This is a genomic window from Streptomyces hawaiiensis (assembly GCF_004803895.1).
Lineage (GTDB): Bacteria > Actinomycetota > Actinomycetes > Streptomycetales > Streptomycetaceae > Streptomyces > Streptomyces hawaiiensis.
In genome coordinates this window covers 4,718,420-4,775,836 of sequence record NZ_CP021978.1, presented here as the reverse complement: position 1 = coordinate 4,775,836, position 57,417 = coordinate 4,718,420, and the positions used below count along the sequence as shown (strand labels likewise).

General features: G+C 70.3%; 49 protein-coding genes and 1 pseudogene (1 of these 50 running past the window's edge). 15 read left to right on the top strand and 35 right to left on the bottom strand.

What is annotated here, in order from left to right:
• The 3 genes from CEB94_RS22045 to CEB94_RS22035 all read right to left on the bottom strand — a co-directional run.
• Positions 1-188, bottom strand: partial view of a DUF2637 domain-containing protein gene (locus tag CEB94_RS22045; protein ID WP_175433856.1) — the 5' end (the start) only. 493 nt of this gene lie to the left of the window's left edge; 188 of the gene's 681 nt are visible here — the first part of the coding sequence; it begins with the start codon at positions 186-188; its stop codon lies off the left edge, out of view.
• A gap of 82 nt (positions 189-270) precedes the next feature.
• On the bottom strand, positions 271-1,626 hold the full coding sequence (locus CEB94_RS22040) for an FtsK/SpoIIIE domain-containing protein (RefSeq protein WP_175433855.1): 1,356 nt from the start codon (positions 1,624-1,626) through the stop codon (positions 271-273).
• Positions 1,627-1,628: 2 nt separating this feature from the next.
• Complete coding sequence (locus CEB94_RS22035; protein WP_175433854.1) at positions 1,629-1,982, bottom strand: SCO3933 family regulatory protein; 354 nt, start codon at positions 1,980-1,982, stop codon at positions 1,629-1,631.
• 149 nt (positions 1,983-2,131) lie between these two features.
• Here CEB94_RS22035 and CEB94_RS22030 point away from each other — a divergent pair, with 149 nt between their 5' ends.
• From CEB94_RS22030 to CEB94_RS22015, 4 genes are all read left to right on the top strand, one after another.
• Positions 2,132-2,500, top strand: coding sequence for a GntR family transcriptional regulator (locus CEB94_RS22030; protein ID WP_175433853.1), 369 nt, complete (start codon positions 2,132-2,134; stop codon positions 2,498-2,500).
• Between the two features lie 233 nt (positions 2,501-2,733).
• The gene (locus CEB94_RS22025) at positions 2,734-3,948 is read left to right on the top strand and encodes a helix-turn-helix domain-containing protein (protein WP_175433852.1); all 1,215 of its coding nucleotides are present in this window, start codon (positions 2,734-2,736) and stop codon (positions 3,946-3,948) included.
• 19 nt (positions 3,949-3,967) lie between these two features.
• Positions 3,968-4,453 carry an NUDIX domain-containing protein gene (locus tag CEB94_RS22020; protein WP_175433851.1) on the top strand — a complete coding sequence of 162 codons (486 nt, stop codon included), beginning with the start codon at positions 3,968-3,970 and terminating at the stop codon, positions 4,451-4,453.
• Positions 4,454-4,467: 14 nt separating this feature from the next.
• Complete coding sequence (locus CEB94_RS22015) at positions 4,468-4,677, top strand: e9imm peptide (protein ID WP_175433850.1); 210 nt, start codon at positions 4,468-4,470, stop codon at positions 4,675-4,677.
• Between the two features lie 420 nt (positions 4,678-5,097).
• Here the strand turns inward: CEB94_RS22015 and CEB94_RS22010 are convergent, their stop codons facing one another.
• From CEB94_RS22010 to CEB94_RS21930, 17 genes are all read right to left on the bottom strand, one after another.
• The gene (locus CEB94_RS22010; RefSeq protein WP_175433849.1) at positions 5,098-5,640 is read right to left on the bottom strand and encodes a GNAT family N-acetyltransferase; all 543 of its coding nucleotides are present in this window, start codon (positions 5,638-5,640) and stop codon (positions 5,098-5,100) included.
• Between the two features lie 421 nt (positions 5,641-6,061).
• Positions 6,062-7,195, bottom strand: coding sequence for a guanitoxin biosynthesis heme-dependent pre-guanitoxin N-hydroxylase GntA (gene gntA / locus CEB94_RS22005; RefSeq protein WP_175433848.1), 1,134 nt, complete (start codon positions 7,193-7,195; stop codon positions 6,062-6,064).
• The gene (fabI, locus tag CEB94_RS22000) at positions 7,185-7,991 is read right to left on the bottom strand and encodes an enoyl-ACP reductase FabI (protein ID WP_218945921.1); all 807 of its coding nucleotides are present in this window, start codon (positions 7,989-7,991) and stop codon (positions 7,185-7,187) included. Before fabI ends, gntA begins: the two co-directional genes overlap by 11 nt.
• A 63-nt stretch (positions 7,992-8,054) precedes the next feature.
• The gene (locus CEB94_RS21995; RefSeq protein WP_175433847.1) at positions 8,055-9,416 is read right to left on the bottom strand and encodes a condensation domain-containing protein; all 1,362 of its coding nucleotides are present in this window, start codon (positions 9,414-9,416) and stop codon (positions 8,055-8,057) included.
• A complete protein-coding gene (gene fabF, locus CEB94_RS21990) occupies positions 9,406-10,695 on the bottom strand; it encodes a beta-ketoacyl-ACP synthase II (protein ID WP_175433846.1) in 1,290 nt (429 codons plus the stop codon). The genes CEB94_RS21995 and fabF overlap by 11 nt, the downstream gene beginning before the upstream one ends.
• A complete protein-coding gene (locus tag CEB94_RS21985) occupies positions 10,688-12,406 on the bottom strand; it encodes a thiamine pyrophosphate-binding protein (RefSeq protein WP_175433845.1) in 1,719 nt (572 codons plus the stop codon). Before CEB94_RS21985 ends, fabF begins: the two co-directional genes overlap by 8 nt.
• Positions 12,403-15,063, bottom strand: a complete 2,661-nt coding sequence (locus CEB94_RS21980) for an aldehyde dehydrogenase family protein (RefSeq protein WP_175433844.1) — start codon at positions 15,061-15,063, stop codon at positions 12,403-12,405. The genes CEB94_RS21985 and CEB94_RS21980 overlap by 4 nt, the downstream gene beginning before the upstream one ends.
• 238 nt (positions 15,064-15,301) lie before the next feature.
• Positions 15,302-16,534 carry an ATP-grasp domain-containing protein gene (locus CEB94_RS21975; RefSeq protein WP_175433843.1) on the bottom strand — a complete coding sequence of 411 codons (1,233 nt, stop codon included), beginning with the start codon at positions 16,532-16,534 and terminating at the stop codon, positions 15,302-15,304.
• Positions 16,531-17,697, bottom strand: coding sequence for an MFS transporter (locus tag CEB94_RS21970; protein ID WP_175433842.1), 1,167 nt, complete (start codon positions 17,695-17,697; stop codon positions 16,531-16,533). The genes CEB94_RS21975 and CEB94_RS21970 overlap by 4 nt, the downstream gene beginning before the upstream one ends.
• A gap of 92 nt (positions 17,698-17,789) precedes the next feature.
• Positions 17,790-18,770: an AurF N-oxygenase family protein gene (locus CEB94_RS21965; protein ID WP_175433841.1), complete on the bottom strand. Its 981-nt coding sequence runs from the start codon at positions 18,768-18,770 to the stop codon at positions 17,790-17,792.
• Positions 18,771-18,813: 43 nt separating this feature from the next.
• The gene (locus tag CEB94_RS21960) at positions 18,814-20,073 is read right to left on the bottom strand and encodes an ATP-grasp domain-containing protein (RefSeq protein WP_175433840.1); all 1,260 of its coding nucleotides are present in this window, start codon (positions 20,071-20,073) and stop codon (positions 18,814-18,816) included.
• A gap of 52 nt (positions 20,074-20,125) precedes the next feature.
• Positions 20,126-25,102, bottom strand: a complete 4,977-nt coding sequence (locus CEB94_RS21955; protein ID WP_175433839.1) for a non-ribosomal peptide synthetase — start codon at positions 25,100-25,102, stop codon at positions 20,126-20,128.
• A 38-nt stretch (positions 25,103-25,140) separates the two neighbouring features.
• Positions 25,141-25,902 carry a thioesterase II family protein gene (locus CEB94_RS21950; protein WP_175433838.1) on the bottom strand — a complete coding sequence of 254 codons (762 nt, stop codon included), beginning with the start codon at positions 25,900-25,902 and terminating at the stop codon, positions 25,141-25,143.
• Positions 25,899-26,120 carry an MbtH family protein gene (locus CEB94_RS21945; RefSeq protein WP_175433837.1) on the bottom strand — a complete coding sequence of 74 codons (222 nt, stop codon included), beginning with the start codon at positions 26,118-26,120 and terminating at the stop codon, positions 25,899-25,901. Before CEB94_RS21945 ends, CEB94_RS21950 begins: the two co-directional genes overlap by 4 nt.
• Before the next feature lie 2 nt (positions 26,121-26,122).
• The gene (gene sbnB, locus CEB94_RS21940) at positions 26,123-27,118 is read right to left on the bottom strand and encodes a 2,3-diaminopropionate biosynthesis protein SbnB (protein ID WP_175437110.1); all 996 of its coding nucleotides are present in this window, start codon (positions 27,116-27,118) and stop codon (positions 26,123-26,125) included.
• An 11-nt stretch (positions 27,119-27,129) separates the two neighbouring features.
• Entirely contained in the window at positions 27,130-28,179 is a 1,050-nt protein-coding gene (gene sbnA / locus CEB94_RS21935; RefSeq protein ID WP_175433836.1) for a 2,3-diaminopropionate biosynthesis protein SbnA, read from the bottom strand.
• A gap of 138 nt (positions 28,180-28,317) precedes the next feature.
• Entirely contained in the window at positions 28,318-29,316 is a 999-nt protein-coding gene (locus CEB94_RS21930) for a helix-turn-helix transcriptional regulator (RefSeq protein WP_175433835.1), read from the bottom strand.
• 198 nt (positions 29,317-29,514) lie between these two features.
• Between CEB94_RS21930 and CEB94_RS21925 the strand changes: the two genes are divergently transcribed.
• From CEB94_RS21925 to CEB94_RS21910, 4 genes and pseudogenes are all read left to right on the top strand, one after another.
• Positions 29,515-29,757 carry a hypothetical protein gene (locus tag CEB94_RS21925; protein ID WP_175433834.1) on the top strand — a complete coding sequence of 81 codons (243 nt, stop codon included), beginning with the start codon at positions 29,515-29,517 and terminating at the stop codon, positions 29,755-29,757.
• 394 nt (positions 29,758-30,151) lie between these two features.
• Positions 30,152-31,204, top strand: coding sequence for a ParB/RepB/Spo0J family partition protein (locus tag CEB94_RS21920; RefSeq protein ID WP_175433833.1), 1,053 nt, complete (start codon positions 30,152-30,154; stop codon positions 31,202-31,204).
• A gap of 47 nt (positions 31,205-31,251) precedes the next feature.
• On the top strand, positions 31,252-33,126 hold the full coding sequence (locus CEB94_RS21915) for an AfsR/SARP family transcriptional regulator (protein ID WP_175433832.1): 1,875 nt from the start codon (positions 31,252-31,254) through the stop codon (positions 33,124-33,126).
• Positions 33,127-33,176: 50 nt separating this feature from the next.
• Positions 33,177-34,082: pseudogene (locus tag CEB94_RS21910) on the top strand (hydroxyacid dehydrogenase); the annotation flags it as partial.
• 71 nt (positions 34,083-34,153) lie between these two features.
• On the opposite strand, the gene CEB94_RS21905 reads toward CEB94_RS21910, so the two are convergent.
• The 3 genes from CEB94_RS21905 to CEB94_RS21895 form a co-directional block, all read right to left on the bottom strand.
• A complete protein-coding gene (locus tag CEB94_RS21905) occupies positions 34,154-34,558 on the bottom strand; it encodes a Pycsar system effector family protein (protein WP_175433830.1) in 405 nt (134 codons plus the stop codon).
• Between the two features lie 64 nt (positions 34,559-34,622).
• Positions 34,623-35,339, bottom strand: a complete 717-nt coding sequence (locus tag CEB94_RS21900; RefSeq protein ID WP_175433829.1) for a TIGR03943 family putative permease subunit — start codon at positions 35,337-35,339, stop codon at positions 34,623-34,625.
• Positions 35,336-36,406 (bottom strand): permease, encoded by a 1,071-nt coding sequence (locus tag CEB94_RS21895; protein ID WP_425472472.1) that lies wholly within the window; start codon positions 36,404-36,406, stop codon positions 35,336-35,338. The genes CEB94_RS21900 and CEB94_RS21895 overlap by 4 nt, the downstream gene beginning before the upstream one ends.
• Positions 36,407-36,588: 182 nt before the next feature.
• Here CEB94_RS21895 and CEB94_RS21890 point away from each other — a divergent pair, with 182 nt between their 5' ends.
• A complete protein-coding gene (locus CEB94_RS21890; protein ID WP_175437108.1) occupies positions 36,589-38,481 on the top strand; it encodes a potassium channel family protein in 1,893 nt (630 codons plus the stop codon).
• Positions 38,482-38,678: 197 nt separating this feature from the next.
• Here CEB94_RS21890 and CEB94_RS21885 read toward each other — a convergent pair whose 3' ends face one another.
• The gene (locus CEB94_RS21885) at positions 38,679-40,547 is read right to left on the bottom strand and encodes a S9 family peptidase (protein ID WP_175433828.1); all 1,869 of its coding nucleotides are present in this window, start codon (positions 40,545-40,547) and stop codon (positions 38,679-38,681) included.
• Positions 40,548-40,648: 101 nt separating this feature from the next.
• On the opposite strand from CEB94_RS21885, the gene CEB94_RS21880 reads away from it, so the two are divergent.
• Positions 40,649-41,473, top strand: coding sequence for a class I SAM-dependent methyltransferase (locus tag CEB94_RS21880; protein WP_175433827.1), 825 nt, complete (start codon positions 40,649-40,651; stop codon positions 41,471-41,473).
• Positions 41,474-41,573: 100 nt separating this feature from the next.
• Positions 41,574-42,368, top strand: a complete 795-nt coding sequence (locus tag CEB94_RS21875; protein ID WP_175433826.1) for an SURF1 family protein — start codon at positions 41,574-41,576, stop codon at positions 42,366-42,368.
• A 147-nt stretch (positions 42,369-42,515) separates the two neighbouring features.
• Here CEB94_RS21875 and CEB94_RS21870 read toward each other — a convergent pair whose 3' ends face one another.
• The 4 genes from CEB94_RS21870 to CEB94_RS21855 form a co-directional block, all read right to left on the bottom strand.
• Positions 42,516-43,556, bottom strand: a complete 1,041-nt coding sequence (locus tag CEB94_RS21870) for a hypothetical protein (protein ID WP_175437107.1) — start codon at positions 43,554-43,556, stop codon at positions 42,516-42,518.
• 128 nt (positions 43,557-43,684) lie between these two features.
• Positions 43,685-44,260 carry a SigE family RNA polymerase sigma factor gene (locus CEB94_RS21865; protein WP_175437106.1) on the bottom strand — a complete coding sequence of 192 codons (576 nt, stop codon included), beginning with the start codon at positions 44,258-44,260 and terminating at the stop codon, positions 43,685-43,687.
• A gap of 520 nt (positions 44,261-44,780) precedes the next feature.
• Complete coding sequence (locus CEB94_RS21860) at positions 44,781-45,866, bottom strand: aspartate-semialdehyde dehydrogenase (protein ID WP_175433825.1); 1,086 nt, start codon at positions 45,864-45,866, stop codon at positions 44,781-44,783.
• The gene (locus CEB94_RS21855; RefSeq protein ID WP_161369440.1) at positions 45,866-47,140 is read right to left on the bottom strand and encodes an aspartate kinase; all 1,275 of its coding nucleotides are present in this window, start codon (positions 47,138-47,140) and stop codon (positions 45,866-45,868) included. The genes CEB94_RS21860 and CEB94_RS21855 overlap by 1 nt, the downstream gene beginning before the upstream one ends.
• 234 nt (positions 47,141-47,374) lie before the next feature.
• Here CEB94_RS21855 and CEB94_RS21850 point away from each other — a divergent pair, with 234 nt between their 5' ends.
• Both CEB94_RS21850 and CEB94_RS21845 read left to right on the top strand, forming a co-directional pair.
• Positions 47,375-48,085, top strand: a complete 711-nt coding sequence (locus tag CEB94_RS21850; protein WP_175433824.1) for a response regulator transcription factor — start codon at positions 47,375-47,377, stop codon at positions 48,083-48,085.
• Positions 48,082-49,440, top strand: a complete 1,359-nt coding sequence (locus tag CEB94_RS21845; protein ID WP_175433823.1) for a sensor histidine kinase — start codon at positions 48,082-48,084, stop codon at positions 49,438-49,440. The genes CEB94_RS21850 and CEB94_RS21845 overlap by 4 nt, the downstream gene beginning before the upstream one ends.
• Positions 49,441-49,446: 6 nt before the next feature.
• On the opposite strand, the gene CEB94_RS21840 is transcribed toward CEB94_RS21845, so the two are convergent.
• Positions 49,447-49,971 (bottom strand): SgcJ/EcaC family oxidoreductase, encoded by a 525-nt coding sequence (locus CEB94_RS21840; protein ID WP_175433822.1) that lies wholly within the window; start codon positions 49,969-49,971, stop codon positions 49,447-49,449.
• Between the two features lie 171 nt (positions 49,972-50,142).
• Between CEB94_RS21840 and CEB94_RS21835 the strand changes: the two genes are divergently transcribed.
• Complete coding sequence (locus CEB94_RS21835) at positions 50,143-50,979, top strand: PhzF family phenazine biosynthesis protein (RefSeq protein WP_175433821.1); 837 nt, start codon at positions 50,143-50,145, stop codon at positions 50,977-50,979.
• Between the two features lie 4 nt (positions 50,980-50,983).
• Here CEB94_RS21835 and CEB94_RS21830 read toward each other — a convergent pair whose 3' ends face one another.
• From CEB94_RS21830 to CEB94_RS21820, 3 genes are all read right to left on the bottom strand, one after another.
• Positions 50,984-51,643 carry a DUF5063 domain-containing protein gene (locus CEB94_RS21830; RefSeq protein ID WP_175433820.1) on the bottom strand — a complete coding sequence of 220 codons (660 nt, stop codon included), beginning with the start codon at positions 51,641-51,643 and terminating at the stop codon, positions 50,984-50,986.
• Positions 51,636-52,235, bottom strand: coding sequence for a recombination mediator RecR (gene recR / locus CEB94_RS21825; protein ID WP_175433819.1), 600 nt, complete (start codon positions 52,233-52,235; stop codon positions 51,636-51,638). The genes CEB94_RS21830 and recR overlap by 8 nt, the downstream gene beginning before the upstream one ends.
• 94 nt (positions 52,236-52,329) lie before the next feature.
• Positions 52,330-52,671, bottom strand: a complete 342-nt coding sequence (locus CEB94_RS21820; protein WP_078899404.1) for a YbaB/EbfC family nucleoid-associated protein — start codon at positions 52,669-52,671, stop codon at positions 52,330-52,332.
• A gap of 281 nt (positions 52,672-52,952) precedes the next feature.
• Between CEB94_RS21820 and CEB94_RS21815 the strand changes: the two genes are divergently transcribed.
• A complete protein-coding gene (locus CEB94_RS21815; RefSeq protein WP_175433818.1) occupies positions 52,953-53,711 on the top strand; it encodes an SLATT domain-containing protein in 759 nt (252 codons plus the stop codon).
• A 224-nt stretch (positions 53,712-53,935) separates the two neighbouring features.
• On the opposite strand, the gene CEB94_RS21810 is transcribed toward CEB94_RS21815, so the two are convergent.
• The 3 genes from CEB94_RS21810 to CEB94_RS21800 form a co-directional block, all read right to left on the bottom strand.
• Positions 53,936-56,095 carry a serine/threonine-protein kinase gene (locus tag CEB94_RS21810; protein ID WP_175433817.1) on the bottom strand — a complete coding sequence of 720 codons (2,160 nt, stop codon included), beginning with the start codon at positions 56,093-56,095 and terminating at the stop codon, positions 53,936-53,938.
• A 79-nt stretch (positions 56,096-56,174) separates the two neighbouring features.
• Positions 56,175-56,648, bottom strand: coding sequence for a MarR family winged helix-turn-helix transcriptional regulator (locus CEB94_RS21805; RefSeq protein ID WP_175433816.1), 474 nt, complete (start codon positions 56,646-56,648; stop codon positions 56,175-56,177).
• Positions 56,645-57,268, bottom strand: a complete 624-nt coding sequence (locus CEB94_RS21800) for a type 1 glutamine amidotransferase family protein (RefSeq protein ID WP_175433815.1) — start codon at positions 57,266-57,268, stop codon at positions 56,645-56,647. Before CEB94_RS21800 ends, CEB94_RS21805 begins: the two co-directional genes overlap by 4 nt.
• Between the last annotated feature and the right edge of the window lie 149 nt (positions 57,269-57,417).

Below are 57,417 nucleotides of genomic sequence, written 5' to 3'. Positions count from 1 at the left end.
GGCCCGTCGGAGCGCAGCCGCCGCCAGGCAGCGACCAGGAGCAGGTCCACCGAAATCGGGTAGGCCCAGGCCTTCCAGCCGTCCTGTCCGGCAGCGGCGGCCAGGTCGTGGAGGTGGGCGAAGGACAGCGCCCCGGCGATGACGGCCTGGACCAGGACGGCGTCGACGCGGAGAGCGGGGCGGGCCATCACGGCTCCTTCCTGTGAAGTGGCATGGCGGGGGTAGGGACCTGGCGCGAAGCGGTCGCGCCGACCGGTGGAGCGGGGAAGGTCAGGCGGTGGCGGGGGCTGTCTTGGACAGCGGCACCCGGGCCGAGGGCAGCGCGGCGACCGCGGGCCGGTAGGCGGCCAGGGCGGGCACGTCGGGGGTGCGGTCGGCGTACTTGTTGCAGGTGTTCACGGCCTGGCGCAGCGAGGTGTGCGGGGCGCGAATGCGGTGCCAGCCACCGGTCGAGTCACCGGCGATCGCGATACCGCGTGTCTCGGCGGGGATCTGGATGGCGGCCAGGACGGCGTCCGGGGAGATGTCGCCGAAGGCCATGTTGGCGGAGGTTTCGTCGTTGACGCGGTGGGCGGTGCGGCCGGTGAGCTGGGCGCGGAGCATGGTGATGCCCTTGCCGAGTTCGGAGCCGAAGCGCTGTCCGCAGATCTCCAGGTAGATGCCGGCCGCGCGGCCGAGCTGGGCGAGACGGACCAGGGCCGTGATGATCCGGTCCCGGCGCTTCTCCTCGTCCTTCGAAGCGAACAGGGCGAGTTCGGCGACCTCGTCGACCAGGACCACGACCGGCACGGGGCGAATGTCGTCGGGCAGGTCCCAGATGTCGGCGGCGATCTCCGCATCCGGCACAGCGACACTGATCCGCTGCTCAGCCCGGATCAGTTGATAGACCTCCCCCATGTGGGACACCAGCGCTTCCAGCAGCTCCAGGGCAGTGTCCGGGTTGTCGGCCAGCGCCGAGAAGCGGCGTGCCAGCGGGAACAGCTCGACACCCTGCTTGCAGTCGATGCCGACCAGGGCGACGTGTTGCGAGGCGAGCCCGGCGACCAGGTTGCGCTGGTAGACCGACTTGCCGGACTCCGTGGCCCCGAGGGTCAGACCGTGCGGGACGGCACGGTAGTCGCGGTAGTGCACCGAGCCGTCCTCCCGCAGCGCGACCGGGACCCGCATCGGAGCAGGATCGACCTTCGTGGGCATCTGGACCTGCTTGAGCACGTCGTAGCCGGTCATCCGCACCTCAACGACGCCGGAGCGGACTTCGCGGGAGGTCACGCCGTACATCCCGAAGGAGTGCCGCAGCCGGTCCGTCGAGGCCGACACGTCGAAGGCGTCCTGTCCCGGCCGGAGCTTGAGCCGCAGGACCAGGCCGGTCCGCGTCGGCCGTAGCCGCAGGATGCGCGGCACCCGGGATTCCGGCACCGGTCGGTTAGCCACCCGGGCCAGAGCCAGCCGCCAGCGCGAGGGCGGGACCGTCAGGCCGCAGGCGTCCATGACCGAGGCGTAGCGCACCAGGACCCGCACGGTGGCGACGAGGACCCCGAAGGTCAGCCAGTACCAGGCGGGGCGCCGCCACCGCAGGAGACCCGCAGCGGCGACGACCACAACCACAGCGACCATTAACCAGGTCATGATCAGGCCGCCTCGGATGCCGAACCAGCGGCGGCCAGCGAGGTGACGGCGACCGCGCGGAAGGCGATGCCGTGGCGCTTCTGGCCGTTGAACTCGTTCTCCCACGGCCGGGCGATCAAGCCCGTCAGCGCCACGGGGGTGCCCATGGCCAGGTCGCTGGAGATACCGGGCTCCGGGACGGTGATGGACAGGATCTCGACTTCGTCGTTGGCCGCGAACATCACGTCCACGGTCATCAGCTTGACGCCGTCGGCGTCGATAGCGATCTCACCGGTACGGCGGTCCTTGACCTTGGGCTGCGGGGCCTTGGCCACCATCACGGTGGCGCCGGACGTCTCGACGGGGATCTGACGCATGGGTGCGCTCCTAGCTGTCGTCGAACTTGACGTACTTAGTACGTCGACCTGTCACGAGAGTGCACCTGAAGTACTTAGTACGTCAAGTGGTTCTCGACTGTTGTCGGTTGGATGTGCTGCACTTAGTGCGACAAGCACTGAGAGGGGCTATGGCCGAGTTCACCGGACGCGCGAAGTACCTGGAGATCGCTGACGACTTCAAGCGCCGCATCCGCCAGGGAGAGCTGGCACCAGGTAAGAAGCTGCCGTCCGAGACCGAGCTGATGGCCACGCACGACGTCTCCCGCACGGTTGCCCGACAGGCGATCTCACGTCTTCGCGAGGACGGCTACGCGATCTCCCACCAGGGCAAAGGCAGCTTCGTCACCCTTCCCGACGAACCTCGTCCGACCAAGCACAGCCCGGAGTTCGAGGAGATCGCCGGGTACCTGTCGGACGTCCGCCAAGAGGTGCGTCGGCTCGCTGAACGGATGGATCAGCTTGAGCAACTGGTGCGGAACCAGGCGCAAGACGACTGACCAGCACCTCAGCTCGGTGTCCGAGCGCGGCCACCTCCTCACCAAGCTCTCTGACCTCTCTGATGAGTTCGACCACTTCGGCCGGGGTCAGCGGCATCGTGGCTCCTTCGTCGCGGTTCGACCTGGCAGTCCCTGGGGTTGTCAGCAACGCTAGGAGCGGGTCGCCGGAGTACCCCGGAAAATCTCTCCGGGGTCCCACGTAGAGACGGGGGGACGCTCTTGCCATGCGAGGAATGACGACGAACCTGACGATCGGCGAGCGCGTTGCCTGGTACCGCCGCAGGCGTGGCATGTCCCAAGAAGTTCTGGCCGGACTGGTGGGCCGAACGGTCGACTGGCTGAGCAAGGCCGAGAACAACCGGATCGAGCTAGACCGGCTATCGGTCATCAAGTCGCTTGCCGATGCCCTCGACGTAACCCTGGGCGACCTGCTCGCCGAACCCACCCTGTTGGACTGGACTGTTGACAGCGGCAGGCGCACGGTGCCGGCGCTTCGCTCGGCCCTGATGAACTACCGCCAGTTGACCCCTCTTCTCGGGGTCACAACTGAGGGCGAGCCGACCTCACTCGACGAACTCCGCAGCAGCGTCGCTGAGGTGTGGGACGCCTACCAGGACTCGCGCTACGCGTTCGCCACTCGCCGCCTACCGCTGTTGCTGGCCGATGCGCTCATCGCTGCCCAGGCTTACCAGGGCCGGGAGCGTGAGAAGGCGCATGAGCTCATGGCGATGACGTACCAGGGCGCGGCCATGGTGCTCACCAAGCTCGGCGAGGCCGATCTGGCGTGGATCGCAGCCGACCGCGGCTTGGCTGCCGCCCAGCAGTCCGGCAATGCCGTGGTGACCGGGTCTCTGTTCCGCTCCGTCGCCCACTGCCTGTTGTCCACTGGCCGCTTCGACGCCGCCACGCAGCTCGTCGGTGACGCGGGAGAGTACCTTCGCCCCGGCCTGGACAACGCGAACCCTGCGTTCCTGTCGATCTACGGAACCCTGTTCCTCGCCGGATCCATGGCGGCTGCCCGGGCGGAAGACCGCGCCACGACTCAGGCCTTCCTCGCCGAGGCCGACCAGGCAGCCCGGCAGCTGGGAGCCGACGCCAACCACGCGTGGACCGCTTTCGGCCCGACCAATGTGGCCATCCACCGCGTAGCCACCGCCGCAGAGCTGGGGGACATGCAGGTCGCGGTGGATCTGGGCCCGCAGATCGACACCAGCTCGCTGCCCACGGAGCGCCGCACACGTCACAACCTCGAAGTGGCCCGAGCCCTCAGCGCCCACAACCGCATGGATGACGCCATGGCGAAGATCCTTGAAGCGGAGAGCTGGGCCCCCGAGCAGGTACGGAACCACTACCTTGCGCGAGAACTGGTGCTCACCTGGGTCCGGAACCAGAAGGGCCGGCCGAGCCGCAACCTGGCGGACCTGGCCAACAGGCTGCATGTCATCTGAGCTGGGTACTCTCGGCTGCATGGCACTGAACGCACAGGAAGCGAAGATGGCGCATCCGCGCATGGCAGCGGGTGCGCTCTTCTTTGATGCCGCAGGGCGGGTCCTCATGGTGGAACCCACGTACAAGGACTACTGGGAGATCCCCGGCGGGTATGTCGAGACCGGTGAATCTCCGCTGCACGCGGCTGTCCGAGAGGTCAAGGAGGAGCTGGGCATTACCCCACCCCTTGGGCGTCTGCTCGCGGTCGACTGGGCCCCGAACGAGGCCGAGGGTGACAAGGTGCTGTACCTGTTCGACGGCGGCCAGCTCAGCCAGGACGACGTGGCCCGGATCAGCTTGCAGCCCGACGAGCTGAAGAGCTTCGCCTTCTTCACTCCCGAGCAGATTTCGGAGCACACCATCCCGCGGTTGGCCCGACGCGTCATCGCAGCAACAGAGGCCCGAGGTGCAGCTTCGCCGGTCTACCTGGAGCACGGGCAGACACCCGGTACAGAGGCGGCGTGAGCACACCCCGCACCATGAGTCGAGCGGAAGGCATCCACCTCGTCCAGCGGCTCATGAACGCCCAATACGCCGACGAGGCCGAAGCCGACGAGATCATCACAGCACTCGTGCGTGGACTTGGCTGCCCGCACATCAGCGACTACGTCTTCTGGGACCACGATCCTCAGCTGACGGCAGAGAAGGTCGTCGACCGAGCTCTGTCCTACGAGCCGTTCGCCCTGTAACCGCACAGTCGACCGCAACGCGGTAAGAGTTTCTCTACTTCATCAAGGCCCGCGCACGGCGCGGGCGCGCGCCGCCTCTGCGGCGCGGCCTGCCTCCTGTCTGCGCCCCGGCTGGCCGCGCCCGGCGGCGCGCTCGGCGGCTGCGGGCATGAAGTGGGAGACACCCTCTGTGGCTGGGGCGGTCGGCTCCACGACTTTAGGCAGCCACCATGGGGCGAGCCTCGAAGATCATGGCCCCAACGTCGTGCTTTAACGGGCAGGTCCACAGACTGCCCGACTCGCCGGAAGCTTACGGGGCCATGATCACTCGCCCCATGGCAGCTCCCGCCCAAAGTCGCTCCGCCGACCTGGCGTTTCAGGCATGCCCCGATGTAGGGCTGGACAGCTCACCAGCGGACAGCGCCTTCGCCCAGATGTGAGTCAGAGCGGGTCGAGGATCATGAGGATTTCGTCGCGGTCGTCGTCTGCGGCGAGCCTGAGGGCTCGGGGCCAGCGGCCGATCTCTTTCCAGCCGAGCCGTCCGTAGAAGTCCTCCAGGCCGACTCCTGCGCGTGCGGCAAGGTGCAGTTGTTCCAGGCCCATCTCGTCGCGGGCGATCCTGCGAACCTCGTTCATGAGGGCGTTGCCGAACCCACGCCCGCGGACTGTCGGGCGAGTTTGTACGTGGTGGAGAGTGCCCCAGTGCGCGATCAGCGCGAAGGGGTCGCGTCGTACGTTGAGCCACCCGACGAGCTTGCCGTGGATGGTCGCGGTAAGGAGGCGACTCGTGTCGGGTTCCAGGGCACCGACGATCTGGTCGACAGCAGGGCCCGCGTGGGAGTGGTCGATTGGAGGAAAGGGGAAGCCTGCCGCACCCCCGGTGTTGGTGACCTCGATCCAGCAATCGGCGAGCGCGTGCTTCAGCGCAGGCGTGACGTCGTCGCATGAGGTGAACTGCTCGAACGACAGAGGGTTGTTGACCATTTCGGGATCCTCGCACGGGGGTCTGACAGCGAGCCGATCGGATCGGCCGTTGTTCCTGGCAGCGTTCGAGTGCGAGCCTGAGTGTCTAACTGCGTGACAACGCGGACAGACAGCGGCGGACGAGCACGGACACTCAGGGACCGTCGCAGCACGTCAGGGGGACACTGGCCCAAGGTCGGCGGCCCGCGCGAGTTGCTTCGGGACGAAGAGGTCGTGGGTTCAAATCCCGCCACCCCGACAGTGAAGTACCAGGTCAGGGGCCTGATCCAGTGAGTGGATCGGGCCCCTGAGTGGTTCCTGGAGATCGTTTGGGACGGTCTGCCTGGGGCGGCCGTCGGCCTCCGTCTGTGGCCCGACCGAAACCGCACACCACTCCGGAACCGCACACCACCTCGAAACGATCAGCGGACCCGGCCAGGGTTCACTCGGTGGATCCGGACTCACCGGGTCGTGCGACGAAGGGGCACCCCCAGTCCGAGTCGGTCATCCGGCCGCTGTAGTGGCGCGCCTCGGATCGGTAGGTGACCAGGCTCGGGTTCACGGATCCGTTGAGGTCGTGGTCCCTGTCCCGGATCCTCTTGCGCATCTTGAAGAACGTACGCCCCATCGCGTTGAACTGCAGGTGGGAGTTGAACACCAGCGCCGGCATGGTGAATCGCCGGCTCGGACGGCTCGCGCCGGGGTGGAGCCCGACGATGAAGAAGGGGTGACCGCCGACGGAGAAGGCGAATCGTGGCGAAGAAGGGTCCGGGGCGTACTGGGTGGACCATGGGTGGTGTCTGCTGTCCCGGTCGTGCATGTCCTGCAGATGGCGCCACATCGTGTCCTCGAAGGCCCGTTCCGACGTGTCGGGCAGGCTGTCGAACGTGGCCACGAACGACGCGTAGCTCCGTTCGCCGGGTTCGAGTGACTCAAGGAAGTCATGAAGTCCTGCCAGTGTGTTGCGGACGGCGTTCGCACTTCCCAGTTCTCCGCAGTGCCGGAGCGAGATGGTGTTCCGCTTCAGGGCCGCTCTGGCGCCCAGACAGACGAAGGAGTCCCCGCCGATGAACTCGGCCAGCGCCCCGTACGCGCGCTCCTCGGTGCCGACAGCCGCCGGCCCGGGTACCGGGTGAGTGGACAGCATCTGGGCGGTGGACACCGTGACGGCTGTCCCGTCCTCCGCCTCGATCGTCACCTCGACCGATATCAGACCACCGCCCATCGCCTGTCGTGCCTTGACCAGCCGGGCACGGGCCGTGAGCACGTCGCCCTTCCGGATCGGACGGATGTGGCGGTACTCCTGAGAGAGGTGTACGGCTGACGTGTAGTCATAGCCGAGCGGGTGTCGTGCCACGACAGCCGCCTCGGCCTGAGCCGCCAGACGGACGGCGAACGTGGGCGGTGCGATGACGTCCGGGTATCCCAACGCACGGGCCGCCTCCGCGCTGCGGTACGCCGGATGAGGGTCGCCGATGGCATCGGCGAACTCCGCGATCCGGTCGCCGGTCATCTCGACGGGTCCCACCAGGGCCGGAGCCTGTGTATCAGCGTCGGACAAGAGCTCAGCGGCCACGGACCCCACCGTCCCCCATGGCGTGAACTCCTCCGTCGACGTGCAGGATCTCCCCGGTGGTCGAGGGCAGCCAGTCCGACAGGAGAACCGCGCACGCCCTCGCCACCGGCTCGAAATCCGCGGCCTGCCACCCCAGTGGAGCTCTGCGGTCCCAATCGTTCTCGGCCTGGGCCGGGTCCGTGTCCTGTTCGTAGGTGGCCCGCCCGGCCGGCGTCCGCAGCGGTCCGGCCGCCACGAGGTTGACCCGGACGCCCTGCTCCCCGAGATATGCCGCGAGGTAGCGTGCGCACGCCTCGAGGCCCGCCTTGGCCACGCCCATCCAGTCGTACCCCGCCCAGACCTGGCGGGAATCGAAGTCGAGTCCGACCACCGAAGACCCCCTGCGCAGGAGCGGAAGCAGCACGGTGGTCAGCGACTGCAGGGACACCGTGGAGACCTCGAACGCGGTCGTGGCGTCCTGCCGTGTCGTGCTGAGGAAGCCGCCTCCCAGGGCGCCGGGTGGTGCGTACGCAATGGCGTGCAGCACCCCGTCGAGGTGATCGACGTGTTCGCGGATTCTGCTTTCCAGCCTGGCCAGATGCTCGTCGTCGGTGACATCGAGTTCGATCACCGGGGCGGGTTCGGGCAGCCGCCCCGCTATCCGCTCGACCAGGGAGAGGCGACCGTACCCCGTGAGGATGACGCGGGCTCCCTCCTCCTGAGCTTTGCGGGCTACGTGGAAGGCGATCGAGCGATCCGTGAGAACGCCCGTGACCAGGATGGTCTTTCCTTCGAGCAGGCCGGTCCGTGCAGTCACGATGTCCACCTTTCGCAATGTCTGTCCGTGCGGTGACGGCCCTGCCCGGCTGGTACAGGGGTGTCACTCGCCACGTAGGCGCGTGTGCAACGCGGTGACCGGCAGGTCGGGCTCCTCCGCGGCCGCGGCGGCCACCGCCAGTACGGCGTCGAGCAGCGGCTCGGGCTCCGGCAGGACGCGGGTGTCGTACGTGAGGGTCGCTTCCACGACGCCAGGGCGGTCCATGTAGTAGTTGATCCACACCGCTGCCGTCGACGGTCCGGCGGAACGCTCGCCCGCCCACAGCGGGGCGAGGAAGTCGCGGGTGGCGGTCGTGGCCTTCGCGCTCGGCCCGAGAGCGATCGGGCGCGCGGGCGGCAGCACGTTGACCCCCACGTTGCGGGGTGCCAGCGGAGCGACCTCGCGGATGGACATGCCGTACGTGGGCGGCAGTTGCTGGTTGGTGTGGCAGTGTGCGGTGATCCACTCGCCGACGCCGAGCGGGGCGGGGCCCGGTGGAAGCAGCACGCAGGGTTCGACCAGCGGACCAATGATCAGCACGTCTTCCGGCTTGGTGTGACCGTGGCGAAGGCTGAGCAGCGGCTGCGGTCCGTCCGCCCACAGGCTCGCGGCGAGAGCGGTCACGGCGAACAGCACCTCGGCGCGGCTCAGCCCGGTTCGCGTCGCGACGGTGGCGACGTCCGTGGCCAGCCGGGCCGGAAGTGCGCCGTCGAAGGTGCCGTCGGCCACGAACGGTTCGGGCCATCGCGGCTCACCGCCGGGCAGCCGCATGGCGGGCCCCGGCAGCGGGTGCGGCTCGAGCAGGCCCCGCCACCGGGCGAGGCTCTCCTCGCGTACCCGGTGTGCGGGCAGGTCGCGCAGGAAGGCTTCGAAACCACGCCCGCGCACGCTGTAGTCGCCCGACCGGTAGGAGCCGGCGACGGCCCGGATCAACAGACCGAGCGCCCAGCCGTCGATCACGGAGTGGTCGAAGGAGAACGCGAGCAGCTGTTCCCCCTCGTCGGCGGGGTCCGTCGCACGCAACAGGCACACGCGCCCCACTGGGTCGCTGCGCAGGTCTGGCTTGTCGAAGAACACCGGCGCCAGGAAGGCGGCCGCCTCCGGGCTGAGCCGGCCGTCCGACGCGACGGCGGGAACGTCGACGACCTCCAGCTTCAGGGGGACGGGCTCCTGCCGTTCCAGGCAGGGACCTGCGTCCGTGGTCCTCAGCCGCAGATGCAGGACGTCCGTGGCCAGCGTCACCCGCTCGACGGCCTCGGCGAGCCGCGCGGTGTCGAGCTGGCCGCTCACGCGGAGCAGGTTCCATGCCATGTCCGCCGGATTCCCGCGCAGGTATCCGTCGGCGTCCGTCTCACCGTTGGCCAGGCTGCGCACCGGCATGCCGTACGCGGGCAGGGTGGCCCTCTCGATGTCGTCAGTGCTCACGGCCGGCCTCCCAGGAGCGCAGGATGAGTACGGCGTTGTGACCGCCGAAGCCGAAGGAATTGCTCATCGCCACGTCGACCCGGTGCTCCTGCGCCTCGTGCGGGACGAAGTTCAGGTCGTCGGCGATCGGATGGTGGCAGTTGATCGTCGGCGGTACCAGGGAGTTGCGGACGGCCAGGCCGGCGACGATGGCCTCGACGGCGCCGGCGGCACCGATCATGTGGCCGGTCATCGATTTGGTCGAACTGATCGGTATGCGCTCGGCGTGGTCGCCGAAGACAGCCCGGATGGACTCGATCTCCGACCTGTCGTTCGCCTGCGTCGAGGTGCCGTGGGCGTTGATGTAGTCCACGTCGGTGGGCTCCAGGGCGGCGTCGGCGAGCGCTGCCGTCATGGCGGTCCGGGCACCGCGGCCTTCGGGATGCGGCGCCGTCCAGTGGTGTGCGTCCGAGGTGGCCCCGTATCCGGCCACCTCGGCCAGGATGGTCGCGCCGCGGGCGAGTGCGTGCTCCTCCGATTCCAGGACCAGTACGCCGGCTCCCGCGCTCATGACGAATCCGTCCCGGTCGCTGTCGAACGGACGGGACGCCTCGGCCGGTGCGTCGGTGCGGGTCGACAGGGCATGGGCGTTACAGCTCGTGGCCAGTTCGAGCCGGGTGAAGATGTGCTCGGCGCCGCCCGTGATGGCAACGTCCACCACGCCGTGCCTGATCCAGCGGGCCGCCTCGCCGATCGCGTCCGCGCCCGACGCGCAGGCCGTGCTCAGGGCCCGGGTCGGCCCCGTCGCTCCGAACGCGAAGCTGATCTCGCACGCGGCGCTGTCCATGGCGCCGGTGATCTGGGCGAAGGGGCTGACCTTTCGGATGCCGTGCTGCTCAAGGGTGTTGAGGTGCTTGGCTACGGAGGACACCGGTCCGTACCCGCTGCCGATCAGTACGCCCGTCCGCTCTCCCGTGGCCTCGTCCAGCTCCAGCCGTGCCTGCCGCATCGCCTCGGCGGCCGCCGCGAAGGCGTATTGCGCGTAGGCGTCGGTGCGCCGGATCTGTCGCGGGCCGAGGTGGCGGGACGGATCGAATCCTCTGACCTCGCCGCCGAAGTCGGTGGGCAGACCCGTCGTATCGACCCCGGTCAGTGGCGCGATGCCGCTCTTGCCGGCCGTCAGGGCAGCCCAGGTCTCGTCCACGGACAGACCGACCGGAGTGACGGCTCCCCAGCCGGTGACGACGACCCTGCGGCCCTCTCCTGTGCGCGTGCCCGGCGCGTGGTTTCCCTTACTCATCGCCTGCTCCTGCGATCTGGGGGAAGTCGCCGCCGGCCACGTCCGCGCCGAACATCGCGTCGCTCAGCCGCACGGGCACATGGAGGACGACCACCTCTCCGGCGGCGCACTTCTGCCATGCCTGCGCGACGTCGGAGGCGAGGGACTCCTTGTCCCACACGGTCACCTGGTGCAGTCCGGGGATCTGCGGCGCCTGGACCCGGATGGACTCGGGGTCGACGAACGCGTGGTCGCCCACCGGGTTCTCCCGCTGGTCGAGCTGCACCTGCAGCCAGCCGTAGCCGCCGTTGCGCAGCACCACGTAGAGGAGGCCGCCGCTGTACTTCACCGCGGTGGGCAGGTCGGCTCCCGCCATGGTGAACGCGCCGTCGCCGACGAACGCCACCACCGGACGCTTGGGAGCGGCGAGTTTGACCCCGAGTGCGGCGGCCGCACCGAAGCCCAGGCTCGTCTGCTCGGACGGGACGACGGAACCGGCGCCCGCTGCACAGGCGTAGAGCGGGTACTTGTAGGACCACATGTCCTGCAGACCGTTCTCCTGCACCAGGATCCGGTCGGCGGGCAGTTCGGTGTCCAGGGCCCGAAGCACTTCGGCGATGTGGAGGTCCTCGGAGCGCGTGAGGCTGTCGAGCAACTCCTGGTGGGCCGTGTGAAGTTCGGTGTGCACGGAGCGGACGGTCGCGGTCCACTCGTTGTCGGCGGGCTCGGCGGGCAGATGCGCCAGCCAGGACCGCACGGTCGGCCCTGCGGGAGCGAGCGCCTTGGGCCCCTGGAACCCGGTCGCGAAATCGGCCGCCGCCACGTTCACCTGGACCACGGGGACGTCGCGCCCGATGGTGTCGGGCCACTGGAACGTGGCCGTCTCCTCAAGCCGGCTGCCCAAGGCGACGACGCAGTCGGTCTCCTGCCACAGTCGCGCTGCCTGCTCCGGTGTGTAGAGGCCGGCGAGACCGCAGAAGTACGGCGACGCCTCGTCGACGGAGCCGCGGCCGGACGCCGTACTGAAGACCGCGGCGCCCAGCCGCTCGGCCAGCCGCTCCACGTCGCGGCCGCCGTTCTCGTGGCGCATGCCCCCGCCGACGAGAAGGACCGGGCGGCGAGCAGCCCGCAGCGCCTCCAGGACGGCGGAGCCGGCTCGCGTGACGATCTCGTCCGGGAGCTCGGAGACGTCCGGTGCCGCCGGTACCGCGAGCGAGGTCTCGCAGAGCAGGTGCTCCGGAATCTCGACGTACACGGGTCCCCGCTCGTGGCGGGCGACGAGCAGGGCGCGCTGGAGCGTGGGCACCAGCCGGTCCGGGTGATCCACCCGGGCCGCGTACTTGACCAGCGGCGCCACGACGGCGAGCTGGTCGAGTTCCTGGAACGCCCCGCTGCCTCGGTGCCGGGCCCCGGTGCCGCCGCTGAGCAGGAGTACGGGGGCAGCGGACGCCGCCGACTCCAGCAGTCCGGTGACCGTGTTGGTCACGGCCGGCCCCTTGCCCACGACGGCTACGCCGACCTCGCCCGACTGGATCGCCCAGCCGGTGGCCATGAACATCGCGTTGCGCTGGTCGCGGCACAGGACGAAGCGGATCCCCGCCTCGTGCGCCGCTTCCAACGCGTACATGTCGTCGCCGGGCAGGCCGAACACGGTCTGTACTCCGGACGCTGAGAGTACCGAGGCGGCGACGGACCATGCGGCGGCCGCGGACGTGGTGGTTTCGTTGCTCATGACTTCCCCGGCAGGTGGTCGGCGACGGCCTTCGACAGGAGCAGCGGTTCGGTGTGCCGCTTGCGGCCGACGGAGATGTAGTTGGCGCGGATCCCGCGGCCGCCGAACGGATGGTTGCCGCTCTCGATGTCGATCAGGGTCTCGTCGACGCTCACCATGTGGCGGTCCCTGAGGGCCTCGACGGTGTCCGGCAGGGAGCCGAACACCGTGGCCGCCATGGCGCGTTCGGCGTAGTAGGGGTGGCGTAGCAGCTCGTTCAGCCACTCCTCCGAGGTGTAGGGCACGACGTTGAAGACGGGCGCGAACATCTCTGGGGGCAGGAAGGGCTCGTCCGTCGGGTGGATCAGGACGGTGGGCCGCACGTGCCGGTCCACGACGTCGATACGGCCGCCGGCGGCGATGAACTCGCGCTTCTCGCACAAGTAGTCCAGCGTCGACGCGAACGCCTCGTCGTAGAACATGGCGCTGTAGTCGGCTGTGGCGTCGTGCGCGGTGCCCAGGCGCAGCGCCTCGACCCGCCGGGACAGCAGGTTGCAGAACTGGGCGCTCACCGAGGTGTGGACGAACACCACATCGGGTCCGAAGCAGTCCTGTCCGGAGTTGAGCATGCGGACCTTGACCAGGCCGTCGACCGCTGTGCCGAGATCTGCGTCGGCACCGACGACGAACGGGTTGATGCCCTGGCCGAAGAAGCAGAACACGGTGTCGCGGGGCAGCTGTTCGCGGATGGTCTCGGCGTTCTCGTAGGAGCCCGTGAAGACGAGGACGTCGGACTTCTTGCCCACGTTCTCCATGAACTCGCGCTGGCCGCTGTCGTCGAGCAGCAGGGGCAGTGCGTGGACCGTGCCGATCAGCTTGTGCAGCGCCCGGGTCTGCGCGTCGATCATCCGGGAGGGCCGGAAGACGACCTTCTGGCTGTAGAGGCTGGGGATGACGACATACAGGATGTAGCCGTACAGGGGGATGTTGGAGGGCATCAGCACACCGGTCTGGCCCACCGCCTGCGGACCGTAGCGCGATACTTCCGCCACCGCGCCCTCGAGCGCTTCGATGGAGGCGTCGATCTCGTCCGTCGCCGTCCGGTGGTTGCAGACCTCGGTGAGGATGCGGAGGATCTCGGACCTGCGCTCGCTGAGGAGCCTGGCCACGTCCTGGAGCACGGTGATCCGGTCGCCGAACGGGATGGCCCGCTCCGCGGGCTTGGCCGGCGTCTGCTGTGCGGGCGCCTTCTCCGAACGGCTTCTGAGGGCGGCCTGTGCCATGTACCGCAGAGCGGTGAGGTTGGCCTTTCCGTTGGTGTGCTCGGGGAACTGCTTCACCACGAGCACCTTGTTCGGCTGCTCGAATTCGGCGACCAGATCCGCGAACACGCGGCGCCAGTGAGCCGCCGGACGCTCGTCGGGGTCGGCGACGACGAAGACGAGATCCGTGCCGAAGCGGCCGTTCTCCACGGGTATGACGCGCACCGGCCGACCGCATTCGCTGGCCTTGGCGGTGATGGCGTCCGGGTAGAGCGTGTTTCCGAAGCGGTGGACCGCGGCCTTGCGGCCCAGCACCCGCAGGTTGCCGTTCTCGTCGAGGAAGCCCAGGTCCTGCGTTCGGTGCACCGCGCGCTGGCTCTCCCGCACACGGCCGCCCGGCTCCAGCATCCCCACCATGATGTCGGGCGTGTGCACGATCACTTCCCCGACTTCGCCGGCGGGCAGGGGACGGTCCTCGTCGTCCACCACGGTGACCGTGATGCCGGCGAGCGGCCGGCCACAGAGATTCGGATGGTCGGGCGCGGCCAGCGCGATGTTGCCCGCCTCGGAACTGCCGTATCCGTCCAGCAGCGGCTTGCCCATCTGCTCCGTGAAGCGGCGCAGGAGGTCGTCCTGCAGCGGTTCACCACCGACACACCACATGCGCACGGACTCGAGGAGAGTGGTGCTCGTGTGTCCGCGGTCCAGCATGCGCAGGATGCCCTCGTACACAGCGGGAACGGAGTCCACGACCGTGACGCCCAGGTCGACTATGGCTTCGAGGGCCAGGTCGGTGCGCCGGCTCGGCAGCAGAGCGAGGCTCGCCTTCGCCTGCCACCACAGAAGCAGGATGGAGAGGCCGTACTGATGCGTGAACGGCAGCAGCGGCAGCAGTACGTCGGACTCGGTGTACTTCATCCGGTCCTGCGTACGGGACACGTTGGCGAGTACTGAGCTTCCGGACCGCACGATCCCCTTGGGGCGTCCCAGGCTTCCCGACGTCCACACGATCAGCGCGTCGGAGCGTCGAGCCCAGCGGTCGAACGAGAGCTCCGCGGGCTCACCGGCGTTCCGCTGTGCCGCCTCGTCGAGTTCCCGCAGAGGAATCCAGTGCGCGTCGAGCTCCTCGAACGCGGGCATCGACTCCTCGTGGTCCGAGACAAAGAAGTCTGCGTCGGCCTCCTCCACCAGGCGTGCGAACTGGTTCGGCGTGACCCCGCGGTCCACGAGCCCGACGGACACTCCGAGTTCCATGAGCGCGAACGTGGCGAGCACCGAGGCCGCGGAGTTCGTGGACGAGAGCAGGACCCGATGGGAATCATTGACGCCGCGGGCCTGCAAATCCCGGATGACGCTTGCGCAGGAGATCCTGACCTCGCGCCATGAGCGGCTGCTTTCATTGCGGCTGATGAGCACCAGGAAGACACATCCATTCTTCGAACAGAGTCGGCGAGTGGGGCAACACCCGGTGGACGCTATGCGGAGGTGCTCAAGCGGGAATCAAGCGTGGCTCCGGGCCGGGAGACAGGGGTTGCGACATGACGAAGCCGCCCGAGCCGAAGAGCTCGGGCGGCTTCGAATACCAGGGTCAGGATCTCGATAGTGTCCGGAAGGCAGACAGGGGTGACAGGACGGGCCATGTCGGGCCTCTGCCTCAGGGGCCTTCGACATAAAGTCCGGTGGACTCCATGGACCGGATCGCCAGCTGATCACGATCGAGCTCGGCCTCCGTGTCGGCGACGAGGGATATGAAGCCGGGAGAGGTCGCCATATCGACCGTCCGCCGCATCTGTGCGCCCTCACGGACGCCCGTGACCAGCCGGTCGAAAGCGGGCAGGCCGCAGAACCGGTCGTGCCACGCGGAAGACACGCCGGCGCGGCTGTTGATCAGCCAGACGTTGCGCACGGTCCTGCTCCAGTGCACGTCGCTGCCCTGGAAGGCACGGAAGCCTTCCTGATCCGTGAGCGCCAGCGCGAGCAGCTCCACGTGGGACGTCCCCGAGTAGCGCTCGATCACGTCGGGCAGCATCGCGCCCATGAGCCGTGCCCCGGTCTCGATCAGCACCGGACCGTCCTCGGTGAGCATCACCTCGCTGTGCGCGGCGCCGTTGGTGATGCCGAGGGCGGTGACCGCCGACACCACGTAGTCGATCAGTTCCGCGACATGCGGGGCCGTCATCGGCAGGGGTTGCTGGTAGTCGTACAGCGGTGCTCCGGTCGGCCCGGTGGTCTTCGCCGACAGCCAGACGTCGGACACCTTCTGCACGCCGTCCACGGAGACCGTATTGACGATGTACTCCGTGCCGACCAGGAACTTCTGCACCACCGCCGACGGGTTCGGGTTGCCGAAGTAGTCGTTGCTGCGCATGACGGCCTCGCAGGCCGACCGCACCTCCTCCTCGGTGGCGCAGATGTGCACGTTGTCCGTGCCGGCGCTGGCTGCCGGTTTGACGACGACCGGGGAACCGGCGGTCGTGAACCACTCGACGGCGGCCTCGGGGTCGGTGGTGTTGAAGCCCACCGGTGCGGCCAGCCCGGCCGCGGCGAGTCTGTTCGCCATCAAGTACTTGTCGCGTCTGGCCTCGACGCCGTCGAACTCGTTGCCCGTCAGCCCCAGTTCATGGGCGAGGGTGTCCGCGAGCACCACTCCGCACTCGGTCCCCGCGACCACACGGTCGACCTCCGTCTCCTTCAACGCCCGTACGGCATCGCCCAGGTCGGAGAACCATCCGAGGTCTGCCGCGTAGTAGTCCGGCACGAAGGAGGACAGCAGGCGGGCGGGCACCACCTCCTGGCTTCGGACGTGGACGCACTCCACGCCCCGCTCGCGCAGCTTGTTCACCAGAAGGCTGCCGGTCGAGTAACCGTCGACGATCGCGATCTTCACTGCGGGGCTCCCGAGTTCTCCAGTTGTTCGCTCCGCGCGGCGGGGGCGTCGCTCCCCTTGCTCCGAAGTCGCAGGTCACAGAGGTAGGCCACGCCGGCTATGAGTGCGGCGGTGGCACCGAACGCGGCGAAGGAAGCAGCGGAGCCACCGTGGTCGAGAACCGTGCCGGCCAGCGGCGACCCGATCACGTTGCCGACCAGGATCGCGCTGGCGTAGGTGCCCATGGCCACTCCCTTGCTGTCGTCGGGTGCGAGCCGGCTCACGGCGCCGGCACTCGCCGACAGGGCGGGTGCCACAAGGAGGTTGGCCGGGATGGCGAGCAGGCTCAGCCAGTACCACTCGGTCGCGAGCCCGATCGGGATGCAGAGCAGACCGAGGCACGCGCCGATCGCGAACACCGACGGCGGGCGGCGCATACCTCCGTAGAGGAAGCCGCCGGCCACGGAAGCGATGCCCGCGGCCACCAGAAGCAGCCAGCTCCACTGCAGCTGACCGGACTTCTGCAGGGTGCCGATGGCAGCGACCTCGAAGCCGATCACCGCGATCGAGGTGGCGACGGTCACGCTCAGCGCGCACACCATCCGCACGGTCAGCCAGCTGCGCAGCCCGGGCTTGGGGCCGTCCGCTGCCGGACGTGCCGCCTTGAGGGGCGGGTCGAGCAGCAGATATGCGGCGCCCGCGACGAGCAGCATCGTGCCCATGGCCAGGAACGCCACCGTGGGCGACGCCATGGAGGCGAGCAGGATGCCGAAGGACGGGCCTGCCATGTAGGCGATGTCGGTGGTGATCGCCTCGACCGCGTAGGCGGTGTGCCGGTTCTCCTCGGTGACCATGTTGGCCAGGGCCAGGCGAATGACCGTGAAGGCCGGCAGCGTCGTCAGACCACCGATGAACGCGGTGGCGACCAAGGCGGGGAACGGCAGGAAGTGTGCCAGCCCCCAGAACAGCGCCTGGGCGATCACCAGCAGACCGAAGACCCTGCGCAGACCGTAGCGGTCGAGACCACGGCCCTGCAGAGGGGCCCCCAGGCCCGCACCGGCCGTCCAGGACGCGGCCACCAGACTTCCCGCACCGAAGCCGCGGTCCATGTTTCCCACTACGTGCAGGATGAGGACCGAGGAGATACCGAGGCCGGGCATCTTCGCCAGCAGCCCAACGGCCATAAGGGGTCGAATTCCGGGTTCGGAAAACAGCCGCCGATAGGCAGAGAACACGAGTACACCTCTTGCGTCAAGAATTGAGGATGCGGAGGGAACTACTGCTCGTCGCCCCAGTCCCAGTCAACCTGGCCGAGCAGATCCATATCGGAGAGGAGGCAGCGAAGGCCGCTGAAGTCGCGCACGAGGTTCTTGCGACCCGCATCGTACTGGATTTCGGAGATCATCTTCTCGGCGTCGGCCACGCCGTGCATGGCGAGGATCTGCTGCCAGGTCCGGTAGTCGTTGGCAACGAACGCCTCGAGTCCCGTCATCATCGTCTCGACGAAGAACCTTTTCTGATCCTTGGAAAGGAAGTCGTAGACGGTTTTCGCGAGTTCACCGGTGATGGACGAGTGGCAGATTTCGTCGCGGTTGTGCAGCTGTACCGTCGTCGAGTTGATGACCTGGATTTCTTTGTCGTCCGACAGCAGGTGCAGATAGGCGCTGATCGAGGTCTCGGAGACCGTCGCGAACGCGAGGGTGGTGAGCTTCTGCTCCCAGGACTCCGAGCACTCGTCGCGGAGTTCCGCGAGACGCCGGACGATGTGCGGGGCGGGAAGCACGGTGTCGGGGATCTCGATCCGCCGCTTCCGCCGAGTGATGGTACTGGCGTTGAGGTGCATCAGTGTGTGGTACTGCTCGTCCACCATGGCCTGGGCGAGCGACTGCTCGAGGGCGGGGCCGCCCAGGGACGGGAACTCCCCCTCGATGACGTAGGCGAAGGCCGGGTTCACCACGCGCTGTTCGGCCAGGACGGTGTGCTTGTTGTAGGCCAGCCAGGCCCAGCTCAGCATCCGGCTCCGGACGTCGGGGTCGAGACCCTCCCACACGGGGTGGCCGGCGAACGGGACGAGCCGTTCCGGATAGTCGGGACGGTCGACTTCGAACAGGTCCTCGAGCTCGGGCTCCTTGCGCTTCACCGTCGCGCGCCGGTGCCAGTTGCCGGCGAGGCGTGTGATGACCGCGTTCTCCACCGGGTGCGTGGGGTCGAAGGGCGGGAATCCGGGTATGTCGATCAAACCGCGGCTGCTGTTCATTCGGGCCTCTGTCGTGTGCGTGTGCTGATCGGTCGGAGCCGCTTCACTCGGGCTGTTCCACGTCGTAGAAGCCGGGGCCGTCCAAGTAGCAGATCGCGTTGAAGTCGCGCTCGACGACTTCCGCCGACGGGTGCGCGAAGCCGACGGCCATGGTCTTGGTGGAGTCGTCGACGGTACGGACGAGGGAATCGCCCGGGTGCACGAAGATCTCCGTGTTGTTGAAGCTCTCCATGCCCCGAACGACTTCCAGCAGGGGGTAGGAGACGAGCTTTCCCTGCTGCGGTGCCGTCGGCCAGGACACCGATACGTGCTGTTGAAGGCGGTACGGGTGCCGGTGTTCGGCGAGGAACCGCTCCGGGTGGAGATACGCCTGCACGGTCCACCCGATCTGCGACTCCCCCGCTCCCAACTCGGCGTAGTACGGCGTGTTCGCGCCGGCGATCCGAGCGCCCACCTCGACGAGGCACGGCCCTTCGTCGGTGACGATGATCTCCAGATGCGCCGGTCCGTGCCGGATTCCGAGCGCGTCGAGCACGTCGTGGGCGTAGTCGACGACGGCCTGGCGCACCGGCGCGTCCCCGGGGATCAGATGGCCGCCGGTGATCCGGTCCCGTACGCCGGGAACGGTCATCTTGCTGTACTTCCAGACGTCTGTGGCCCGGTGCCGACCGTCGCGGCTCACGGTGTCCACCACGTACTCGCCACCCACCAGGTACTCCTGGACGACGGCCGCGGTGTTGGTCTCCGAGAACACCGTCGTGGCGGTCAGGATGCCGCGCAGCGCGGCGGCCGACTCCTCGGGAGTGTCGCAGATGGTCACGCCGTCGTTGGCGGCGCTGCGCAGCGGCTTCACCACGACCCGGCCGCCGATCTCGCGATGCCAGTCGATGAGGGTCTGCTCGTCCTCGACCAGCTTCTGCCGGGCCGCGCGCAAGCCCGCGGCCCGGAGCGTCTCGGTCATCAGGAACTTGTTCCGCCGGGCCGGCGAGAGCAGGCGGCCGTTGGTGGGCACCGCGAGTTCCTCGCTGAGTGCGTCCGCCAGCTCCACGCCGTACTCGCCTGCGGCGATGACCGCGACGGGACGGTGCTCGGCCACTGCCGCGACGGTTTCGCTCAGCGAACCCCTGTGGATGATGTTGTCGCTGAAGGCCCGGGTGTCGAAGTCGCCCTGGTAGCACCTGGGTACGTCCTGGGTGCTCTGCACTCGCACGACAGCACAGCCCTGCTCCAGGAACGCCTCGGCCAGCGCGTAGCTCGAGGGGTACGCGTCGACGAGAACGACACTGTTGTCCGTGTTGCTCATGCCTGCCTTTCTCTGCATCTGTCTGCGCGGACGGTGGGGGTGGCCGTCACGGTCACCACGCCTCTTCCAAGGCTTCGGCGAGGTCTGCGACCGTGGGGAAACGGAAGACCAGGACCGGTGAGACACGGCGTCCGAGCCGTGTGCTCAGCCGCACCGCGACCGCGGTGACGGCCAGCGAGTTGCCACCGACCTCGAAGAAGTTGTCGTCGGCCCCCAGGGGGCCGTCGATACCGAGAACCTCCTGCCACACCTCGACCACGAGCTGCTGTTCCTTGGTGATCTCCTGATCGTTCACCGGATCAGCGGCCACGGTCTGCGGTGCGGGCAGGGCGTCCCGGCTGACCTTTCCGTTCGGGGTCAGCGGGATCTGGTCGATGACGGTGTAGCACTGCGGCACCATGTACGACGGCAGTTGCCCGGCCAGGTGCTCCCGCAGGTGCGCCGGCGTGAAGGAGGTCGCGGTGTCCGCCGCGGCTTGCGGGATGACGTACGCCGCCAGCTGCTCGACACCCGTGGCCGTACGGTGTACGGCCACCACACAGTCCGTGACCGCCGAGTGCGTACGCAGCACGGATTCGATCTCTCCGAGTTCGATGCGGAATCCGCGCACCTTGACCTGGTGGTCGTCGCGACCGAGGAACACCAGGTTCCCGTCGGGGAGGAGCTGCACGACGTCACCCGTGGCGTACATGCGTGCGCCGGGCTCCTCCGCGAAGGGATCGGGCAGGTAGACCTGAGCCGTCCTGGCCGGTTGCCCCAAGTAGCCGCGTCCCACGGCGACACCGCCGACGTACAACTGTCCCCGGCACCCGGGCACGACGGGCCGCAGCCGCGGATCGAGCACGTACAGGCGGGCGTTGTCGGTGGCCTGGCCGAACGGGACGCTCGGCCGATGAGCGTGACGGTCGATCAGCTCGGTGGTGATCGGGCAGTACGCGGACGTGACGGTCGCCTCGGTCGGCCCGTACTCGTTGAAGACCTGGCAGCCTTCCGCGGTGACCTCCAGGATGCGGCGCGCGACGTCGTGGGGCACCGCCTCCGCCCCGGTGAAGACCAGCCGTACGGAGGCGAGCCCCCGGGCGGGATCGTCGGTCGCCTCCAGCAGGATCCGCATCTGCGACGGCGTGGCGTTGAGGGTGGAGATCCGCCGTTCGCTCAGCTCCCGCAAGAACGCCTCCGGGTCGTACGCGGCGGTGGAGTTGGCGAGGTGCAGCTGAGCCCCGGAGACCAGGCACTGGAAGATCTCCCACACCGAGTTGTCGAAGGCCACCGAGTGGTTCAGCAGCGCGCTGTCCCGCTCGGTGAGACGGCACAGCCGCTGGTTCCACTCCAGGAACGCGGTGATGTTGGCGTGGGTGATCGCCACACCCTTCGGCTTGCCCGTCGACCCGGACGTGTAGATCACGTACGCGAGGTGGTGCGGCTCGGGCTGAGCACCCTCGACCACGCTCCGTTCGGCCGGCGGCCCCGCCTCCTCGGTGACGGGTACGAGGGTCACGGACCCGGGCAACAGCGCCGACGACGCATGACCGGGGTCACCCACCACCAGACGCACACCGGAGTCGTCGAGCAGATGCCGGATCCGGTCGGCCGGATAGCCGGGGTCGAGCGGCACGTAGGCACCGCCGGCCTTCAGCACTCCGAGCAGCGCCACGACCATCTCCACCGAGCGCTCCAGGCAGACGCCCACCAGACGCTCCGGACCCACGCCCCTGGCCCGCAGCGCCCCGGCCAGCGCCTCGGCACGCCGGTCGACCTCCACGAAGGTCAACGACTCGGCATCGCCCACGAGACACACCCCGTCGGGAGTCCTGCGGACCTGCGCGTCCCACATCCGCACCAGCGTGCTCGGCTCGGGCAGGGGCTCGGCGAGGTCGCCACGGGCCAGGGCGCGCAGCTCCTGTCCGGACAGGATCTCCAGCTCGGACAGCCGGGCCGTGCTGTCGCCCACCATCTGCTCCAGAACCCGTACGAAGTGGATGGCGAGGCGCTGGACGAAGGCCCGGTCGAAGAGATCGGTGGCGTACTCGATCGAGACGGACAGGTCACCACTGCCCACGGCGTGGTCGGTGACGTCGAATGCGAGGTCGAAGCGGGCCGAGCCGAGCCGTCCTTCGAGCTCCTTGCGGTCGAAGACCTCGGTGAGAACACCGGCCGGAGCCTCCTCGTCGAGGGCGAACAACACCTGGAAGAGGGGGTTGCGGCTGAGGTCCCGCGTCGGACAGAGCCGCTCGACGAGCTTCTCGAACGGCAGCTCCTGGTGGGCGTAGGCCCCCTGCGCGACCTCGCGGACCCTTGTGAGCAGTTCCCGCCAGGACGGGTCGCCCGAGAGGTCGGTACGCAGCACCACCGTATTCACGAAGTAGCCGACGACGTCTTCGACTTCCGGCCGCTGCCTGCCTCCGACCAGCGTGCCGACGGCGACGTCGCTCTCGTCCGCGTACCTGCCGAGCAGCACCTGGAGAGGTGCGAGCAACCCCATGAACAGGGTGACGCCCTGCGCACGGCACAGCTCACGCACCTTGTCCGTGAGGTGGGCCGGGACACGGAACAGTTCACGGCTGCCGCGGTGCCCCGCGATCGCCGGCCGTGGCCGGTCGGTCGGCAGCTCAAGGGCCGGAACACCGTCGAGCCGCTGTCGCCAGTAACCGAGCAGCCGCTCCACCTCGGCCTCATCCAGCCGCTCTCGCTGCCACTGCGCGAAGTCTGCGTACTGCACAGGCAGAGAGATCTCACGGGGAGCGCCACCCGCGCGCAGCTCCTCGTAGAGGTCGCCCAGTTCGCGCACCACCAGGTCGAGTGACGTGCCGTCGGAGGCAATGTGGTGGAGGGTGAGCAGCAGGAGATCGCGCTCCGGCATGCGCAGGAGTTCCGCGCGCAGGAGCGGCGCCTCTTCCAGGGCGAAGGGTGTACGGATCCGCTCGGTGAGCAGCTCGTCCAGCTCCTCCTGCGAGGTCTCCACGCAGGTGACCGATACCGGCGTCGCGGCCCGCGCCTCCGGCTGGACCCGGCCGTCGACCGTGGGCAGCGCGGTACGGAGTACCTCGTGTCGCCGTACCACGGCCGACAACGCGTGCTCGAGCACCGGCACATCGGCACGGTCACCCGGGAAGGCCAGGACGAGCGGCAGGTGGTAGGCGCGGACATCACTGTTGAGCTGCTCGAAGATCCAGATGCGCTCCTGGCCGAAGGAGAGTTCCGCCCTGGTCGCCGGGCGGATCGGCTCCTCATGCTCCGTCCGGAGGGTGCCGAGCGCCGCGGCCAGGCCCGCCGCCGTCGGGTGGGCGAAGATCGCCTGTACGTCGACGGGTACGCCAAGCTCCTCACGCAGCCGCGCCACCGCCCGAACGGCGGTGAGCGACTGCCCGCCCAGGCCGAAGAAGTCGTCGTGCGGGGAGACGTCGGACACGGCGAGGAGCTCGCCCCAGACCCGGCGGATGGTCTCGGTCTCCGGGTACGGCACGGCCTCCTCAGCCGCGTGCCCGGCCTGTCGGATCCGCTCGTAGGGAGCGCCGCCGAGAGCATTGCGGTCGGCCTTGCCCGCGGGTGTGCGGGGCAGGACGTCGAGTACGGAGTACCCCTGCGGCACCATGTGGGCCGGGAGCCTTGCGGCGAGATGGTCACGCAGTCGGACCGGCAGATCCTGGGGGGCGCCGTGGGCGGGGACCAGATACGTCACCAACTGGGCGCCCCCGGCGGCCTGGTGGTCGACGACGACCACCGCGTCCGCGACGAGTGGATGGCTGCGGACGCTCGCCTCGATCTCACCGAGTTCGATGCGGTAGCCGCGCACCTTCACCTGGTGGTCGTTCCTGCCGAGGACCTCCAGGCTTCCGTCGGAGGCCCATCGGGCGAGGTCACCGGTGCGGTACAGACGCTCTCCCGTACCGCCGAAGGGATCCGGTACGAAGCGTTCGGCGGTCAGCGCCGGGCGGTTCAGATAGCCGCGGGCCACAGCCTCACCGCCGATCCACAGCTCGCCGGTGGCGCCCGGGGAGACCTCGTTTCCGTGCTCGTCGACCACGTGGAGGCGGCTGTTGGACAGCGCGGTGCCGACGGTCACCCGTTCCTCCGCGGTGTCGATGCGGCCGGCCGTGGCCCACACCGTGGCCTCGGTCGGCCCATACAGGTTCCACAGCGTGCCGCCGGTGGCGAGCAGGTCCTGTGCCAGCTGGGGATCCAGCGGTTCGCCGCCGGAGAGCAGCACCTTCCCCCGGCCGGCCTGCCAGCCGGAGGCCACGAGCATGCGCCAGGTCGTGGGGGTCGCCTGGACGACCGTCACTCCCGCTTCTTCGATGGCGGCGGCGAGCACTTCGGGGTCGGTGTTGGCGGCCGGCGGGGCCATGACGACGGTCGCGCCGAGGGTCAGCGGCAGGAAGAGTTCGAGCGTGGAGATGTCGAAGGAGAGCGGGGTGAGGGCGAGGACGCGGTCGTCCCGGGAGAGGCCGGGGCGCTGCGCCACGCTCTTCAGGAACGAACTGATCGCCGCGTGATCGATCCCTACGCCCTTGGGCAGCCCGGTCGATCCGGAGGTGTAGATGACGTAGGCCAGGTTCTGCGGACCGACCGCGTCGCCGGCCTGCGCGGTGAGCTCCGCCGGCACACGGGCGCCCTCCGCCGCCGTGAGGTCCTCGATCAACAGGATGTCCGCGGTCCCGCACGCCTCATCGGCGTCGGCGCCCAGCATCTGCGCACGGTGGTCCGCGTCGCACAGCACGAGCTCCGACCCGGAATCGGTCCGCATGTACCGCAGGCGGTCGGCGGGATAGCTGGGGTCGAGCGGCAGATAGGCGGCGCCGGACTTCAGGACGCCGAGCAGTGCCACCACCATGTCGACCGACCGGCCGAGACAGACGCCGACCAGCGACTCCGGGCCGATGCCGCGCGAGCGCAGCTCCGCGGCCACGAGCGTGGCGCGTCGGTCCACTTCGGCGTAGGTGGCGCGCTCGTCGCCCGCGACGACGGCAATGGAGTCAGCGGCCGTCGCGACCCGCTGCTCCCACAGTGCGACCAGAGTGGTCGGCGCCATGAACTGATCCTTTCTCAACCCCGGACGGGGGACGTTTCTCAACGCCGGACGGGAAGGGTGCGCGCTATCGATTCGACGAGCTGCTGCTCTGCGCCGCGTACATAGAGGTGATCTCCCGGGAACATCCGCAGCTCGAACTCGGCGGAGGTGTGCGCGCGCCAGGCGGCCAGCTCCGGCTCGCGGACCGAGTCGTCCCGGTCACCGCCGAGCACGGTGAACGGGCAGGGCAACGGCGCTTGGTGCCGGTGCTCGTACGTCTCGCACACGGTGAGGTCCGCGCGCACCGTGGGCAGCAGCAGCTCCTGCAACTCGGGGTCGAGGCCCACGAACTCCGAACGCCTCAACCGGGCCAGGAGATCGGCGTCCGACAGGTGGTGCAGGGGCTCCCGGTCCGGCAGATGGGGGGCGCGCAGGGCCGACAGGAACAGCCGGGTGGGGAGCGGTGCGCCCGTGTTCCGGAGGCGGTTCGCCAGCGCAAAGGCGAGCAGCGCGCCCATGCTGTGCCCGAAGAAGCCGAACGGCAGTTCCGAGCGCCCGGATATCAGCGGCGCCAGCTCGTCCACAACGGCTTCCACGGACAGCAGAGGCGGCTCGACGAAGCGGTTCTCCCGCCCCGGCAGTTGTACGGAGCAGACCTCGACGCTGTCCGGGAAGTGTTCGGCCAGCTGGTAGGAGGAGGCGCCGGCACCGGCGTGCGGGAAGACGAACAGACGGTAGCGGGCGGTCTGCCGCCGGCTGTCCAGGCCGCGCAGCCACAGCTGCGCGGCCTCGCTCGGTGCGGAGGACATGGCCGCGCTCATCGCGACGGGTCCTTGGCCGCCGGCTCGGACAGGGACATACGGACGGACAGCGGGGTCAGGTCGGTCCACACGTGCTCTATGTGGGCGAGGCATTCCCGCTTCGTGCCGGCCTCGCCCACCGGCCGCCAGCCCATGGGGATGTCACGGTCGGCGAGCCAGATCGAGTACTGCTCCTCGTGGTTGACGACGACCAGGTAGCGGTCTTCCGCAGCACTCATGATCAGACCTCCACGCCGGTGAAGAACTCGCTCGCCCGATGGCCCTTGCCCGCCTCGACGAGCCGGTCGTGCACCCACTTGCCGACGGCCAGGTCCAGGACGCCGAGGCCGAACGGCGCGAAGATCGCGGGGCGTCCGGGCTCGCGGGTCCGGCGCTCGTCGAGGAGGTCGCCGATGGTGCCGTCGATGAAGTCCCGGTTACCGGTGACCTGCTCGGTCAGGTGCAGCGACGTGCGTTCACGCACCGCATGGTCCACGTCGTCGGTGAAGTTCTGAGCAGCCAGGACGACTTCGGGGGACAGATCGCGCAGGGACAGGTGGAGCACCACCGGGCCGTGTGCCAGGAGCTCCGGGTCGTGCAGATGCGGCTCTCCGGCCACGGTGGTGAGCACGACGAGGTCGCAGTCGGCGAAGGCGTCCTCGACGCGCTCGGCGATCTCCACCTCGGCCGCGGCGTCCTCCTTGAGGACGAGGCCGTAGCGCTCGGCGGCGTCCCGGTTGAGGTCGAAGAGCCGGAACGCGCCGATCTCCCAGTCGAGATCACGCAGGAACTTCCAGACGTGCTGGGCGATCAGACCGGTGCCGACGATGCCGACCCGGCGTGCGCGCCGCTCACCGAGCAGGACTTCGGCGCCGAGCACCGCGGAGGCCGCGGTACGGGTGGCGGAGATGACCGACGACTCCATGCACGCGAACGGGTATCCGGTGACGCAGTCGTTGAGGATCAGAGTGGCCGAGGCACGAGGGATCCCGTGCTGGATGTTGTCGGGGAAGCTGGCGATCCACTTGTTGCCCGCCACGTCGAACTCACCGCCGAGATACGCCGGCAGGGAGATGATGCGTGAGCGGGACTGGTGCGGGAACCGGAGGAACGAACTGTGCGGGTTGGAGCTCTGGCCCGCGTCGTGGGCCAGATAGGCGCGGCGTACGACCTCCAGCAGCTCCGGACGGCTGCCGTTGATCTGTGCGGCGACGTCGGCTGCGTCGATCACCGTCATGGTCGGCGGGGTCAGGGCGTGCACGTGAGCAGTTCTCCTTCGATGTCTGACTGATGTGCCCGTGCGGGCGACGAGGACCGTGCCGCTTCCGCACGCAGTTCCCGAAGCCAGTCGGCGTCGTAGACGGTCTTGGCGTAGGCGTGCCCACGGTCCGCGGCCAGGAAGGCGACGGTGGGGCGAGGCCCGGTGGGCCGGTTGCGCGCGAAGTAGCTCTGGATTCCGGCGTAGATGCTCCCGGTCGAACCGCCGACGAACAGCCCGTAGCGATCGAGGAGTTCATGGCAGCCCTCGGCCGCACGAACCTCGGAGACGATCTCGACCTCGTCGATGAGCGCCTGCCGGCACAAAGGCGGCACGATGCTGGAACCGATGCCGGGAATCCACCGCTTCTTCGGCGGCCCCCCGAAGATCACGGAGCCCTCGGTGTCCACGGCCACCACCACCGACCGCGGAAAGGCTTCCTTGACCCGACGGGAGACGCCGGCGATGGTTCCGCCCGTGCTCACACCGACGAACAGATAGTCGATGACGCCCGCGTCCTTGATCAGCTCACCCGCGGTGAACTGATAGTGCGCGTCGAGGGCATCGGGGTTGGCGTACTGGTTGGGCCAGTACGCGGGACCGAACTTCGCGAGGAGTTCCTGAACCCTGGACAGGCGGGTCTTCAGGTATCCGCCCGCGGCATCCCTCCGGGAGACCTTCTCCACGTGACGGCACAGATTTCTCAGGTGCGCTTCGGTCGCCGCGTTGCAATTGGGGTCGATGACCGGCACGAACGCGATGCCGAGCATGCGACAGTAGAACGCCAGCGCCAGGGCGAAATTCCCGGACGATGACTCCACCACCGTGGTGTCCTGCTGGATTTCACCGCGGGAGATCGCCCGCTCCAAGATCCAGAGTGCCGAGCGATCCTTGGTACTGCCGGTCGGATTGCAGAACTCCAGCTTGGCGACAATGTCGAGCTCGTCATGCGCCAATGGGATCAGCGGGGTCCCCGCGAGGCCGGTACGGAGCTGTTTGACTCTCTCGACCAGCGCCTTGTCGGCATGCCTTTGAACCATGCAACGAATCTGACACGCGGGGTTCCAGGCCGACTCAAGCGGAACTCAAGCGGTTCGTGGCAACCGATCCGCGTTCAACTGCGCATGACGAGCGGTTGGACGGCCTCGGCATGGCCTACGGTAGGTCGGGCCGGACCTTCAGTCGAGGTTGCTCGGCAGGTAGCCGAGCCGCACGGCCTGGACGCCGGCCTGGAACCTGCTCCGGGCGTCGAGCTGGGTGAGCAGACCGGACACGGTTCTGCGCACGGTGCGCGTCGAGACACCCAGGTGGTGCGCGATGGCGTCATCAGTGAGCCCTTGCGCCATCAGGCGGAGCACTTCGGCCTGATGAGCACTCAGCTGTTCCGGCTCCCGTTCCGGCCGCGTTCCGAAAGGCTGCGCGGACTGCCACACGGACTCGAACAGCGCGATGATCAGCGCGAGCGTGCCCGGGTTCTCCACGACAACCGCACCGGTGCGGGTGTTCTGGCTGTCGGTCGCGATAAGGGCTGTCCGCCGGTCTACAACGATGAGGCGGTTGGGAAGGGAAGGAGTCGTACGGATCTGAGCACCGTGATCGACCAGCCATGTGGCGTGCGAGACGGTCGGCTGGTCGCGCCGGATGCTGTCCAGATAGATGGTGCGCATCCGGATACCCCGATTGAGCAGGCTCAGATTGAGCGGACGCGAAGCGGCCATGTTCGCCTGCGTCTGAGGCCCGCCCGGGGCAAAGGTCAAGAATTCATCCTGCACTTGATTGGTGAGTATTTCGATGTGCTCCCTGACGGCGTCAATGCCTTCGAGGTACTGGAAACCCGATCCCGCACCGGCCGCGTAGCGGTCCGCGAACTGCGCCATGGTCTCGGCGACCTTCGCTCGGCTCGCCTCGACGCGCAGCTGGTGCGCGGCCAACTCGGCCTGTTCTTTGGCGAGTAGGGCCTCCAGGCCGAGCAAGGGGTTCACAGGACGCACCTGCGCGTGATCGTCTGTAGAGCGCCGCACCAGCGCCAAGCCGCTCAGGCGGTCCAGTGCCCGGCGTACCTCGCTCTCCGGCAGGTCGAGCTCTTTCGCCCACGAGGCGATGCCGCCTTCCGGCCGAGCCAGCATGGTCCGGTACACGGCTTCTGTAGCCGCGTCGATGCCCAGTCCAGAAAGCATGTGCGTCCCCCCTGTACGCCTCGTCCCAGGTGTACGGATCGCTCCTGCACACCGGTCATGTGTGCGTAATGAAACGATTGGAGAGGCTACATGAACGGCCTGGTGAGGGGCTGTGACGGAGACCACTCGCGACGATCGCGACGGCTGTACCTGGTTCACGTCCACCTCGCGCCACACCCCTCCGGGACACCCCTGCCCATGGGGGTGGCGGCGGTCATCACCCGGGCCGCTCCGCCGGAGACGGCGATCCTCCACGCCACCGTGCACCCCGCGGACGGCTCCGTCCCGGCCGTCGGCATCTTCCTCGAGTCCGCTGCCCCGGAGCTGGCCGAGTCGGCCGCCCGCGTCGCGTGGTGGACCGCGGTCGGAGCGGAGCCACACCTCGGCGAGTGGACTCTGCTCTCGGCATCGGTTTCTCTGGCCCCGGGCACTTCCTGGTGATGCCCCCACGGGCCCGCTCGCGCCGAGCCGGAATCTGTCCTCATCAGGACATGGCCACTCTGCCCCTCCCGAACTCTCTTCACTCCGCCTCCGGTCACGGATCAAACTCAGTCATCGGCGCGATCAGCGCCTGAGGACTTCTTATCCGGGGGAGAAGAAAGATGACGATGCGTCGAGTTGTGGGCTTCGGGACTGCGTTTGCGGCAGCGCTGGCGATGGTCCTGGGGGCGGCCGAGTCGGAGCCGGCACAGCGGACGGCGGTCCAGGCGGATGCGGGCTGGCAGTCGCCTGCCCCCTCGGCCGTGGCCGTTTCCGGACAGCAGACGGCGGATGACGCGGGCTGGCAGTGAGGCCCCACGGACGAGGCGGCGGTGGCACCCGCCGGCACGAGGCGATGCCTCACCCGGCGCCCGACGGCGCGTACCTGATCGAACTCCGCGACACCTTGTTGCGGGCTCCGGTGGAGATCGTTCCTCTCGAAGCATTGCGGATCACGGGTTCCCCCCGGCGCACGGTGGAGGACCCGGCCCACTCCCGGAAGCTCGCGGACACGGGTGCGGGCCTCCCGCCCCTGTTCGTGCACCGTCCGTCGATGACGGTGATCGACGGGATCCACCGCCTTCGGGCAGCACAGATGCGCGGTCGGCCAACCATCGCGGTGCGCTTCTTCGACGGCAGCGCGGAAGACGGCCGCCTGCTCGCCGTGGCCCTGAACGTGACACACGGCCTTCCGCTGACCTTGGGGGAACGCACTGCCGCCGCGGAGCGCATCCTCGCGAGCCGTCCTCACTGGTCGGACAGATTCGTGGCGGAGATCGCGGGAGTGTCCAGCGGGAAGGCCGCTGAGATCCGTCGCCGCCTGCTCGGTGCGCCCGCGCCCGATGCCAAGCGCGTAGGCCGTGACGGTCGTGCCAGAGCGGTCGACCCGAAGCGGGGCAGGGAACTCGCCGCGGCTCTGCTGCGACAGCACCCGGGGGCCTCACTACGGCACATCGCCAAGCAGGCGGGTGTCTCTCCGACGACCGTGGCCGCGGTGCGGGACCGGATCGCGCGCGGTGACGACGTCACCGTCGCCTCCGGACCCGCGCGCGGTGTCGGGACCGCCAGCGCCGGCACAGGGGTGTCAAGCGCAGAGATCCGGCCCACCCCGCCTCCCGCAGAGATCCGGCCCACCTCGCCTCCCGCCGACGCGGGGCAGCCGGCCGACGCGGGCGAGATCCATCGCCTGCTGAGGCGGGATCCCTCACTGCGTTTCAACGAGGCCGGCCGGACGGTGCTGCGTCTCCTGGACGCCGGCGCGGCCGTGACCCGCGACAAGGACGCCATCGTCGCGAGCGTGCCGCCCCACTGCATGTCCGCGGTGGCCCAGCTCGCCGAGGCGTACGCGAAGAGCTGGCAGCTCTTCGCCACCGAGATCCAATCCATGGGCAGTGCCGGAATGGTCTGAGAGCCGTCCCGAACGCTCCCGTCAGTCAGCACACGATGGAGAAGCCCATGCGAGTCAATCTTCTGGGACCGTTCGAGGTCTACGCCGGGGACGATCGCGCCAACACCGCCCCGGCAGCCCAGAAGGTCCGCCAGATTCTCGCCCTGCTCGCACTCAACGCGAACCGGGTCGTGCGATCCGGGCAACTTGTCGAAGAACTCTGGGAAGACAGCCCGCCCACCAGCGTCAGCACCGCACTACAGACGTACATCTGCCAGATCCGGAAGAAGTTCGAGCTCGGCAGCCCCCGCGGCGACGCCGCTCGCCGGCGCGGCGCACGGCCGACGCTGAGCACGGTCGACGGTGGATACCAGCTGACGCTTCCCGACGACCGCGTGGACGCCTTCCGTTTTGAACCACTCATCTCCCGGGCTCGCCAGGAGTTCCACAAGGGAGACTTCCTGCGCGCCCGGAACTCCGTTGTCACGGCGATGACGCTGTGGCGCGACTCAGCGCTCGTAGACGTGCGCAAGGGCTCCATCCTCGAGTCCGAAGCACTCCGGCTCAACGAGCTCTGCAACAGCGCCAGGCACCTTCGGATCGACGCCGATCTGCACCTGGGCCGGCACCACGAGCTCCTGAGCGAGCTCACCTCGCTGGCCCGGCTGGAACCGACGAACGAGGGCGTACAGCGCCAACTGATGCTGGCGCTGTACCGGACGGACCGCAGGGCCGACGCGCTGCGCGCGTACCAGCGCGCACGGACGTCCATCGCCGATGAACTCGGACTCGATCCCTCACCCGAGCTCCAGGCCCTGCACACCGCGATACTCAACTCCGACGACTGTCTGCCGGGCGTGCCCGAGCCCCTCAGGGCCGCGGCGGCCACGGCATCGGCATCGGCATCGGCAACCACTCAAGTGCCGCGCCACCTCCCCCCAGCGCAGGCCCGGCTCTCCGGCCGCAGAGGCCAGTTGGCGCGTGCGGTCGGCGCGCTCACGGCACCTGCGGCAGGGCGCGTCGTCGTGGTCAACGGCCCCCTCGCGTCCGGCAAGAGCGAGTTGTGCGTGCATGCCGCCCAGGAAGCGAGCCCGCACTATCCCGACGGCACGTTGTTCACCCGGCTCCTCGACAGCGACGACCGTCCCGTCGACCACGCGATGGTGCTCCGCTCCTTTCTTCGCGGGCTCGGCGCCCACGACGACCAGCTGAACCGCGACGTGACGGATTTGAGCTTGATGTTCCGCGCCTGGACCGCGGACCGGCGGGTGCTCGTCGTCCTCGACGACGTGACCGCCCCGGAGGACCTGGCTCCGCTTCTTCCTTCCGGGAAGGGATGCGGAACCCTGATCAGTGGTCGCCGACGCCTGTTCGTCGCTTCCAGCACCGAGCAGGTCGAGCTGGACCGGTTGCCTCTCGACGACAGTCTGCAGGTGCTCGGCTCCGCTGTGGCGGACCACCGGATCACGATGGATCCGGAAGGAGTTCGGCGACTGGCCGAGCTCTGCCACGGCCTGCCCGGCGCGCTCTTCGCCGTGGCGTCCAAGCTTCGACTGCGCCCTCACTGGACGGCCCGTCAGGCGGCGAACTGGATCGCCGAGTCGTCGCAGGCGGGCGAGGACCCCTTGGGCATCCGCTCCAGCCTCGAGCGATCACTCATTGCGCTGCCCGCCGACGCCCGGGTCGCCTTCGAAACCCTGATCTCCGCGCGAGGACTTCGGGAACTCAGCGTCGAGGCCGTCGCCTCACTCCTGAGCACCAGCGCATTCCGGGCCGAGGCTCTTTTGGAGGAACTCGTGGAGACGCATCTGCTGCGCGCGTCCCTGCCCTCCGCGGGTGGCGGGTTCTCCTATACGTGGGAACCGGCGCTGGCAGTGCTGCACAGCCGACACGCCACGCCTCGGCTGACGGACGGTGTCATCCCGCAGGCCGTCCCGGCCTGAGCGGCCGGTCTGTCATCCCAAGATCCCTTCTCAGACCACCAAGGATCACTGTGAACATCAGACCCGTCGTGCTCGTCGCCGATCCGCTCTCACCCGTGGCACTGTCCTCCCTCGGATCCGACGTCGAGGTCCGGCACTGTGACGGCACGGACCGCCCGGCGCTGCTGGCCGCCGTCGAGAGTGCGGACGCGCTGCTCGTACGCAGCGCGACCAGGGTCGATGCCGAGGTGCTCGACGCTGCTCCCCGCCTGAGGTTCATCGGACGTGCAGGGGTCGGTCTGGACAACGTCGACGTCCAGGACGCCACCCGCCGCGGTGTCGCGGTGGCCAACGCGCCCACCGCCAACGTGGTGTCCGCCGCGGAGATGACCTGTGCGCTGATCCTCGCGTCGGCACGCCATCTCCTGCCCGCGGGAACAGCTCTGCGGCAGGGCAGTTGGGAGCGATCCCGGTACACGGGCGTCGAACTGTCGTCGAAGACCCTCGGCGTGATCGGGCTGGGCCGTATCGGCACGCTGGTCGCGGAGCGGATGGCCGCGTTCGGCATGGACATCGTGGCCCATGACCCGCACCTTGGTAATGCTTGCCCGGACGGTGTCAAACTCCTGACCCTGGACGAGCTGTTGCGCCGTGCGGACGTGATCACCGTCCACCTGCCCAAGACCGCGGAGACCACCGGGCTCATCGGCCGGGCCGAACTCGCCGCGATGAAGCCCACGGCTCTCCTGGTCAACGTCGCACGGGGCGGCATCGTCGACGAGCAGGCTCTCCACGCCGCGCTGGTCTCCGGGCAGATCGCCGGCGCGGCCCTGGACGTCTTCGGCCGAGAGCCGTGCACCGAGTCGCCGCTCTTCGAGCTGGACAACGTCACCCCCACGCCGCATCTGGGCGCCAGTACGTCGGAAGCCCAGGACCGGGCCGGAGTGACCGTCGTGGAAGCCGCTCTCAAGGCCCTCTTCGACCAGCCTGCCGGCAGCCCGGCGGCGTGAACGTCCGGTGCCGGGTGCTGTTCGGACGTCAGGGCCGGCTAGGAGAGCACTCCCGTCAGCGTCCCCGCCGAGGTCAGCGTCAGGAAAACCGCCCCCCACCCCATCGCCTGCCGTATACGGCGGTGCCTGGTGCACGTCGTGCGGTTCAGGAACTGGGGTGGGAGGTCGGCGGTCGGAGCCGGGCGGCTCGCCAGGCTCAGCAGAACCAAGGACGGGGCGCAGGCCGCGCAGCCGGTCCAGAGGAGGAGTTGGGGGATCGCGGCGTACTGGGTGGGGGTGATGACGCCGGCGGTGATGGCGGTGAGAAGGGCGGTCAGGGCCGCGCCGAGAGTGGCCAGGGTCAGGCCGGCTCGGTGGTCGGCCTTCGCCAGCTCCTCGCGGACCGCCTCCGGCAGGAGCGGCCGGTCGAGTTCCGCCGTGCGCTCGCCATGGAGTGTGGTCATGCCTACCCCTCGCTGATCAGCGGTTTCTCCCGGGTACCCCAACAAGGCCGTGCTACACCGCAGTTCAGGTGTTCCAGGTCTCGTCGTACGGGTCGTGCGGGGTGGGCACCGGTCTGGCCGTCGTCACCTCCAGGTACGGGATCGGACCGTTGTTGACGGGGTCCTTCGTGCGGCGGGGGGTGTAGGTGCCGGTGATCTCCAGCCAGGTGTCCGGTCGCAGAACCGGGGGGATGTCGCCCGTCAGGGCGATCTTGACCGGCTGGGCGTCGGCCGCGCAGCAGTTGAGGCCCATGCGGACCAGGTAGGGGGTGCCCTTCCGGTCCAGGGTGACGAAGCCGGTGATCTTCAGCTCGCGGTCGTGGAGGGAGCGGCCGTCGTCGTAGATCGCGCGGCCGGCGTAGTCGGCCACGGCGAGGCGCAGCGGTGCGTCGCCGCCGGTGGGGAGGGCCGGGAAGCCGAAGGGTTTCGTCAGGGCCGTGCCGGTGTGCGCCGCGCTGTAGGAGCCCAGGGCCGGCGGGGCGACCAGGATCAGGGCGAGGACCGGGAGCGTGAGGAGCCAGGAGACGCGGGGCTCGCGGTGCTGATGGTCGTGGTCGTGGGCGGGGGTGCGGCGGTCGTACCAGAGGGTCGCGGCCGCCGTGGTGATGAGGACCGCGCCTGCCAGGAGGACCAGGGGGCGCAGGCCCTCCTTGACGTAGCGCAGGTAGAGGTCGGTCGCGCCGGCGTGCAGGAGGGTCGCGCCGAGCAGGAAGAGGAGGGCCGTCTGGGCCAGGCGGTTCACAGCAGGACCGTTCCGGTCAGGGCCGATACGACGACGGCCAGGGCGAAGGTCGCGGGGGCGAAGCGCAGCGCGAAGGCACGGCCGAAGGTGCCCGCCTGCATCGCGAAGAGCTTCAGGTCGATCATGGGGCCGACGACCAGGAAGGTCAGACGGGCCGTCAGGGAGAACTGGGTCAGGGACGCCGCCACGAACGCGTCCGCCTCCGAGCAGATGGAGAGCAGGACGGCCAGGACCGCGAGGACCAGGACCGACAGCACGGGGTGGCCGGCCGCGAGGCTCAGCCATTGCGCCGGGACCACGGCCTTCAGGGTCGCCGCGGCCATCGCGCCGATCACCAGGAAACCGCCGGCGTGCGTCACGTCGTGGCGGACCGAGCCCCAGAAGGCCGGCCCCTTGCGCTGACCCTCGTACGACGCGCGGGCCGGCAGGCGGAGCCAGTCCGTGCGGCCGAGGCGGTGCCAGAGCCAGCCCATCGAGCAGGCCACCAGCAGACTCGCGACGAAGCGGGCCGGCACCATTTCGGGGTTGCCGGGGAACGCCACGGCCGTCGCCGTCAGCACGATCGGGTTGATGGCGGGTGCCGAGAGGAGGAAGGCCAGGGCCGCCGCCGGTGTGACCCCTCGGCGGACCAGGGCTCCGGCGACCGGCACGGACGCGCACTCGCAGCCCGGCAGTACCGCGCCGGCCGCGCCCGCGACCGGGACCGCCAGGGCCGGGCGCTTGGGCAGGGCCCGGGCGAAGAACGACGGCGGCACGAACACCGCGATCGCCGCCGACAGCAGCACACCGAGCACCAGGAACGGCAGCGCCTGGACCATGACCGCGACGAACACCGTCATCCAGCTCTGCATCACCGGTGCGGCCAGGGCCCCGCGGATCGGGTCCTGGAACATCACCGCCGTGAGCAGCAGAAGGGTGAGGAGGAGGGGGGAGTTGAGATGCCGGCCCTCTTCCGCGCCGCCCTCTTCCCTGCCGCCCTGTTCCACACGGCTCTCTTCCGCACCGCCGTCCGCCTCGGTGTCCCCGTGCTCGGCGTCGTCCTGCGGGGCGGTCTTCGTGATGGCCACGGGCCCGGTACCTCCGGTGGTGCGCGAGGGCATTCCCCATTCCCTCCCCTTGCGTACGGACGGCGACGGCCGGGCGTTCACACCACACCGTCCCCTTCTGGAACCGGTCGACCCGGTGAGGCAGTCTTCTCCTCGTGGGGAGCGTTCCGAACCAAGGTCATCCGAGTGATCCGGCCACGCACATGATCGTGTGCGGTGACGACGGGCTCGCGCACCGGCTGGCCGCCGAACTCCGCGGTGTCTACGCCGAGCAGGTCACGCTCGTCGTACCGCCCTCGGGCAGACGGGTGCGTCAGCCCGTGGTCGGGCGGGCCCGGGCCGCCTCGGCGGCGCTGCTCGACCGGGTCGTGAACGCGGCCGTCAACCGGACCGGCGCCGGCGGTGAACCGGCCACGAACGAACAGGTCGTCGAGGCCGCCGAGGTCACCGAGGCGGTGCTCACCGAGGCCGGCGCCGACCGTGCGGCGGCGCTGGCGCTCGTCTACGACGACGACGAGACCAACATCCGTGCCGCGCTCACCGCCCGCCGGCTCAACCCCCGCCTGCGCCTCGTACTCCGGCTCTACAACCGGCGGCTGGGGCAGCACATCGAGGAACTGCTGGACCAGACCGCTGCCGTCGCCTCGGGGGACGGGCAGGCAGCGGGTCTCGACACGTCGACGACGGTCCTGTCCGACGCCGACACGGCCGCGCCCGCGCTGGCCGCCACCGCCCTCGTCGGCACCAGCAAGATCGTCCAGGCGGAAGGAATCGTGCTGCGTGCGGTGGAACGGCAGCCGCCGCGGCCGGGCGAAGTGGCCGACCCGGGGCTGTGCACGCTGGCGCTGCTGTCCGCGACGAGCAACGACCCGGCCGGGGCCGATGGTTCCGAGGGCAGCGGGGAGCACGGGCCGCAGCTGCTGCCGGACGAGGCGGCGGTGGCGTCGGCGACCGGGCGCGGCACCGTGGTCCTGGAGCAGGTGTCGTACTCCGGGCCGGCCCTGGCCGCCGGGCGGGGTGGTGTGCCGCCGCTCGCCTCACTGTTCTCGCGGCGGCTGCGGTGGTCGCTGGCCGGGCTGGTGGGGTGTGTGCTGGCCCTCGCCGTCGCGTTGATGATCGTGACCGGGGAACATCCGCTGTACGCGACGTACGTCACGCTGCTCGATCTCTTCGGCATCAACGATCCCGCGTTCCACGAGTCGACCGGCGAACAGGTGCTGCAACTGCTGTCCGGGCTGGTCGGGTTGCTGCTGCTGCCGGTGCTGCTGGCGGCGGTACTGGAAGCGCTCGGCACGTTCCGCAGCGCGTCCGCGCTGCGCAAGCCGCCACGGGGGCTCGGCGGGCATGTGGTGCTGCTCGGGCTCGGCAAGATCGGGACGCGGGTGCTGACGCGGCTGCGGGAGATGCACATTCCCGTGGTGTGCGTGGAGTCCGATCCGGACGCGCGGGGGATGGCCACGGCGCGGCGGCTGCGGGTGCCGGTGGTGCTCGGGGACGTCACGCAGGAGGGGGTGCTGGAGGCCGCGAAGATCCACCGTGCGCATGCGCTCCTGGCGCTGACCAGCGCGGACACCACGAACCTGGAGGCCTCGCTGTACGCGCGGTCCGTACGGCCCGATCTGCGGGTCGTGCTGCGGCTGTACGACGACGACTTCGCGACGGCCGTGTACCGCACGCTGCGGGCCGCGCATCCGTTCGCCCTCACGCGGAGCCGGAGTGTGTCGCATCTGGCCGCGCCCGCGTTCGCCGGGGCGATGATGGGGCGGCAGATCCTGGGGGCGATTCCGGTGGAGCGGCGGGTGCTGCTGTTCGCGGAGGTGGAGGTGGCCGGGCATCCGCAGCTGGAGGGGCGGACGGTCGGGGAGGCGTTCCGGGCAGGGGCCTGGCGCGTGCTGGCGCTCAATACGGCACCCTCCGGGGTGCGGCGGGGTGACGGGGAGGGCGCGGAGGAGGACGGCGCGGCGGCGTCGGGGCTGGTGTGGGATCTGCCTCCTACGTATGTGCTGGGGGCCGGGGACCGGGTCGTGCTGGCGGCGACTCGGCGGGGGCTTGCGGAGCTGCTGGGGCGCAGGCGGCGGGAGCGGGCCGGGGCGTGACGCCGAGCGGTGTTCACGGCTCGGCGTCACAAGGTGCCCGGCGTTGGTGCCGGGCCCGGGGCGTTCGCGCAACCCGGCGCCACGGGGTGCCGACCAGCGGCACGACTGCCCGCGGATCAACGCCCCACGGGGCGCGGGGAACCGCGCGATCAGCCACGACGCACCCGCAGCCGCCGAACCACCCCCCACCCCCCGAACTACTGGGCGCCCGACACCCCCCTCAAGTGCCGCTCCGCGAACTCCAGTTCCAGCCGCACCTGCTTGATCCGCTCGTCCACCACCAGGGAGCCGTGACCGGCGTCGTAGCGGTAGACCTCGTGGACCGCGCCTCGCGCCTCCAGGCGCTTGACGTAGTTCTCGATCTGGCGGATCGGGCAGCGCGGGTCGTTGACGCCGGCCGAGATGTAGACCGGGGCCTTGACCTGGTCGACGTAGGTGAGGGGGGACGAGGCCTCGAAGCGGTCGGGGACCTCCTCGGGGGTGCCGCCCAGGAGCGTGCGGTCCATCGCCTTCAGCGCTTCCATCTCGTCGTGGTACGCCGTGACGTAGTCGGCGACGGGGACCGCCGCGATGCCGAGGGTCCACGCGTCGGGCTGGACGCCGAGGCCGAGGAGGGTGAGGTAGCCGCCCCAGGAGCCGCCGGTGAGGACGAGGCGGTCGGGGTCGGCGAGGCCGGAGTCGACGGCCCATGCGCGGACCGCGGCGATGTCCTCGAGCTCGATGAGGCCGACGCGGTGCTTCAGGGCGTCCGTCCAGGCACGGCCGTAGCCCGTGGAGCCGCGGTAGTTGACACGGATCACCGCGTATCCGTGGTCGACCCAGGCCGCCGGGCCGGCCGCGAAGGAGTCGCTGTCGTGCCAGGTGGGGCCGCCGTGGATGTCGAAGACCGTGGGAAGCGGCCCGGTGGTGCCCTGCGGCTTCTGGACGAGGGCGTGGATGCGGCCTCCCGGCCCGTCCACCCACACGTCCTCCACCGGCACCGAGCCGGGCGACTTCATGCCGGGCGGGTCGAGCACGACACCGCCCGTCGTGGAGCGGACCGCCGACGGCTCGGCCGCCGAGGACCACAGGTACTCCACGCTGCCGTCGGGCCGGGCCGTCGCACCGGACACCGTGCCGGGCGGGGTCGGGATCTCCGCCAGGGCGCGGCTCGCCAGGTCGTAGCGGAACAGTTCGCTGCGGGCCTCGAAGCCGTGCGCGATGAGCAGGCCGCTGCCGTCCGGGTACCACTCGGCGCTGACGTCGCCCGGCAGCTCCAGCGCCAGGTCCGTCTCCTCGCCGGTGGCCACGTCCCACACCAGGGGCTCCCAGCGGCCGCGGCGCTGGTGGCCGATGAGCAGGCGCGTGTCGCCGTCGACGGGGGCGAAGCCGAGGACCTCCAGGCCCAGCTCGCGGGTGCCGCCCTCGGTGTCGTCGAGGTCGGCGACCGCCGTGCCGTCGGGACGCAGGACGCGCAGCGCGGAGTGCATCGCGTCGCCGTGCTCGGTGTGCTCGATGGCGATGAGCGAGCCGTCGCGGGAGAGGTCGCCGACGCCGGCCGACTCGCGGTGGCGGTAGATCTCCACCGGTTCCTCGCCGGTGCGGACGAGGTGAATGGTGGTGCCGTCCTCGTCCGTGGAGCGGCCCACGACCGCCGTACGCCCGTCACGGCCGAGGGCGAGGCCCGCCGGGTAGGAGGCGTCCAGGTCCTCGGCGGCCGGTTCGTCCGCGCCGCCCGCGAAGGGCTGGCGGCGCCACACGCCGAACTCGTCGCCGTCCTTGTCGTCGAACCACCAGATCCACGCGCCGTCCGGGGACAGCACGCCGTCCGTCGTGCCGTTCGGCCGGTCCGTCACCTGGCGCTGCTCGCCTGTCGACCGGTCCCAGGCGTACAGCTCGTACGTCCCGGTCGCGTTCGAGACGAACAGGGAGCGGTCCGGCGCGTCCTCCGCCCAGTCGGGCAGGGAGACCCGGGGCGCCCGAAAGCGCTTCTCCCACTCCGGCATCCGCTCCTGCTGTCCCGCCTGTACCGCCTGCTCGTGCTGGTCCCGCTGATCGCGTGCGTCGGACCCGTTGCTCTCAGTCATGGCCCCATACTGCCCGCCCCGGCCGACAATTCGCCGGCGAGGTCCCCAGCCTGTGGATAACCTCCACCGGTCCCCCTCCGAGCAGGTCAGGAGTCGCACCCTTGTACTCCCCCACCCCGGCCGACTGGAACGAGGCCAACCGCACCCACTGGGACGAGCGGGTCCCCCTGCACGTCGCCGGTGACTACTACGATCTCGACGCCTTCCGGGCCGGTCAGGACCCCTTGCGCGACTTCGAGCTCGCCGAGGTCGGGGAGGTCGGCGACCGCTCTCTGCTGCACCTCCAGTGCCACATCGGCCTCGACACCCTGTCCTGGGCACGGCACGGCGCGGCCCGGGTCGTCGGGCTCGACTTCTCCGAACCCGCGATCGACACGGCCCGCGGGCTCGCGCGGGACCTCGGTCTCGGCCCGGAGCGGGCGGCGTTCGTCGCGGCGGACGTGTACGACGCGGCGGCCGCGGTCGCGGACCCGTCGTACGACATCGTGTACACCGGCGTCGGCGCGCTGTGCTGGCTGCCCGACATCGGGCGCTGGGCCGAGACCGTCGCGTCGCTGATAGCGCCCGGCGGGTTCCTCTACCTCTCCGAGTTCCACCCGCTCACCGACGTCCTCGACGACGAGACCGGCTCGCGGATCACGCACGACTACTTCGCCCGTGACGCCTGGGTCGAGGAGAGCCCGGGGTCGTACGCGGCCGAGGGTGCCGACTTCACGCACAGCCGACGGGTCGAGTGGCAGCATCCGGTCGGCGAGGTCGTCTCGGCGATCGCTGCGGCCGGGTTGCGGATCGAGTTCCTGCACGAGCACGACGTGTCGGTGTTCCGGCGGTTCGGGAGCTTCGAGCAGCGGGACGGCTACTTCCGCTTTCCGGCGGGCCGGCCGCGGATTCCGCTGATGTACTCGGTCCGGGCCCGCAAGGCCTGACCGTACGGGGCGACCTCACCGGCCGGAACCCGCCGACGGGTCCCGCCCGTTGCCGACCCCCGCGGGCCGGGCCTGCCCGGCAGCCCCGTACCGTGGGGGTGTGTACCGGTTTCTGCTGACGCCCCGATGGTGGGGGATCAACGTCTTCGTGCTGTTGTCCATCCCCTTCTGCATCTTCATGGGGTCCTGGCAGCTGGGCCGGTTCGAGGACCGTGTGCAGGACCATCGCACCGCGACCGAGCAGGTCTCCGAGGCGCGGCACGAGGCGCCCCGGCCCCTCAAGGACATGCTGCCGGTGACCAAGGCCACGTCCGGGAAGCTGGTCACCGTCGGCGGGCGGTACGGCAAGCAGCTGCTGGTGCCCGGGCGGGAGCTCGACGGCAAGCGGGGCTTCTACGTGCTGACGCTGCTGCGGACCGGCTCGGGTGAGGCGCTGCCGGTGGTGCGGGGGTGGCTGCCCGGGGACGCCGGCGCGGCGAAGGTTCCCGCCCCGCCGGCCGGTGAGGTCACCGTCACCGGGGCGCTGCAGGCGTCGGAGACGCCGGGGGACAACGGGGTCAGTGCGCAGGGCGGGCTGCCGGCCGGGCAGACCTCGGCGATCAGTGCGGCGTCACTGGTGAACCTGGTGCCGTACGACGTGTACGACGCGTGGGTCACGCTGTCGACGGGTGACTCGGGAATGAAGGCGGTGCCGGCCGCCGCGCCGCCGGATTCGGGGCTGGACCTGAAGGCGTTCCAGAACCTGGGCTACACCGCCGAGTGGTTCGCCTTCGTGGGGTTCGTGATCTTCATGTGGTTCCGGCTGGTGCGGCGTGAGGTGGAGTCCGCGCGCGATGCGGAGCTGGGGCTGGTGACGGGTGAGGAGCCTGTCGCTGTGGATGCCGTCGTGAAGTGAGGGGCATCTTCGCCCGGGCCGGGATCGCAGCCCGCGCGTAGCGGGGTGCCGCCGCGCCCACCCGTGCCGCCCTGAGCGGCACGATTGCCCGCAGCTGAGCGGGGCGGCGTCAGCAGCCGGGCGGGCCGGCAGCCCGCAACCGCGTGGCTACGCCCCCGCCAGCACGCCCGTCCAGTACACCGTCCCCGCGCACGCGTTGGGCACCGTCACCGAGCTCGCGCCCGAGCCCGTGGCCGGGGTGTACGTCACTGCCACGCTGCCGTCGACCGTGCCGTCCTCCGTGGCCAGCTGCGGGGCCGTGCCCGTGTCGCCGCCGGTGGAGGTGCCGGCCGTGGTCGCCGGGTCCTGTGACGGGGTCGGTTCCGGGCTGGGGTCGGGGCCGCCGACGCTGCCACCGGGGGTGGGGCAGGTCTCGGAGGGAACCCAGGCGAACTTCACGTCGTAGCCGATGCCCGGCTGGAGCACCAGCTGGGCCGCCTCCAGGGACGGGTCGGGCAGGAGCCCGGCCGCCGCGTCCCCGGCGGTGTGCCGGAGCGCACCGACCTTGCTGATGTCGGCCGCGCCCTGCGGAAGTGCGCTCACCGAGCCGGGGCCGGTGACCGTACAGGCCGCGCCGGAGACGTTGGTGACGCGGAAGGAGCCGGAGACCGCGCCCGTGGAGTCGGGAGCGTTGCTGCTTCCGGAGGCGGGGCCGAGCTGGGCCGGGGTACACGCCGGGATGCCGGCGGCGGTGGTGGAGGAGGGGTCGGTGCCGCCCTGGGACGCGCCGGTGGAGGCGCCGGATCCCTTGCCCTTGTCCTTCTCCTTCTTTTCGTCCTTCTCCTTGGCCTCGGTCTTGCCGGAGGAGCCGCCCGCGGTGCTCTCGCCGCCGTCCGGGCCCTTGCCCTCGCCCGAGCCGCCCTGGGTCTCGGAGGCGTGGCCGATGGCGGAGGGATTGGCGTCGGAACCGGTGGCGTTGGAGACGTGCACCAGGGCGGGGATGGCGGTGCCGATGAAGAGCGCGGCGGCGGCCATGCCGACGACGGCCTGCCGCTTGCGGGTCCGCCGCTGGGGCACCGCCTTCCGCAGGTACTCCAGGGTGCCGTCGCGCGGCTCCACCTCCTGCACCACCTGGTGCAGCATCGTGCGCAGGTCCAGCTCGTCCGAGTCGAGCCCGTCGGGGCTCTGGTCGTCGGGGCCGTGGTTCACAGTTCCGTTCCCAGCGTGCGATTGCTTCGGTTCTTGCCCGTGCGGCCTTGTCGGCGTCTGCCACTCTTCGAGGCGCTCCAGGGGCTCGGGGCGGTCGCGCCCCTTGCCGCCCGCGCCGTTGCCGTCACTCATGCCGACGCCTCCATGGCCACCCGGAGCGCCGCGATACCGCGCGAGCCGTAGGCCTTGACCGAGCCCAGCGATACGCCGAGGGTCTCGGCGACCTGCGCCTCGGTCATGTCCGCGAAGTAGCGCAGCACCAGCACCTCGCGCTGGCGGCGCTGCAGGTTCTTCATCGCCTTGATGAGGGAGTCGCGCTCCAGCTGGTCGTAGGCGCCTTCCTCGGCGCTGGCCATGTCGGGCATGGGCTTCGACAGCAGCTTCAGGCCGAGTATGCGGCGGCGCAGCGCGGAGCGCGAGAGGTTGACGACGGTCTGGCGCAGGTACGCCAGGGTCTTCTCGGGGTCGCGGACCCGCTTGCGGGCGGAGTGGACCCGGATGAACGCCTCCTGGACGACGTCCTCGCAGGAGGCGGTGTCGTCGAGGAGGAGGGCGGCGAGACCCAGCAGCGAGCGGTAGTGCGCGCGGTAGGTCTCGGTGAGGTGGTCGACGGAGGTTCCGGCCGCTACGCCGTCCTCCGCGCCGTCACGCTGGTTGGGTATGCGGGCCGGCCGCGCTGCGGGCACGGGCGCGATCACCGGCATGCCACCGGGCGTACCGGCCATGCGGGGTCGTAGAGCCGCCGGACGGGGCGGTCGAAGGACCGTGCCGCGTGCCGCGCTGAAGTCGAGTACCTCTGCCACGCCTGTTGGACACGCTGACCCCCGTGAGGGTTGTACGTGCCGGGCATCACTTTCACGCCGACCGTCGCCGTCGGCGGTCTACCCGCGTCAGGCAGCACAACCGATGGTGCATCAAATGCCCTCATGCGTCCCGCTCTTCCCCTATGTCCAGATGTGAACGGACGTCCCCACGCCCGGTTCCAGGCGTCCCCACGCCTGATGAAGCGCTCCCACGGCCGAAGGGCGACCGCAAAGACGCTCCCCGCCCTCCGCGCGGTTGCGGAGAGCGGGGAGGTAAATCCTCTGATGCCGAAGCGCCATGGACAAGTGGTCCGGACCATCGTCCGGCTCACATGTCGTACGCAGATCCTACAAACCGCCTCTGACATCGGCCGGGGGTTTTCGCGCCGCGAAACTTCACGAAACCCGGGCGGCCGCCCTGTCAGGACAGCTCGGCCGCGACCAGCTCGGCGATCTGAGCGGTGTTGAGCGCGGACCCCTTGCGCAGATTGTCCCCGCACACGAACAGTTCGAGCGCCGTGGGGTCGTCCAGCGCCCGCCGGACCCGCCCGACCCAGGTCGGGTCGGTGCCGACCACGTCGGCGGGGGTCGGGAACTCCCCCGCGGCCGGGTTGTCGAACAGCACGACCCCGGGCGCTGTGGCGAGGATCTCGCGGGCCTTGTCGACGGTGACCTCGCCCTCGAAGCGGGCGTGCACGGTCAGGGAGTGCGTGGTGATCACCGGCACCCGGACACAGGTGACGGCCACGGGAAGGCCCGGCAGGCCGAGGATCTTGCGGGACTCGTCCCGCACCTTCAGCTCCTCCGACGACCAGCCGTCCTCGCGCGCCGTACCGGCCCACGGCACGACGTTCAGCGCGACCGGCTCCGGGAACGGCCCGGTGTGGTCCCCCACGGCCCGGCGTACGTCGCCGGGGTTGGTCCCCAGCTCCGTGCCGGCGACCAGGGAGAGCTGCTGGCGCAGCGTCGCGATACCGGCGCGTCCGGCGCCGCTGACGGCCTGGTACGAGGAGGCGACCAGCTCGCGCAGCCCGAACTCGGCGTGCAGCGCGCCCAGGGCCACGATCATGGAGAGCGTCGTGCAGCTGGGGTTGGCGATGATCCCGCGCGGGCGCATCCGCACGGCGTGCGGGTTGACCTCGGGCACGACGAGCGGCACGTCCGGGTCCATCCGGAACACGCCGGAGTTGTCGACCACCACCGCGCCCTTGGCGGCGGCGACGGGCGCCCACCGCTCGGCGACCTCGTCGGGGACGTCGAACATGGCGACGTCGACCCCGTCGAAGACCTCCTCGGTGAGGGCCACGACCTCGGTCTCCTCGCCGCGCACGGTCAGCTTGCGGCCGGCCGAGCGCGGGGAGGCGATCAGCCGGATCTCGCCCCAGATGTCCGCCCGCTGGGACAGGATCCGGAGCATGACCGTGCCGACGGCTCCGGTCGCACCCACCACGGCAAGCGTCGGACGCCCGGACCGTCCGGTCCGGGCGTCCTGTCGGAGGTCGGCCATCAGCGGCCGGTGCCTCCGTAGACGACGGCTTCGTCGCTGTCGGAGTCGAGCCCGAACGCGGAGTGCACGGCTCGCACGGCCTCGGGCACGTCGTCGGCGCGGGTGACGACCGAGATGCGGATCTCGGAGGTCGAGATCAGCTCGATGTTCACGCCCGCGTCGGACAGGGCCGTGAAGAAGTCGGCCGTGACACCCGGGTTGGTCTTCATGCCGGCGCCGACGAGGGAGATCTTGCCGATCTGGTCGTCGTAGCGCAGGGAGTCGAAGCCGATGCCGGCCTTGTTCTTCTCCAGCGCGTCGATGGCCTTGCGGCCCTCGGTCTTCGGCAGCGTGAAGGAGATGTCCGTCAGGCCCGTGGAGGCGGCGGACACGTTCTGCACGACCATGTCGATGTTGATCTCGGCGTCGGCGATCGTGCGGAAGATCGAGGCCGCCTCGCCCGGCTTGTCCGGCACGCCGACGACCGTGACCTTGGCCTCGGAGGTGTCGTGCGCGACACCGGAGATGAGAGCCTGCTCCACCTGCTTTGCTCCTTGCTTCGGCTCGCTGCTGACCCATGTGCCCTGAAGTCCGCTGAAGCTGGACCGGACGTGGATCGGGATGTTGTACCGGCGGGCGTACTCCACACAGCGGTGGAGCAGCACCTTCGACCCGGACGCCGCCAGTTCGAGCATGTCCTCGAAGGAGATCCAGTCGATCTTCCGGGCCTTCTTCACCACCCGCGGGTCGGCGGTGAACACGCCGTCGACGTCGGTGTAGATCTCGCAGACGTCGGCGTCGAGGGCGGCGGCAAGGGCCACCGCGGTGGTGTCGGAGCCGCCGCGGCCGAGGGTGGTGATGTCCTTGGTGTCCTGGCTGACGCCCTGGAAACCGGCGACGATCGCGATGTTGCCCTCGTCCACCGAAGTCTTGATCCGGCCCGGCGTGACGTCGATGATCCGGGCCTTGTTGTGGACCGAGTCGGTGATGACACCCGCCTGGCTGCCGGTGAACGACTGGGCCTCGTGGCCCAGCTTTTTGATCGCCATGGCCAGCAGGGCCATGGAGATCCGCTCTCCGGCGGTCAGCAGCATGTCGAGCTCGCGCCCGGCAGGCATCGGGGAAACCTGCTCGGCGAGATCGATCAGCTCGTCCGTCGTGTCGCCCATCGCGGAAACCACGGCAACCACCTGGTTGCCGTTCTGCTTCGCTTCCACGATCCGCTTGGCGACGCGCTTGATGCCCTCGGCATCGGCTACGGAGGAGCCTCCGTACTTCTGCACGACAAGGCCCACGTGCGCTCCTCGCTCAATCCGTCTCTATCCGCTCATACGCATTCGTACCGCGGTCGGCTCAGTCTAACGAGCGCCCGAAAAACCCCTCCGCGATATCGCATGGTGAGATCTCGGCCCGCCCGTCCAGAGTCGCTCATGCCCATCTGGGCACAGGCCACTCGAGAAAGTGCCCGGCGTCACAATCGCACCCGGTGCGGTCCCGGTCAGCCAACTTTCAAGAACTAGGGTTCGGCTGTGCACGTACTCCTGGTGGAAGACGATGAACCGATCGCCGAGTCCCTGCGCCGTGGCCTCAGGCGCTACGGCTTCGAGGTCGAGTGGGTCACCACGGGCGAGGCGGCCCTGAGGCACGAGGGTCCCTACGACGTCGTCCTACTGGATCTCGGCCTGCCCGACACCGACGGCCTGGACGTCTGCAAGGCGCTGCGCGAGCGCGGCGACGTCCCGATCATCGTGATCAGCGCCCGCAGCGACGAGACGGACCGGGTGGTCGGCCTGGAGCTCGGCGCGGACGACTACGTCTCCAAGCCGTTCGGCGTCCGGGAGGTCATCGCGCGGATCAGGGCGGTCATGCGCCGCACGCAGCCCCGCAATCCCGCGCAGACGCCCGACGCCGGCCCCGACCGCTACGGCACCCGCCTGACCATCGACCGCAAGGCGGCCCGGGTGCGCCTGGACGGCGAGGAGGTCGCCCTCGCGCCCAAGGAGTACGACCTGCTGGCCTTCCTCACCGAGGAGCCCGGGGCGCTGATGTCGCGCGAGCAGATCATGGAAGCGGTCTGGGACGCGAACTGGTTCGGGCCGACGAAGACACTGGACGTGCACGTGGCGGCGCTGCGGCGCAAGCTCGCGGGGGCGATCACCATCGAGGCGGTGCGCGGGGTCGGCTTCCGCCTGGAGATCACCAAGGAGCCCGGCACGGGCGGGAGCGGCGCCGCCTCATGATCCGCCAGCTCGTCCGCAGCTACGTCCTGCTCGTGGCGGTCGCCATCGCGCTGTTCACCGTGCCGGTGGCGTTCACGCTCACGGACCAGCTGCGGGGCGACACCAGGTCGGCCGTCCTGCGCGAGGCCGACGCCATGGCCCTGCTGCTGGGCGACGGCCGGCCCGCCTCCTGCCAGGCGCTGGAGGAGATGGCCAAGGCCTACGACGACGAGATCCAGGTGACCCGCACCGCGAGCTGCGCGGCGGATCTGCCACGGCCGGCGGCGGACGCGGCACTGACCCGGGCCCTGAAGGAGGGCACGCCCACGACCGACTGGGGCTCCTCCTTCATCTGGGGCCCCGAACTGGAGATCACGGTGCCCGCCCGCGCGGCCGGCACCGACCGGGTCGTCGGTGCCGTGCGCGTCGTGTACTCGACCGACGAGATGACCGGCCGCCTGTGGCAGATCTGGGGCTTCCGGGCGATCCTCGCCGTGCTCGTCCTCGGGGTGGCCGCGCTGCTCGGCGTCGCGGTGGCCCGGCGCCTCACCCGGCCGCTGCGCCAGCTCAACGACATGGCCAGCAAGTTCAGCGACGGTGATCTGACCGCCCGCTCCCCCGTGACGGGCCCGCCCGAGACCCAGACCCTGGCGCGCACCCTCAACCAGGGCGCCGAACGCCTGGACACCCTGATCGCGGCCCAGCGCATCTTCGTCGCGGACGCCTCCCACCAACTGCGCACCCCGCTCACGGCGTTGCGGCTGTCCCTGGACAACATCGCGGACGGGGTGGACGACGAGTTCGTACGGGAGGACGTGGAACAGGCGACGGCGGAGGTCGTCCGGATGAGCCGGCTGGTCAGCGGGCTGCTGGTGCTGGCCCGGGCCGAGGCCAAGGTGACGGCGGCCGAGCCGCTCCCGCTGATGGACATCGTGCGGGAGCGGCTCGCCGTGTGGAGGCCGGCCGCCGACGAGCGCGGAGTCACCATCGCGCTCAGGGGGAGTATCGACGGCCGGCCGTCTGTGCTGTCCAGCCCCGGTCATCTGGACCAGATGCTGGACAACGTGCTCTCCAACGCCCTGGAGGTCTCGCCCGACGGCGGGGCGATCACCGTGCGGGTGGAGGCCGGGGGCGATGTGGTGGGGGTGTCGGTCCTGGACGAGGGACCCGGCATGTCGGACGCCGAGAAGTCCCGCGCCTTCGACCGCTTCTGGCGCGGCCAGGGCCTGACCGGGAAGTCCGGCTCCGGCCTCGGTCTCGCCGTCGTCAGACAGCTGGCTACGGACGACGGCGGGACCGTGGCGCTGACGGACGCGCCGAACAGTGGCCTGTGCGTGACGATCACGCTACGGGCGGCCCACCGGGGCGGCGGCTGACCCGGCTCAGCCCTGCGGCATCTTCGAGGAGTGGTGGTTCACGATCAGCCACGTGCCGTCGGGCTGCTTCTCGTAGGCGTAGGTGTAGCGGGCCTTGACGGTGCTCTTCTCACCCGTGTCGTGGTCGGTGAGCGTGAACTCGTAGACGCCGGTGTCGATGACGGTGTCGCGGTCGAGGACGTTGACGACCGACTCGATCTTCGTCCCGACCGGCTTGTTGCGCAGGAAGTGCTCGAAGTAGTCGAGGATCCCGGCTCTGTCCGTGCGGACCTGGTTGGAGACGGTCGGCAGCAGGACCGCGTCCTTCGCGTACAGGTCGGCGACCTTCTTGGGGTCACCGGTGCGCAGCGCGGCGTTCCAGTGGTCGAACAGTCCGAGCACCTGCGTCTTGGTCCCCTGCTTGGCGCGCTTCTCGCCCTTGCTCTCGGAGTCGGCTCCGGCGACCCCGGCACCGAGGGCGAAGGTGCCGGCGGCCAGGACCGCGGTGGCGGTGGCGACGGCTGTGCGCCGGCGGGCGGGGCGACGGTTCATGGCATCTCCAGTGAGATCGAGGGGAGTTGCTTGCCTCCGCGTTCGATGCGGTGGAAGTGACTCCAGCCTCGCCGTTCGCCGGTTAGGGGCCGTGCAGCCCGCGTCCAGGGGACGTACAAGGTGCCCCCAATTCACGCGGCGTGACCGGGGGCCGGGCGCTACCGTCGGGGCATGGAGATACTGCGCTACGTGGCGTTCAGCACGGATCCGGAGGGCGGCAACCCCGCGGGGGTGGTGCTCGACGCGAGCGGGGCCGACGACGCGGCGATGCTGGCGACGGCGGCCGAAGTCGGCTATTCGGAGACGGCGTTCGTGGTGGAGGCCTGCGACGGCTCCCTGAACGTCCGGTACTTCAGCCCGCTGGCGGAGGTGCCGTTCTGCGGCCACGCGACGATCGCCACGGCCGTCGCCCACGCGGAGCGGCACGGCACCGGGCGGCTGCTGCTGCGCACCGCGGCGGGCCTGGTCACCGTCACCACGGGCCGGGCGGCGGACGGCACGGTCGTGGCGACCCTGGTGAGCGTCCCACCGCGTACGGCACCGATCGAGGAGGCGGATCTCGCCGAACTGCTGGCGATCCTGGGCTGGCCCGCCGAGGACCTGGACCCGGAGCTGCCGCCCCGGGTGGCCTTCGCCGGGGCCTGGCACCCGGTCATCGCCGCCGCGAGCCGGGAGCGGCTGGCGGACCTGGACTACGACATGGCCGGGCTCACCGCCCTCATGGCCCGCAGGGAGTGGACCACGATCGACCTGGTCCGGCGGGAGTCACCCACCGTCTTCCACGCCCGCAACCCGTTCCCGCCCGGCGGCGTGACCGAGGACCCGGCGACGGGAGCGGCGGCGGCGGCGTTCGGCGGCTATCTGAGGGAACTCGGCCTCGTCAGGCCACCGGCGACGCTGACCATCCACCAGGGCGTCGACATGGGACGGCCGAGCGTGATCACGGTGTCCGTGCCGGAGGGCGCCGGCACCGGAATCGGCGTCACCGGTACGGCCGTTCCGATCTGACCGCCTATTTCGCCGGGCGCAGCCCCAGTGGCTCCGCGATCTCCTCCACCATGACCCGGCCCGCCTCGATCTCCAGCGTGTCGTCGCCCATGCCCTGGTCCGTGTCCAGGCCGTCGAGTTCGGCGAGGGGCTGGTTGAGACGGACGTGGGCGAGGACCGACTGGAGGGCCCGCAGGCTCGCCGAGGCGGTGGAGCCCCAGTTGGAGAAGTAGGAGAACTGCCACCACCACAGGGCTTCCGAGGTGCGGCCCGCCCGGTAGTGGGCCATGCCGTGACGCAGGTCCGTGATGACGTCCGTGAGGTCGTCGGAGATGCGGGCCGGAACCGGGGCCTTGCGGGGCTCGTAGGGGTCGAAGACCTCGGAGTAGACGTCGATCGGGTCCAGCAGGCGGGCCAGGTTCTCGCGGAGCTCGTCGACGTCCGGCTCGGGGCCCGGGTCGGGCTCGTAGCGCTCGTCGGGCACGATGTCCTCGTGCGCGCCGAGCCGGCCGCCCGCCAGGAGGAGTTGGGAGACCTCCAGGAGGAGGAAGGGCACGGCCGATTCCGGCTCGTCGCCCTTCGCGACCTCCGTGACGGCGACCAGGAAGCTCTCGATCTGGTCCGCGATCTGGACCGCGAAATCGTCCGGGTTGTGGTCGGTCGCGTGCAGCGTGGCGTCAGACATCTAGGAGTCGTCTCCCCTCGAAGGCGCGTCCGAGGGTGACCTCGTCCGCGTATTCCAGGTCCCCACCCACCGGGAGGCCGCTGGCCAGGCGGGTGACCTTCAGGCCCATGGGCTTGATCATGCGGGCGAGGTACGTCGCTGTCGCCTCGCCTTCGAGATTCGGGTCCGTGGCCAGGATCAGCTCGGTGACCGTCCCGTCCGCCAGGCGGGCCAGGAGCTCTCTGATGCGCAGGTCGTCCGGGCCGACGCCGTCGATCGGGCTGATCGCGCCGCCCAGGACGTGGTAGCGGCCCCGGAACTCACGCGTGCGCTCGATCGCCACGACGTCCTTCGGCTCCTCGACCACGCAGATGACGGCCGGGTCGCGGCGGGTGTCGCGGCAGATGTTGCACAGCTCCTCCTGCGCGATGTTGCCGCAGGTCGCGCAGAAGCGGACCTTCGCCTTGACCTCCATCAGAGCGTGCGCGAGGCGCCGTACGTCCGTCGGCTCGGCCTGCAGGATGTGGAAGGCGATCCGCTGGGCGCCCTTCGGACCGACGCCGGGCAGCCGTCCCAGCTCGTCGATCAGGTCCTGGACCACGCCTTCGTACAACGGACTGCCCTTCCTGGGTCTTCGGGGTCGGTACGCACCGTCCCGTACGTACCGTAGTTGTCTGCCGCCTCTGCGAGGAAGGCGGTGCGCCGGATCAGAACGGCAGGCCGGGGATGCCGCCGCCGCCCAGACCCTGCGCGAGCGGGCCCAGCTTCTGCTGCTGGAGCGCCTGCGCGTTCTCGTTGGCCGCCTGGACCGCCGCCACGACCAGGTCGGCGAGGGTCTCGGTGTCGTCCGGATCCACCGCCTTCGGGTCGATCTTCAGGGCGCGCAGCTCACCGGCGCCGGTGACGGTGGCCGTCACCAGACCGCCGCCCGCCTGCCCGTCGACCTCCGTCTGCGCCAGTTCCTCCTGCGCCTGTGCCAGGTCCTGTTGCATCTTCTGGGCCTGCTGGAGCAGCTGCTGCATATTGGGCTGGCCACCACCGGGGATCACGATCAGCTCCTTGCTCGGTACGGGTTTTCCCGTTCGGCACGAGCCTACGTGGTCGGGGCTGCCGTCGCCCCAGCACTCTTTCGAGTGAGTCCCCCTCGCGCCCTATACCCGATCAAGGAATACTTCCGGGCGGAAAAGAGGCGAAAGCTACGTCTTCGCCACCCATTGGGAGGTAGGAAGGGTCCGGCGCGTTCAGGGCAGGATGCTGGCTTTCGTCCATCGCGCAGCGTGATCGGTGAGTGAACCGTACGTGGTCATTCGTGGTCAGTGAGGAGTGCCGGGTGGGTCAGCCGGAGATGCAGCCCGAGGGGCCGCCTCAGGACGGGCGGGGCGAGCAGGCGGCGGCCGGGCTGCGGCCGGGCGATCTGACCGGGCGGGTCTTTCCGCTCGGGGACTGGGGCGAGCCGGCGGTCCGGCTGGACGAGCTGTACCGGTGGGTGGAGCGCGGGGCGCTGCGGACGGCGGCCTGGTATCTCGTGGACCGGGTGTGGAAGCGGCGGTGCGCGCGGGTGCTGCGCTGCGGGACCGCGGCCGGGGCGGTCACCGGGGTCACGCTGCCCCTGCTGGATCTGACCGGGGTCGCGGGCGGGGTCGCGCCCTGGGGGTGTCTCGCGCTGCTGCTGGGGGCGGCGTGTGTGGCCGTCGACCGGTACTTCGGGGTGACGTCCGGGTGGATGCGGGACGTGGCCACCGCGCAGGCCGTGCAGCGGCGGCTGCAGGCATTGCAGTTCGACTGGGCGGCGGAGAGCGTGCGGGAGGTGCTGGGGCCGGCGGAGGGCACGGCCGGCGAGGCCGCCGAGCGGTGCCTCGGGGTGCTGCGGAGGTTCTCCGAGGACGTGACGGAGCTGGTCCGGGTGGAGACGGCGGACTGGATGGGGGAATTCCGGTCGGGGTGTGCCGCGCCGGCGGGGTTGCAGGCGGTGGTGTTCCCGGGGCCGGGGCGCGGGGCGGAGGTGGGGGTGAACGGGCGGTTCGCTGTGCCTCCGGCGGGGGGCGCGCGGCCGAACATGCCCCGGCAGCGGCCGCCGGAGCCGCGGTGAGCCGGTCGGCGGCTCGGCGCGATCAGAGGCCCGCGGCCAGGACGCGCACAGCGTCAGGCCCTCCGGGGTCCGGCACGGCACGTTGCCGTGGGTGCGGATGACGTCCTGGCCGTTGCCGCGAGTCAGGTACATCCGGTCACCGTACGGCCGCACGAGCGCCTGTCCGGCTTTCGTCGGCCGGAATTCGCCCGACCTTCAACGGCCTCCCGGTCGACGCGAGTCGGTCACTGCCTCGTGTACGTCAGCCGCTCCCCGCTGCTGCTGTTCACGCGCTGGAGCGTGTCGTCCGGGAGGAGGGTGACCTCGGTGGCCGCGCCCGGAGTGCAGGCGGTGCGGGGCTGTCCGACCTTCACGGTGGTCGGGCCGATCTTCAGCGCGCCGTCGGTGCCGGGCTCCGCGGTCAACCGCCCTTCGAACACGCAGTGGTAGGTGCCGCCGCCCTTGGTCGGGCCGTCGGCCACGAGGGACAGGACCGTGTCCCCCGGTTCACCCTGCTGGATGGTGAGCGAACGGCTGTGCTCGCCGTCGGCGTTGTCGATGGTCGTGGTCCAGGTGCCGAGGTACCCGGTCGGGATCGTGCCGTCCGCCGGGGAGGGGGAGGTGTCCGGCTGCGAGGCCGTCGCGGACGGACCCGGGGTGGTCGAGCCCGCGCTCTGCGTGGGGCCGGGGCCGCCGTCGGTCCGGTCGTCGGCGCCGCCCTGCATCAGCGCGTACACCGACCCGCCCGCGGCGAGCGCGACGACCAGGGCGATCACGACCAGCAGCGCGGTGGAACGGCCGCCTCCGCGCGACGGCGGCTGCGGGGGGCCGTACGGCGGGGTCGTGCCGTAGGGCGGCGGGCCGTAGGGCGGGGTGGAACCGAGGCCGCCGTAGGCGGGGTGGGGCGGTGCGACGCCCGGGGCTCCGTGCTGAGGGTGCTGCTGGGGGTAGCCGTACGCCGGGTACGGGGGCTGGGGTGTCCGCATCTGCGGGTGGGGCGGGGCACCGGGGCCGGGGAGTTGCGGGGGCGCCTGGGGCGTGCTCTGTCCCGCGACCATGGTGGGCAGATGGTTCACCGGCGGCCCCTCGCCCGGCAGTCCCGGCGGGGGCGGCCCGGGGGTCGCGGCGGGCGCCGTCGCGGTGGCCGGGGGCAGCGCGGGGCGGGGCGACGACTCGTCGGCGGTGGGGCCGTGCTCGGGGGTGGGGCCGGGGCTGCCGGAGGGGGCGGACGGAGCGGCGGTGCCGGGACCGGAGGCCCCGGCAGGGACCGGCGGCGTGAAGGCACCCGGACCGGGAGCCCCGGCAGGAGCCGGCGGCGTGAAGGCGCCGGGGGTGGGCCGGTCGGCCGGGGCGGAGCCCGGCTGGTCGGCGGGCTCGGTCGTGGGGCGCTCGGCGGCGGCACCGGCCGACTGCCCCGCGACACCACCCCCCGCAAGCCCGGCGGCACCCGCCTGCTGTCCCGCGGGGGACCCGCCGCCCTCCCCCTGCGGATCCTCCGCGTCCAGCAACCGCACCGCGTGCCGCCCCAGTTGGGCCACCAGCGAGCTCGGCAGCCAAGGGTCGAGGGCGCGGCCGTCGGAGACGGTGTCGTCCGCGCCCGTGCGTTCCAGGACGCGGTCGAGGGAGGGCCGGGCGGCGGGGTCCTTGCGCAGGCAGTCCCGGACGAGGTCGGCGATGCCCTCGGGGACGCCCTCCAGGTCCGGTTCCTCCTGGGCGATGCGGAACATCAGGGCGTGCACGCCGCTGTTGGCGGTGCCGAAGGGCAGGGCGCCGGTCGCGGCGTAGGCGAGGACCGAGCCGAGGCAGAAGACGTCGCACGCGGGGGTGATGCGGTCGCCCCGCACCTGCTCGGGCGCCATGAAGCCGGGCGATCCGACGAGCGCGCCGGTGCGCGTGAGCCCGCCGTCCGTCACGGTCTCCAGGGCGCGTGCGATACCGAAGTCGATGACGCGCGGGCCGTCGATGGTGACCAGCACGTTGGACGGCTTCAGGTCGCGGTGGACGATGCCGGCGGCGTGGATGTCCTTGAGCGCGTGCGCGAGCCCGGCCGCGAGGATGCGGACCGTCCGCTCGGGCAGGGCACCGTGGTCGTGCCCGACGACCTGCTGGAGGCTCGGCCCGGCGACATAGCCCGTGGCGACCCATGGCACCGCGGCCTCGGTGTCCGCGTCCAGCACCGGCGCGGTCCAGTAGCCGCCGACCCGCCGCGCGGCCCGCACCTCCTGCCGGAACCGCTCCCGGAACTCCTCCTGCGCGGCCAGTTCCTCGCGCACGAGTTTCACGGCGACGGTACGGCCCCGCTCCGAGCGGGCCAGATACACCTGCCCCATGCCCCCCGCACCGAGCCGCGCCAGCAGCCGATACGCACCAATTCGTTGCGGATCCCCGGGCCCCAGCTTCTCCATCGCTCAGCCGCCTTCCCCCCACACGCGAGCAACAGATCGAGAATAGTGGGGGGCCGGGGCGGGGCGGCCCGGGCGATCCCTACGGTTCCGTAACAGGCGGCCGTGTGCCGGGCGGCCCCGTCCGGTCGAGCACCTTCGACAGCCGCTCCAGCGTCCGCACCGCCTCCGCCAGCTCCGCCTCCCCGAACGCCTCGGCCAGTCGGTCGGCGAACGCCGCGTGGCCGGGGTCGATCCGGGCGATCGCCGCACGCCCCTGTCCGGTCGGCGCGAGGAGCTTGGCGCGGCGGTGCGCCGGGTTCGGCCGGTACTCCGCGAGCCCCCGCTCCACCAGCAGGTCGGCGATGCGCTGCACGCTCTGCCGTGTGATGCCCATGGCGCGGGCGATGCCGGAGACGGGCAGCGGCTCCCCGAGGACCGCGCCGAGCACCTGCCACCAGGCGGCGGTGAGCCCGGCGGGCCGGGCCAGTTCCTCCGCCACCGCGAGGAACTGGCCGTTGAGCTTGAACACCCCGAGGGCACTGCGGCTGAGGAGGTTTTGAGGCTCGCGGCTCACAGCGCGCCGGCCTTCTCCAGCACCCCGTACGCCTGCGCGTCGGAGTCGTGGAACAGCCGGTACCAGGCGTCCAGCACCTCGCCCTCGTAGACCCCGAGCAGCCGGAGGATCTCGCGGGCGAAGGCGACGGGCTCGGTGGGGCCGGCCGTGATCAGCGTGCCGTCGGTGACCGCGTCCGTCTCGATGTAGCGTCCGGCGCCCGCGTAGCCGGTCGCGGCCAGGTAGAAGGAGACCGCGCTGGTGTGGTCGCGGTCGTCGAGCAGGCCCTCCCGGGCGAGTCCCGCGGTGGCGCCGCAGATCGCGGCGACCGGGACGCCCGCGTCGAGGAAGGCCCGGGCCTTGCGGGCGAAGGGGGCCAGAGCCTCGCCGGTGTCCCAGAGGTCGGCGCCCGGCAGGATCAGCAGCGCGCTGTCCTCGGGCCGTACGTCGTCCAGGGCCAGGTCGGGCTGGACGCGCAGTCCGCCGACGCTCCTGACCGGGGTGGTGGACGGGCCGACGGTGCGGATCTCGTGGCCGGCGCGGGCGAGCTGGGCGGTGGCGTGGCCGGTCTCCCAGTCGGCGAGGGTGTCGTAGACGGCGAGATGGACGGGCTTGCTGTGGCGGCCGTCGGTGGCGTTCATGGCTCCTCCTCTGTCCCGTGCGATTATGACAACATCCTGCCAGTACGACAGGAGGCTGTCAAACTATTCCGCCTCGCCTGGACAACCTGTCGCGGTTTGCCGCGGACGCCAGACAGGCCGCCGATTTCACCGCCCTCTCCCCCGCACCT

Bases quoted from the DNA above. Each gene is read 5' to 3' on its own strand.
- CEB94_RS22040 (WP_175433855.1), bottom strand. From the start codon at position 1,626: ATGACCTGGTTAATGGTCGCTGTGGTTGTGGTCGTCGCCGCTGCGGGT.
- CEB94_RS22035 (WP_175433854.1), bottom strand. From the start codon at position 1,982: ATGCGTCAGATCCCCGTCGAGACGTCCGGCGCCACCGTGATGGTGGCC.
- CEB94_RS22030 (WP_175433853.1), top strand. From the start codon at position 2,132: ATGGCCGAGTTCACCGGACGCGCGAAGTACCTGGAGATCGCTGACGAC.
- CEB94_RS22025 (WP_175433852.1), top strand. From the start codon at position 2,734: ATGACGACGAACCTGACGATCGGCGAGCGCGTTGCCTGGTACCGCCGC.
- CEB94_RS22020 (WP_175433851.1), top strand. From the start codon at position 3,968: ATGGCACTGAACGCACAGGAAGCGAAGATGGCGCATCCGCGCATGGCA.
- CEB94_RS22015 (WP_175433850.1), top strand. From the start codon at position 4,468: ATGAGTCGAGCGGAAGGCATCCACCTCGTCCAGCGGCTCATGAACGCC.
- CEB94_RS22010 (WP_175433849.1), bottom strand. From the start codon at position 5,640: ATGGTCAACAACCCTCTGTCGTTCGAGCAGTTCACCTCATGCGACGAC.
- fabF (WP_175433846.1), bottom strand. From the start codon at position 10,695: ATGAGTAAGGGAAACCACGCGCCGGGCACGCGCACAGGAGAGGGCCGC.
- CEB94_RS21985 (WP_175433845.1), bottom strand. From the start codon at position 12,406: ATGAGCAACGAAACCACCACGTCCGCGGCCGCCGCATGGTCCGTCGCC.
- CEB94_RS21970 (WP_175433842.1), bottom strand. From the start codon at position 17,697: ATGGCCGTTGGGCTGCTGGCGAAGATGCCCGGCCTCGGTATCTCCTCG.
- CEB94_RS21965 (WP_175433841.1), bottom strand. From the start codon at position 18,770: ATGAACAGCAGCCGCGGTTTGATCGACATACCCGGATTCCCGCCCTTC.
- CEB94_RS21960 (WP_175433840.1), bottom strand. From the start codon at position 20,073: ATGAGCAACACGGACAACAGTGTCGTTCTCGTCGACGCGTACCCCTCG.
- CEB94_RS21955 (WP_175433839.1), bottom strand. From the start codon at position 25,102: ATGGCGCCGACCACTCTGGTCGCACTGTGGGAGCAGCGGGTCGCGACG.
- CEB94_RS21950 (WP_175433838.1), bottom strand. From the start codon at position 25,902: ATGAGCGCGGCCATGTCCTCCGCACCGAGCGAGGCCGCGCAGCTGTGG.
- CEB94_RS21945 (WP_175433837.1), bottom strand. From the start codon at position 26,120: ATGAGTGCTGCGGAAGACCGCTACCTGGTCGTCGTCAACCACGAGGAG.
- sbnB (WP_175437110.1), bottom strand. From the start codon at position 27,118: ATGACGGTGATCGACGCAGCCGACGTCGCCGCACAGATCAACGGCAGC.
- sbnA (WP_175433836.1), bottom strand. From the start codon at position 28,179: ATGGTTCAAAGGCATGCCGACAAGGCGCTGGTCGAGAGAGTCAAACAG.
- CEB94_RS21930 (WP_175433835.1), bottom strand. From the start codon at position 29,316: ATGCTTTCTGGACTGGGCATCGACGCGGCTACAGAAGCCGTGTACCGG.
- CEB94_RS21925 (WP_175433834.1), top strand. From the start codon at position 29,515: ATGGGGGTGGCGGCGGTCATCACCCGGGCCGCTCCGCCGGAGACGGCG.
- CEB94_RS21920 (WP_175433833.1), top strand. From the start codon at position 30,152: ATGCCTCACCCGGCGCCCGACGGCGCGTACCTGATCGAACTCCGCGAC.
- CEB94_RS21915 (WP_175433832.1), top strand. From the start codon at position 31,252: ATGCGAGTCAATCTTCTGGGACCGTTCGAGGTCTACGCCGGGGACGAT.
- CEB94_RS21905 (WP_175433830.1), bottom strand. From the start codon at position 34,558: ATGACCACACTCCATGGCGAGCGCACGGCGGAACTCGACCGGCCGCTC.
- CEB94_RS21890 (WP_175437108.1), top strand. From the start codon at position 36,589: ATGATCGTGTGCGGTGACGACGGGCTCGCGCACCGGCTGGCCGCCGAA.
- CEB94_RS21885 (WP_175433828.1), bottom strand. From the start codon at position 40,547: ATGACTGAGAGCAACGGGTCCGACGCACGCGATCAGCGGGACCAGCAC.
- CEB94_RS21865 (WP_175437106.1), bottom strand. From the start codon at position 44,260: ATGCCGGTGATCGCGCCCGTGCCCGCAGCGCGGCCGGCCCGCATACCC.
- CEB94_RS21860 (WP_175433825.1), bottom strand. From the start codon at position 45,866: ATGGCCGACCTCCGACAGGACGCCCGGACCGGACGGTCCGGGCGTCCG.
- CEB94_RS21845 (WP_175433823.1), top strand. From the start codon at position 48,082: ATGATCCGCCAGCTCGTCCGCAGCTACGTCCTGCTCGTGGCGGTCGCC.
- CEB94_RS21840 (WP_175433822.1), bottom strand. From the start codon at position 49,971: ATGAACCGTCGCCCCGCCCGCCGGCGCACAGCCGTCGCCACCGCCACC.
- CEB94_RS21835 (WP_175433821.1), top strand. From the start codon at position 50,143: ATGGAGATACTGCGCTACGTGGCGTTCAGCACGGATCCGGAGGGCGGC.
- CEB94_RS21830 (WP_175433820.1), bottom strand. From the start codon at position 51,643: ATGTCTGACGCCACGCTGCACGCGACCGACCACAACCCGGACGATTTC.
- CEB94_RS21810 (WP_175433817.1), bottom strand. From the start codon at position 56,095: ATGGAGAAGCTGGGGCCCGGGGATCCGCAACGAATTGGTGCGTATCGG.
- CEB94_RS21800 (WP_175433815.1), bottom strand. From the start codon at position 57,268: ATGAACGCCACCGACGGCCGCCACAGCAAGCCCGTCCATCTCGCCGTC.